Below are 54,670 nucleotides of genomic sequence, written 5' to 3'. Positions count from 1 at the left end.
CACCCACATCTCGCCACCATTCGCGTAGTGGGAAAACAGCATTTCCGAGCCCTGGAGCAATCCGAAAGGCCCGTTGAGCCGCATCACGGCCGTGGCGCGACGCGCCTGATGCGGGCGCGTCGCAAGCTCACAGGTTGGACTGCTTGGACGACAGCCCGATATGGGTGCCCATCGCCATCATGTCCGACAGCAGCTTGGCTGCGTCGTCCACCGGACCCGGCTGGTTCTGGAACTCGTCCTGCGCCTTGGCACGCTTGGCGGCGGCCTCTTCGATCATGCGGTCGAGCACTTCCTGCGTCATCTCCGAGCTCGGCAAGCTTTCTTCGGCCAGGACCGAAACGCCGTCGCTGTCGATCTGGGCAAAGCCGCCCGTCACGATGAACTCTTCGGTGCCGTTATCCGCTTCGACCCTGAGCACGCCCGGACGCAGCGTGGTGATGAGCGGGGCGTGGCCCGGCATCGCGGTCAGATCGCCCTCGGCGCCCGGAATACGGACGGCGCGCGCCGGGTAGGACGCGACGCTGCGCTCGGGGCTGACCAGATCGAACTGCATCGTATCGGCCATGGGAATCCTCCGGTTCGGGGGCCGCGCGAGGCGACCCCCATCAGGTCAAAATCAGGCGCTGGCCGACATCTTTTCGGCCTTGGCCTTAACGTCCTCGATGCCGCCCACCATGTAGAAGGCACCTTCGGGCAGGTGGTCGTATTCACCCGCGACGACGGCCTTGAAGGACGAGATCGTGTCCTCGATCGGAACCTGCACGCCGTCCGACCCGGTAAAGACCTTGGCCACGTCGAAGGGCTGCGACAGGAACCGCTGGATCTTGCGGGCGCGGGCCACGGTCAGCTTGTCCTCTTCGGAGAGCTCGTCCATCCCCAGAATGGCGATGATGTCCTGCAGCGACTTGTAGCGCTGGAGGATACCCTGCACGTCGCGCGCGACCTGGTAATGCTCCTCGCCGATGACGGCGGGATCGAGCAGGCGCGAGGTAGAGTCGAGCGGGTCCACCGCCGGATAGATCCCCAGCTCGGAGATCGCGCGGTTGAGAACCGTGGTCGCGTCGAGGTGCGCAAAGGTCGTGGCCGGCGCGGGGTCGGTCAGGTCGTCCGCGGGCACGTAGACGGCCTGGATCGAGGTGATCGAGCCCGACTTGGTCGAGGTGATCCGCTCCTGCATGGCGCCCATGTCGGTGGCCAGCGTCGGCTGGTAGCCGACCGCCGAAGGAATACGGCCCAGAAGCGCCGACACCTCGGAGCCCGCCTGCGTGAAGCGGAAGATGTTGTCGACGAAGAACAGTACGTCGGTACCGGACTGGTCGCGGAACTGCTCGGCCAGCGTCAGGCCCGACAGCGCGACGCGCATCCGCGCGCCCGGCGGCTCGTTCATCTGGCCATAAACCAGCGCCACCTGACTTTCGCTGAGGTTGTCGGGCTTGATGACGTTCGACTCGATCATCTCGTGATAGAGGTCGTTGCCCTCGCGCGTCCGCTCGCCCACGCCGGCGAACACCGAATAGCCCGAGTGCACCTTGGCGATGTTGTTGATGAGCTCCATGATCAGCACGGTCTTGCCCACGCCGGCACCGCCGAACAGGCCGATCTTGCCGCCCTTGGAATAGGGGGCCAGCAGGTCAATGACCTTGATCCCCGTCACCAGGATTTCCGAGCTCGTCGACTGCTCGGCGAATTCGGGGGCGGGCTGGTGGATCGCGCGGTACTGCTCGGTCTTGACCGGCTCGCCCTCGTCCACCGGTTCGCCGATGACGTTGAGGATCCGGCCGAGGGTCGCGTCGCCCACCGGCATCATGATCGGCCCGCCGGTATCCGTCACGGGCGCGCCGCGCACGAGGCCCTCGGTCCCGTCCATGGCGATGGTCCGCACGGTCGACTCGCCGAGGTGCTGCGCCACCTCGAGCACCAGGCGGCGGCCGTTGTTTTCCGTCTCGAGCGCGTTCAGGATCTGGGGCAGGTGGCCGTCGAACTGCACGTCGACCACGGCACCGATGACCTGCGTCACTTTGCCTTTGGCATTTGCCATATCGTCTCTCCGGTTACGTCAGAGCGCCTCGGCGCCCGAGATGATTTCGATCAGCTCGTTGGTGATGACCGCCTGGCGGGTGCGGTTGTATTCGCGGTTGAGGTCCTCGACCATGTCGTCGGCATTGCGCGTGGCGTTGTCCATCGCGGTCATGCGCGCGCCCTGTTCCGACGCCGCGTTCTCGAGCAGCGCAGCAAAGACCTGCGTCGACACGCCGCGCGGCAGAAGCTCGGTCAGGATTTCGGCCTCGCCCGGCTCGTAATCGTAGACCTCGCCCTTGTCGGGCGCATCGCCCTTGTCGAACGACGCCGGAACGATCTGCTGTTCCCGCGGGGTCTGGGTCATCGTGTTCTCGAATTCGCCGTAATACATCAGCGCCACGTCGAACTCGCCCTCGTCGAACCGCTTGAGCACGTCCTGCGCGATCCCCTGCGCGTCGCCATAGCCGATGCGCTTGACCTGGGTCAGGTCGACATGACCCACCATCAGGTCCGAATAGCTGCGCCGCAGGACGTCGCGGCCCTTCTTGCCGACGGTGAGGATCTTGACGGTCTTGCCCTCGGATTGCAGCGACCGGATGCGGGTCGCCGCAAGCTTGGCGATATTGGTGTTGAACCCGCCGCAGAGCCCCTTTTCGGCGGTCATCACCACCAGCAGATAGGTCTGGTCCTGACCGGTTCCGGTCAGAAGGCGGGGGCCGCCCTCGTTCTGGCCGACGCTCGCGGCAAGCTGTCCCATCACCGCGTTGAACTGCCGCGCATAGGGGCGCGCGTTCTCGGCAGCTTCCTGGGCGCGCCGCAGTTTTGCGGCGGCCACCATCTGCATGGCCTTCGTGATCTTGCGGGTCGACTTGACCGACGAGATCCGTGTCTTGAGGTCCTTCAGGCTAGGCATGCCAGCTTATCCTTTCGGCCACGTCCACTCAGGCGAAATCCGTCGCGAATTCGGAGATCGCGGATTTCAGCTTGTCGGCCGCGTCGCCCTTGATCTTGGGGTCTTCGTTGGTCAGCCAGTCCAGGATGTCGCGACGCTTGGTGCGCATATGGGTCAGCAGCCCCTCCTCGAAACGGCCCACGGCATCGACCGGGATGTTGTCGAGGAACCCTTCGGTGCCGGCATAGATCACGCAGACGATCTCGGCATTCGTAAGCGGCGAGTATTGCGGCTGCTTCATCAGCTCGGTGAGGCGGGCGCCCCGGTTGAGCTGACGCTGGGTCGCCGCGTCGAGATCCGAGCCGAACTGCGCAAAAGCCGCCATCTCGCGATACTGCGCCAGCTCGAGCTTGACGGGGCCGGCCACCGATTTCATCGCGTTGGTCTGCGCCGACGATCCCACCCGCGACACCGACAGGCCGGTGTTCACCGCGGGGCGGATGCCCTGGTAGAACAGGTCCGTCTCGAGGAAGATCTGGCCGTCGGTGATCGAGATCACGTTGGTCGGAATAAAGGCCGACACGTCGCCGCCCTGCGTCTCGATGATCGGCAGCGCCGTCAGCGAGCCGTTGCCGTAGTCGTCGCCCAGCTTGGCCGAACGCTCGAGCAGGCGTGAGTGCAGGTAGAACACGTCGCCGGGATAGGCTTCGCGGCCGGGCGGGCGGCGCAGCAGCAGCGACATCTGGCGATAGGCGACCGCCTGCTTGGAGAGGTCGTCGTAGACGATCAGCGCATGACGGCCGTTGTCGCGGAAATACTCGGCCATCGCGGTCGCGCAATAGGGCGCGAGATACTGCATCGGCGCGGGGTCCGAGGCGGTAGCCGACACGATGGTGGTATATTCGATGGCGCCGGTCTGCTCGAGACGCTGCACGAGCTGGGCCACGGTCGACCGCTTCTGGCCGATGGCGACGTAGATGCAGTAGAGCTTCTTGCTTTCGTCGTCGCCGGCGGCGTCGTTATAGCTTTTCTGGTTCAGGATCGTGTCGAGCGCCACGGCGGTCTTGCCGGTCTGGCGGTCGCCGATGATGAGTTCGCGCTGCCCGCGGCCGATCGGGATCATCGCGTCGATGGCCTTCAGGCCGGTGGCCATCGGCTCGTGCACCGACTTGCGCGGCATGATGCCGGGCGCCTTGACGTCGGCCACGCGACGCTCGGTCGCGCCGAGGTCGCCCTTGCCGTCGAGCGGGTTGCCCAGGCCGTCCACGACGCGGCCCAGCAGCCCGTCGCCCACCGGCACGTCCACGATCGAGTTCGTGCGCTTGACGGTGTCGCCTTCCTTGATCTCGCGGTCGGAGCCGAAGATCACGACGCCGACATTGTCGGTTTCGAGGTTCAGGGCCATGCCCTGGATGCCGCCCGGAAACTCGACCATCTCGCCGGCCTGGACGTTGTCCAGCCCGTGAACGCGCGCGATGCCGTCACCCACGGACAGGACGCGGCCAACCTCGGCCACCTCGGCCTCCTGGCCGAAATTCTTGATCTGCTCCTTGAGGATCGCAGAAATCTCGGAAGCTTGGATGCCCATTATCCGACCTCTTTCATGGAATTCTGGAGTGCGTCGAGCCTGGAGCGGATCGACGTGTCGATCATCTTCGAGCCGACCTTGACGACGAGACCGCCGATAAGGCTCTCGTCGACGGACAGGTTGATATTGACCTCGCGGCCAATGGATTTCTTCAGCGTCTCGGCCAGGCGGCTGCGCTGGTCGTCGCTGAGTTCGGTCGCCGCGGTGACGTCGGCGGTGATCTCGCCGTTCTCGCGGGCGATCATCTCGCGAAGCTGGACGATCATGGCGGGCAGCACGAACAGGCGCCGTTTCGCCGCCATCACGCGCAGCGTGTTGCCGGTGATCGCGGCCAGCCCCATCTTGTCCGCGATGGCGCCGACGGCGGCCTGCTGCTGGTCGCGGCCGTAGATCGGGGAATGGATGAGGTCGCGGAAATCCTCGGACACGTTCAGCGCCGAAGCGAGGGCGTCGATATCCCCCCGGACCTTAGGCAGCTCGTTGTCTTCCTTGGCGAGTTCGAAGATGGCGGTGGCATAGCGTTCGGCTATGCCAGATGAGATCGAAGCCGGTTCGGACACGTCCACCCTTTCGATGTTCGGCACACCCCGACACGGCGCCCGGAGGCACGCGCGAGAGCATGATTGTTTGGGGCCCCCGAAACGGGGCATTCGTCGATTTCGCGGCTGATCTAGCAGGTCAATCCGGGGGCGGCAACCGTCTAGGGACGGCTCTGCGACGGTCCGGGGGCACTGTCGCGGGCGCGTCCGGGCGCCGGTGCCCCGATGCCTTCGAGCATCCGCAAGGGCCGCCGCGCCGAAACCCGCGACCCGTTGAAGCGCGCGGGGACCTGCTTGGTCGCCTCGACCATCAGCACGCCGCCGGCGAAACGGCCGGTGATGTTGCGGCCCGCCCGTTCGAGCAGCCCGCCCGCGCGCATCCAGAACGGCCGCTCGCTGGGGGGCTGGAACAGCGCGGCCGCGTGGTTGCAGGGCTTGAAGTCGTGTGAGGCGATCTGCGCCTCGAGCTGGCCGAGGCTGAACGGCCGGCCGAACCCGAAGGGCGTGAGGTCGTTGCGCGACCACAGCCCCGCGCGGTTGGGCACGATGAACAGCGCGCGGCCCTCGGGCTTGAGGACGCGATACGCCTCGCCCAGAACGCCGGCCGCGTTCTCCGACACCTCGAGCCCGTGCATCACCACCAGCTTGTCGGCCTGTTCGTCGCGCAGGGGCCAGAGCGTCTCTTCGCAAAGCGTGACCACGTTCGGCCGACCGGGCGGCCAGCGCATGACGCCCTGCGGGCCGGGCATGAGCACCACGACGCGCCGCGCGTGATCGAGATAGGGGCGCATGAGCGGCACGGCAAAGCCGAACCCCGCGACGGTCTCGCCCTCGGCGCGGGGCCAGAACCGCAGCATCTGGTCGCGCACCGCCTTTTGCGCCGCGCGGCCAAGCCGCGTGCGGTAATAGAAGTTGCGCAGGTCGTGCACATCCAGATGCATGAGGCGCCAATCGCGTTGCCCGGCCGCCGCGGCGGCTTATCGTCCGAGCCTGAGACCATAACGGAACGAGGAGAATTGCAAATGCCCATCGAGATCGTCACCGTGCCGTGCCGCAGCGACAATTACGCCTTCGTCATCCATGACGGGTCGCGCGCGGTCCTGGTCGACGCCCCCGAGGCGCGGCCGATTCTCGATGTGCTGACCGCGCGGGGGCTCGATCTCGGGCATGTCGTGCTGACCCATCATCATGCCGACCATGTCGAGGGGCTGGACGGGCTGCGCGACGCCTTTCCGACGCTGCGCGTGATCGGCGCCAGCGCCGACGCCCACCGCCTGCCGCCGCTCGATCTCGGGGTCGAGGAGGGCGACACGTTCGACATTCTGGGCCTCGAGGCGCGGGTCATCGACGTCTCGGGGCACACGGTCGGCCATATCGCGATCCACCTGCCCGATGCCCGCGCGGTCTTTACCGCCGACAGTCTGATGGCGCTCGGCTGCGGGCGGGTGTTCGAGGGCACGCCCGAGATGATGTGGACGTCGCTCGGCAAGCTGGCCGCCCTGCCCGACGACACCACAGTATATTCGGGTCACGAATACACGCTGACCAATGCGCGTTTCGCCCTGACGATCGAGCCCGACAACGCCGCGCTGAAACGTCGCGCCGCCGAGGTCGAGCGCGCGCGCGACCAAGATCGCGCCACGGTGCCCTCGTCGCTGGCCGAGGAAAAGGCGACGAACCCGTTCCTGCGCGCCCACTTGCACGAGGTAAAGCGGGCCATATCTATGACGGGCGCTGCCGATGCCGAGGTCTTTGCCGAGATCCGGTCGCGCAAGGATCGTTTCTGAAACGCCCGCCAGAACGGCCATCGGATCGGCACAGGAGGTTCAGTCACGCGAAATGTGACTGCCCGCGCCAAGAAATTGCTTGAAGCAGGTCATGTCTCGACCAACCTTCATTCATAGGAGGCCACGGTCGGACGCCCCTCGGGGCGGCGCCGGCCAAACGAAAGGAGCACGCCCGTGCCGTCATTCTCCACTTCGCTCGAGCAGGCCATCCATGCCGCGTTGGCGCTTGCCAACTCACGCCGGCACGAACTCGCGACGCTCGAGCATCTGCTGCTCGCGCTGACGGACGAACCCGACGCGGCACGCGTGATGGATGCGTGCTCGGTCGATCTCCAGGAACTCAAGCAGACGCTGGTCGACTTCATCGACGACGACCTGTCGACCCTCATCACCGAGGTCGAGGGCTCCGAGGCGGTGCCCACGGCCGCGTTCCAGCGCGTGATCCAGCGCGCCGCCATCCATGTCCAGAGCTCGGGCCGCAACGAGGTGACGGGCGCCAATGTGCTGGTTGCCATCTTTGCCGAGCGCGAATCCAATGCGGCCTATTTCCTGCAGGAGCAGGACATGACCCGTTATGACGCCGTCAACTTCATCGCGCATGGCGTGGCCAAGAACCCCGCCCGCAGCGAAGGACGGCCCGTCGCCGGCACCTCCGACCCCGAATCCGAGGATTTCACCGCCCAGGTCGAGGAAGGCGACGGCAAGGAATCGGCCCTGTCGAAATATTGCGTCGATCTGAACGCCAAGTCGATCAAGGGCGATGTCGACCCGCTGATCGGCCGCGAGCACGAGGTGGAGCGCTGCATCCAGGTGCTGTGCCGCCGCCGCAAGAACAACCCGCTGCTGGTGGGCGATCCGGGCGTGGGCAAGACCGCCATCGCCGAAGGGCTCGCCAAGAAGATCGTCGAGGGCCAGACCCCCGACGTGCTGGCCGGCACGACCATCTATTCGCTCGACATGGGCGCGCTTCTGGCCGGAACGCGGTATCGCGGCGATTTCGAGGAACGGCTCAAGGCCGTCATGCAGGAAATGGAAGAGCACGAGAACGCCGTTCTCTTCATCGACGAGATCCACACGGTGATCGGCGCGGGCGCCACCTCGGGCGGCGCGATGGACGCGTCGAACCTGCTCAAGCCGGCCCTTCAGGGCGGCAAGCTGCGCTGCATGGGCTCGACCACCTACAAGGAGTTCCGCCAGCATTTCGAAAAGGACCGCGCTCTGTCGCGGCGCTTCCAGAAGATCGACGTGAACGAGCCGACGGTCGAGGACAGCGTCAAGATCCTGCTGGGCCTCAAGCCCTATTTCGAGGATCACCACGACATCCGCTATACGCAGGACGCGATCAAGACGGCGGTCGAGCTTTCGGCGCGCTACATCAACGACCGCAAGCTGCCCGACAAGGCCATCGACGTCATCGACGAGGCCGGCGCGGCGCAGCACCTGGTCGCGGAAAGCAAGCGGCGCAAGACCATCGGCACCAAGGAGATCGAGGCCGTGGTCGCCAAGATCGCCCGCATCCCGCCGAAATCGGTGTCCAAGGACGATGCCGCGGTGCTCAAGGATCTCGAGGCGACGCTCAAGCGCGTGGTCTTTGGCCAGGATGCCGCCATCAGCGCGCTCGCCTCGTCGATCAAGCTGGCCCGCGCCGGCCTGCGCGAGCCCGAGAAACCCATCGGCAACTACCTCTTCGCGGGGCCCACGGGCGTCGGCAAGACCGAGGTGGCCAACCAGCTCGCCGATACGCTCGGGGTGGAACTGCTGCGGTTCGACATGTCGGAATACATGGAGAAACACGCCGTCAGCCGTCTCATCGGCGCGCCTCCGGGCTATGTCGGGTTCGATCAGGGCGGGATGCTGACCGATGGGGTCGACCAGCATCCGCATTGCGTGCTGCTGCTCGACGAGATCGAAAAGGCGCACCCGGACGTGTTCAACATCCTGCTGCAGGTCATGGATCACGGAAAGCTCACCGACCATAACGGACGGTCGGTCGATTTCCGCAACGTGATCCTCATCATGACCTCGAACGCGGGGGCGGCCGACATGGCGCGCGAGGCCATCGGCTTTGGCCGCGACAAGCGCGAGGGCGAGGATACCGCCGCGATCGAGCGGACCTTCACGCCCGAGTTCCGCAACCGTCTGGACGCGGTCATCAGCTTCGGCTCACTCCCCAAGGAGGTCATCCTGCGGGTCGTCGAAAAGTTCGTCCTCCAGCTCGAGGCGCAGCTCATGGATCGCAACGTGACCATCGAGCTGACCGACGAGGCGGCCGCGTGGCTCGCCGACAAGGGCTATGACGACAAGATGGGCGCCCGGCCCCTCGGCCGCGTGATCCAGGAGCACATCAAGAAGCCCCTCGCCGAGGAGCTCCTGTTCGGCAAGCTCGCCAAGGGCGGTGTCGTGCGCGTGACGGTCAAGGACGGCAAGCTCGATCTCCAGATCGACCCGCCCGAGACGCGGCGGCTCGGCTCGCGCCGCCCGCCCCTGCTGACCGCGGACTGATCGTCCATGCGGGGCGCTGCCGCTATTGCGGCCGCCCTCGCGGCGGCGCCGGTTTCGGCCGCGCCGCCCGAACTGACACCGCCCCTCGACTGCGATTTGGGGGCGGTGTGCTATATACAGCAATATGTCGACCGCGACCCCGGCGCGGGCGCGCGGGACTTCACCTGCGGGCCGCTGGCCAATGACGGGCACAAGGGCACCGATTTCGCCCTGCCCTCGCTGGCAGCGATGACGGCCGGTGTCGATGTCGTCGCGGCCGCGCCTGGCGTGGTGACGGGTGTGCGCGACGGCATGGCGGATATCGCGCTCGACGATCCCGAGGCGCGGCCTCTGGACGGGCGCGACTGCGGCAACGGGCTGGTGATCGACCACGGTGCGGGCTGGGAAACCCAGTATTGCCACCTGATGCGCGACAGCCTCGCCGTGGCGGCGGGCGATACCGTCGAACGGGGCGACCGGCTGGGCCGCGTCGGCCTGTCGGGCGCGACCACCTACCCCCATGTCCATCTTTCGGTGCGCCATGACGGCGAAACCGTCGACCCTTTTGCCCCCGGCACCGACGAATGCGGCACCGGGGCCGGCACGCTCTGGCGGGTGGCGCCGGACTATGCGCCCGGCGGGCTGATCGCCGCGGGGTTCCACGACGGCCTGCCCGAGTTCGACGAGGTCGAGGCCGGCACCGCCGCCATCGCGCCCATAGCCGCCGATGCCCCGGCGCTGGTCGTCTGGGGATATGCGTTCGGCGGGCGGGAGGGCGACGAGATGGCGCTGCGCATCGAGGGGCCAGAGGGGTTCGCCCTGTCCGAGACGCAGACGATCGAGAAATCCCAGCCCCAACTTTTCCGCGCCGTCGGGCGCCGCGCCCCGGCGAGCGGCCTGCCGCGCGGCCGGTACGAAGGGCAGGTCTCGCTCAGCCGTGACGGCGCCGAGATAGACGCGCGGCGCGTCAGCGTGACCGTCGAATGACGCCCTAGCGCTCGGTCAGTTTCAGCTCGATCCGGCGATTGCGCGCGCGGGCCTCGGGCGTGTTGGCGGTGTCGACGGGCTGGAACTCTCCGAACCCGGTGGGGGCCAGCCGCTCGGCCGGGAACCCGAGGCTGTTGTTCATGAACTGCACGACCGACAGGGCGCGGGCCTGGCTCAGCTCCCAGTTGTCGGCAAACTCGGCGTTCAGCCCGACGGGCACGTTGTCGGTATGGCCATCGACGCGCACGACCCAGTCGATCCCTTCGGGGATCTCGCTCGAGATATCCTGGAGCAACCGCGCGACCCGCGCGATCTGCTCGCGCCCCGGCGCCGACAGGTCGGCCGATCCCGAGGGGAACAACACCTCGCTGTCGAAGACGAAGCGGTCGCCCACGATCCGCACCCCCTCCCGGTCGCCCAGCAGATCGCGCAGGCGGCCGAAGAACTCGGATTGGTAACGCTCGAGCCGCTGGCGTTCGGCGGCCTCGAGCTCGGCCCGCGCGCGTTCCTCCATCGCCACGCGGGCCAGCGCCGCGTTGAGGTCCTGCCCCAGCGACTCGATCTGGGTGTCCTGCTCGGCGATGTCGTCATTGGCGAGGTTGAGCAGGCTTTGCAGCTTGCCGACCTCCTGCCGCAGGGTGGCGACCTGTTCGTTCAGCGCCGCAACCTGCCGCTGCGCCTCGGCGCTCTGGGCTTCCTGCTCGCCCAGTTCCTTGCGCGCCGTCGCAAGAAGCGTCGCCTGCCGCTCGGACCGGGTCATCTGCTCCTGCGCCTGCGACCGGGCGGCCAGTTGCAGCGCCAGCGCCTCTTCGAGCTGGGCGCGCAAGTCGGTCGCGGTCTCTTCGGCCACGGCCTGCTGCGCGGCGGCCTCGGCGCGTGCGGCCTCGAGCGCGGCGGACAGGCGGTCGCGTTCGTCGGCCTCGCGTCCGGCCGCCGCGCGCAGCTCGGCAACCCGCGCCTCGGTGGCGGCAAGCTCGGCCCGCAGGGTCTCGAGATCGCCCTCGAACCCCGCACGCGCGGCTTCGGCGGCACGCAGGGCGGCGGCCGTGGCCGCAAGCTCGGCATCGGCGTCCTCGGCCCGGCTCAACGCCGCCGTCAAGAGTGCCTGAGTCCGGTCCCGCGCCGCGGCGGCCTCGCTCCGCGCGGCCTCGGCGGCCGCCAGCGCATCCGCCTGCCCCGCCGCCTCTGCCTCGGCATCGACCCGCGCCGCGCGTTCGGCGTCGAGATCGCGGGCCAGCGCCTCGCGCGCATCGGCCAGCCGCGCGAGATCCTCGGATGTGGCCTCCTGCGCGAGGAACGCGGCGACAAGACGCGCGGTCAGATCCTCCTCGGCCGCCTGCGCCGCCGCCAAAAGCGTCAGCGTATCCTCGGCGTCGCGCCGCTGTTCCTCGAGCGCGAGCGACATCGCCGTCAATTCGGCATCCGAGGCCTCGAGCCGCGCGCGCAGCGCCTCGGCGGCGGCGGCCTCGGCCAAACGCGCGGCTTCGGCATCGCTCAGCTCGGCATCGAGCGTTTCGACCCGCGCGGTCAAGGTGGCGGCGGTGGCCTCGCCTTCGGCCACGCGGGCGCGCAGCTCTTCGGCCAGCGCCTCGAGCGCGTCGGCACGCGCGGCAGCCAGACGGGCGGTTTCGGCACCGGCGTCGATCTCGTCACGGGCCTGCGCCAGCGCGAGGTTCAAGGCCTCCTGCCGGTCGATGAGTTCGGTCGTCTCGCCCTCGAGTTCCGCGATACGGCCCAGATTGGCCTCGCGATCCGACAAAAGCGACGCGACCTGTTCCTCGAAACTGGCAATGCGGCCCTGCTGCGCCTCGGTCTCGCTGCGCAGCCGGTCGATCAGCGCCTCGCGCGCGCCCGCCGCGTCGCGCAGCGCGTCGCGCTCCGTCTCGAGCGTGGCGGCGCGCGTATTGGCAAGACCCAGCATCTGGGTCAGCCCGGCGACCTCGCCCGTCAACCGGTCGAGCTCGCTCTCCTGCCCCGAGATCTCTTCGCGCAGGACGAATTGCACGACCATGAAGATCGTCAGCACGAAGATCATCACCATCAGCAGCGACGTCACCGCATCGACGAATCCCGGCCAGATATTGGCCGCCAGCCGTCCCCCCCGTCGCGTCAGCGCCATCGGGTCAGCCCCTTCTCTCCACCAGGTCCACCGGCGGGCCGCCGCGGCTCAGGGCGCGCAGGATCTGGCGGAGATCGGCGCGCAGCTCGGCCGTGGCCTCGTGACGGCCCGACGCGATATCCTCGGAGATCCGCAAGAGCTGCACGTCGATCGAACGAAGCCGCATCCGGCTTTCGGCGTCGAGCCCGCCGCCCGCCGCGCCCGCCGCCTCGCGGAGGCTGTCGATCAGCTCGGCCTGCCCGTCGGCCACGCGCGCCATCGTCTCGGCCAGCGAGGTTTCCCCCTCGAGCCGGTCGACCAGCCGGTGCAGCCCCGCGGTAAGCTCGGCCAGCCGCCCGTCGACACCGGCCCGCGCGGCATCGCTTTCGGCGAACATGTCCTGCAACCGGTCCATCTGGCCGGCGATATGCTCCATCACCGCGACCGCCGCGCCCTGTTCGCCCGCCGCTTCGGTCTCGCCCCCGGCGAACCCGATCCGCGTGATCGAGCTCAGCCATTCCTCGAGCTCGCGGTAGAACCGGTTCTGCCCGTGGCTCGCAAAGAGTTCGAGCAGCCCCACGACCAGCGACCCGGCGAGACCCAGCAAGGACGAGCCGAACGCCACGCCCATGCCGCCGAGCTGGCGTTCGAGCCCGTCCATCAGCCGCCCGAAGATCGCCATCCCGTCCTCGCCCTCGACGGGGGCGAGGCTGCGGATGGTATCGACAATGGCCGGAACGGTCGTCGCCAGCCCGTAGAACGTGCCCAGAAGCCCGAGGAAGATCAGCAGATTGACAAGGTATCGCGTGATGTCGCGCGCTTCCTCGATGCGGGTCGCGACCGAATCGAGGATGGAGCGCGACGAGGTCGAGTTGAGCTGCATCGCCCGGCCCCGCGACCGCAACAGCGCGGCAAGCGGCGCGAGCAACCGGGGCGCGCGCGAGAACTCGTGCGTTTCCGCGTCGTTCACGAACCCCTCGATCCAGTGGACCGACTGGATCAACTGAAAGCCTTGCAGGAAACAGGCCAGCACGCCGCAAAGGAATACCAGCCCGATGAAACCGTTCAGCCAGGGGTTCGCCTCGACCACGGGCATGACGCTGGGCAGGGCGACATAAGTGCCCAGCGCGACCAGAACCAGAACGCAGACCATGGCCGCGATCTGTCGGAAAGGTTGCGAGAATATCGGCTGCGCCGCTCGCTCGGGCCTCGCGCGCATGGATTTTCCTGTCGAAGCGTTCGCGGCACTCTATTTCCCCGGCGCCGCCCGCGAAAGGCCGTCAGCCCCGATTTCGCCGCATTGTGTCCACCAAGGCAGCCAGACGGTCGAGTTCGGGGTCCGAGATGCCGATCTCGGCCAGATGCGAGGCGGTGTTGAGGAGGTATTCGTCGTTGGGCCCCCGCCCCCCGACCGCCGCCGCGATGATGCGGGCCTGTTCCTCGACCGGCAGCCCCCCGCAATATTGGGTATGCGCCTTGTCGACGACATAGCCGATCGCCTCGACCCGCCGCCCGTCGGCGAGCCCGACGGCGAGATGGCGTTCGAGATAGGCCGACGAGACCAGTTCGCGCTCGCGCAGCGCCCCGAGCGTCGCGACCTCGTGGCCTTCCTCCACGCGCAGGGCCTGCCCGAAACACTCCGCACCCGGCGTCTCGTCCAGAGCGAGCACGAGGCCGGGCGCCTCGGCCGTGCCGCGGTGATGGATCGAGCGCATGGAAAAGGTGCGGGCATATCCCTGGAGCCGGGCAACGACCCGTTCGGCCACTGGAAACTCGGGGTTCCAGATCAGCGAGGCATATCCAAAGACCCACATCGGGCGGGGGGCGTCGTCTGGTCTAATCACATCGGGGGCTATATTCCCGATCCTGACCGGGCGAAAGGCCCGCCCCTCATGTGAAAGACCCCTCATGCGCTGGTTGATCGCCCTGATCGTGGCCCTGGCCGTCGCCTGGTCGGCCTATTGGCTCATCGGCTCGCGCGCCCTGCTCGGCGCGGTCGAGGACGGGGTGGCCGATCTGCGCGAAAACGGTCTGCGGATCGAAACGACGGACCTGCGGGTGCGGGGCTTTCCAAACCGCTTCGACACCATAGCCGAGAACCCGGTGGTGACGGACAGCCGCACGGGGCTGACATGGTCGGCGCCCTTTCTTCAGGTCATGGCGCTGAGCTACCGGCCCAACCAGGTGATCGTCGCCCTGCCGCCCGAGCAGCGGGTCGAGGGGCCGTTCGGCGCGGCCCTGATCGAAACCGAGCGGGCGCGCGCCTCGGCGACCTTCCGGCCGGTGCCGGCGCTGCCGCTCGACCATTCCAGCGCCGTGATCGAGGGGCTTTCCGTCACCTCGGGCGGTGTCGCGCTGACCGCCGACGAGTTGCGCGTGGCCACCCGCATCGTTTCCGGACCCGAGGGCGGCGCGCCCGACGGGCGGCACGTCAATCTCGGGGTTCTGGTCGACGATCTCGACCTGCCGCCCGCCCTTGCCGATGCGCTTGGCGGGGCCGAGGCGGCGCGCATCGACGGGCTGCGGCTCGACGCCGAGATCGCGCTTTCCGCACCGCTCGACCGGCGCAGCCTCGCCGCGGGCACGGTCGGGATCGAGGGGCTGCGGATCGACGCGCTCGATCTCGATTGGGGCGAGGTCGGCGCCGATGCCACCGGCGCGCTCGACGTGGGCGCCGACGGGCGGCTGTCGGGCGCCATCGACCTCAGCGTGCGGAACTGGCGCGCATTGCTCGACCGCGCGGTCGAGGCGGGCGTCCTGCCGGTTGACCAGGCCGAAACCGCAGGGCGCGCGCTGGGGCTGCTTGGTGGGCTGTCGGGCGGGGGCGATCGCATCGACATCCCGCTGACGTTCGATAACGGGCTGATCTATCTCGGCCCCGTCCTGCTGGGCGAGGCGCCGCGGCTCTGACCCGCTCGCGGTCAGGCGAATTGCTCGTTCAGCAGGCGCTCCTCTAGCCCGTGACCGGGGTCGAACAGGATCGTGTGCGTGACCGACGGCTCGCTTCGGACGATGACCGAGGCCACGTCGCGCACCTGCCGCCCGTCGGCATCGGCCATGACCGGCCTCTTGTCGGCCTCGTTCACGTCAAATCGCACCGACACGTTCTGCGGCAGGATCGCGCCGCGCCAGCGGCGGGGCCGAAATGCCGACATGGCGGTGAGCGCCAGGACGCCGCATCCGATGGGCAGGATCGGCCCATGCGCCGAGTAGTTGTAGGCCGTCGATCCGGCGGGGGTCGCGACCAGCGCGCCATCGCAAACCAGTTCCTCGAGCCTCACGCGACCGTCGACCGAGATCTTGAGCTTGGCCGCCTGCGGTCCCTGCCGCAGGAGCGACACCTCGTTGATGGCGAGCAGGCGCGCCTCGGTGCCGTCCATCTTGCAGGCCAGCATGGCCAGGGGGTTGATCCGCTCGGGCTCGGCCGCGGCGAGCCGCTCGTGCAGGTCTTCGGTGCGGTATTCGTTCATCAGGAAACCGATGGTGCCGCAATTCATGCCATAGACGGGGGCGCGCAGATCCTCGGTCTCGTGCAGGGTGCGCAGCATGTGGCCGTCGCCGCCCAGCGCCACGATCACGTCGGCCTCGTCCAGCTCGACCCGGCCGTAGAGCGCGGCAAGCTCGTCCCGCGCAGCATGGGCGACTTCGGTATCGGCGGCAAAAAAGGCGATCTTGCGGGCCATGGGGCGCTCCTTCGGGCGGCACGGTCGCGCGCGGCGGCGGGAAAGACAAGCACCGCGTCACGCGGCCCACTTTTCCCCGGCCGATCCGTGGGCTAGGGACGTGGCAACCGATATCCCAGTTTGAACGGAGCCCCGACATGACCGCAGATCACAGCGCCAAAGGGTTCTTTTCCCAGACCCTGGGCGATGCCGACCCCGATATCGCCCAGGCGATCACGCAGGAGCTCGGGCGCCAGCGCGACGAGATCGAGCTGATCGCCTCGGAAAACATCGTCAGCCGCGCGGTGCTCGAGGCGCAGGGGTCGGTCCTGACCAACAAATATGCCGAAGGCTATCCGGGCCGACGCTATTACGGCGGCTGCCAGTTCGTCGACATCGCCGAAAACCTCGCCATCGACCGCGCGAAAGAGCTGTTCGGCGTGGGCTTTGCCAACGTCCAGCCCAATTCGGGCAGCCAGGCCAACCAGGCAGTGTTCACCGCCCTCCTCAAGCCGGGCGACACGATCCTGGGTATGAGCCTCGATGCAGGCGGTCATTTGACCCACGGCGCCGCGCCCAACCAGTCGGGCAAATGGTTCAACGCCGTGCAATACGGCGTGACCCGCGACAGGCTGCTGCCCGATTACGACCAGGTCGAGGCACTGGCGAGGGAACACAATCCCAGGCTCATCATCGCGGGCGGCTCGGCCATCCCGCGAGTGCTCGATTTCGCCCGGATGCGCGAGATCGCGGACGCGGTCGGCGCCTGGCTGCTGGTCGACATGGCCCATTTCGCCGGGCTCGTGGCGGCGGGCGAATACCCCTCGCCCTTTCCCCATGCCCATGTCGCCACGACCACGACGCACAAGACGCTGCGCGGCCCGCGCGGCGGCATGATCCTGACCGATGACGAGGCGTTGGCGCGCAAGTTCAACTCGGCTATCTTCCCCGGCATCCAGGGCGGTCCGCTCATGCATGTGATCGCGGCCAAGGCCGTGGCCTTCGGCGAGGCGTTGCGCCCCGAGTTCAAGGAATACCAGCGACAGGTCATCCGAAACGCGCAGGCATTGTCGGACGAGCTGATGGCCGGCGGGCTCGATATCGTCACCGACGGCACCGACAGCCACCTGCTGCTGGTGGACCTGCGTCCCAAGGGGGTGAAGGGCAATGATACCGAAAAGGCGCTGGGTCGCGCGCATATCACCTGCAACAAGAACGGCATCCCCTTCGACGACGAGAAACCGACCGTGACGAGCGGCATCCGGCTCGGCTCTCCGGCGGGCACCACGCGCGGCTTCGGCGAGGCCGAGTTCCGCAGCATCGGCGGTTGGATCACCCGCGTCGTCGACGGGCTGGCTGCGAACGGGGCCGATGGCAACGGCGAGGTCGAGGCGGCCGTGCGCGCCGAGGTGGCCGAGCTTTGCGCGCGCTTCCCGCTTTATCCGGGGCTCTGAATGGTCGCGCTGGCACGGACCGACTATCCGGGCGGCGGCACGGCGCCGCCGCTCCTGGTGGCGCATGGGCTGTTCGGCTCGGGGCGCAACTGGGGCGTGATCTGCAAGCGGTTGTCGGATCGCGGGCCGGTGGTAGCGGTCGACATGCGCAACCACGGCGACTCGCCCCATACCGACAGCCACACCTATGCCGAGCTTGCCGACGACCTCGCCGGCGTGATGGACGGGCGCCACGACGTGCTAGGCCATTCCATGGGCGGCAAGGCGGCGATGGCGCTGGCCCTAGGGCGGCCCGACAAGGTGCGGCGCGCGGTGATCGTCGATATCGCGCCGGTGGCCTACGATCACAGCAAGGCGCATCTGATCGCGGCCATGCGCGCGCTGGACCCGGCGGATTTCCAGACACGGCGCGATGCCGATGCGGCGATGGCCGAGCATGTCAGGGCGCCCGAGGTCCGCGCCTTTCTGCTTCAAAGCCTCGATATTCAGAACCACCGCTGGAAGCTCAACCTCGACACGCTCGATGCCGAGATGGGGCGGATCACCGGCTGGCCCGACGACATGACCGGCCGGTTCGACGGCCCCGCCCTGTTCCTGTTCGGCGAGACCAGCGACTATGTCACGCCGGCCTATCACGACCGCATCCGAACCATCTTTCCGCAGGCCCGGTTCGAGACGGTGGCGGGCGTGGGTCACTGGCTTCATGCCGAGCGGCCCCGCGAGGTCGAGGACCGGGTGCGCGCCTTCCTCGACGGCTGAAGGACGGGGGGAACTCTTGTCGCGCCCGCTCGTTCGCCCGTTGACGAAACCGAGAGGGAGCCGACCCATGACCACCATCACACGCCTCGCCGCGCTGTTCTGTCTCGGCGTGCTGGCCGCCTGCGAAACCGTCGGCGGCGCCGGACAGGATATCGAGAATGCCGGCGAGTTTATCCAGCAAGGCTCGCAAGAGGTTCAGGACGACATCTGAACCCTGCCGCACCGGACGACATGACGGGCCCCGCGGGGCCCGTTTTGCGTGGCGGTTCAGCGGCGGCGGGGTGCCTGCGCGTCCCCCTCGAGCCGGTTCGCGCGACGCGGCACCATGCGCCGGATCACGCCATCGCCCTTGAAGGCATGCCAAAGCGCCCCGGCGATATGGGCGACGATAAGGACGAGCAGCACGCGCGCCGTGATGGCATGGGCCTCGGCCACGGTCTCGGACCCGGTCGCCAGCGCCGTCATCCCCGCAAGCGGCATGGCGATCAGCACGACATAGAACAGGATGTGGTTCCCGCGCGACACGACCTGTATCGCCGAGGGCTCGGTCCGGGGCGGGGGCGGGGCGCCATGGCTGCGGCGGGTGACGAGCCGCACGATCATGGCCAACAGGATCGCGGTCCCGATCACGCCATGCACGACCGCCGATCCGGCGCCGTCCGCATCGGGGCTGAGACCCCTTTCAAAGGCGGCGGCCATGCCGCCCCCGGTAAAGAACTGGAACGCGACAAGCACGACCACCAGCCAGTGCAGACCGATCTGGCGGGTGGCATAGGTTTCGGCGCGGGGCATGGGCTATCCTTCGTCTGGTCCTCGGACCGTCAACGAAACCACCCCGCCCCGGATGCGCCGTGCGGCAAGGTGCCGCAATCCTCGCCTCAGCGCCGCAGGATCGCCCGCGCGATCAGCACCGAGGCCGGAAGCGCCAGAACAAAGCCGGCGGCCGCCGCGATCAGGATCGGCACGAGCGTATCGTAGCCCGCGGTCAGGGACGCGATGACGAAGGTTCCCGCCAGCGACGTGCCGACGATGGAGTAGAGAACAGTTGCCAGCCGAATCATGGCGCGCCCCTTTCGTGACAGAACGCGCGATCCGTCGCACGACCCCGCGGCGGCCGCGTTGATCTGGCGCAAAACCGCGGGGAAATGCCGGCCGGCCTATTCCATCTTGAGCGCGTTGATGAAAGCTTCCTGCGGGATCTCGACCCGGCCGAACTGGCGCATCTTCTTCTTGCCGGCCTTCTGCTTTTCCAGCAGCTTCTTTTTCCGGGTCGCGTCGCCGCCATAGCATTTGGCCGTCACGTCCTTGCGCATCGCCGACAGGGTCTCGCGCGCGATGACGCGGCCGCCGATGGCCGCCTGGATCGGGATCTTGAACATGTGGCGCGGGATCAGCTCCTTCAGCTTTTCGCACATGGCCCGTCCCCGGCCCTCGGCCCGGTCGCGATGCACCATCATCGACAGCGCGTCCACGGGCTCGTCGTTCACCAGCACCTGCATCTTGACCAGCGCATCCTCGCGATAGCCGATCATCTGGTAATCGAAGCTCGCATAGCCCTTGGTCACGGATTTCAGGCGGTCGTAGAAATCGAACACCACCTCGTTCAGGGGCAAGTCATAGACGACCATCGCGCGCGTGCCGGCATAGGTCAGGTCGAGCTGGATGCCCCGTCGCTCCTGGCAGAGATTGAGCACGTCGCCGAGATATTCGTCGGGCACGAGGATCGTGGCCTTGATCCGCGGCTCTTCGATGCGGTCGACATGGGTCATGTCGGGCATGTCGGCGGGGTTGTGCAGCTCTCGCATCGTGCCGTCGCGCAGGTAGACGTTGTAGACGACCGAGGGCGCGGTGGTGATGAGGTCGATATCGTATTCGCGTTCCAGCCGGTCGCGGATCACCTCGAGATGCAGCAGACCCAGGAACCCGCAGCGAAACCCGAAACCCAGCGCGGCCGAGGTCTCCATCTCGTAGGTAAAGGAGGCATCGTTCAGCGCCAGTTTTTCGATGGCGTCCCGCATGTCGTCGAAATCGTTGGTATCGACCGGGAACAGCCCGCAGAACACCACTGGAACCGAGGGCTTGAACCCCGGCAGGGGGGCCGCGCATTGCCGTTTCTCGTGGGTGATCGTGTCGCCCACGCGCGTGTCTCGCACCTGCTTGATCGAGGCGTTGAGATAACCGATCTCGCCCGGCCCGAGCTCGTCCACCGCGACCATGGCGGGGCGATAGACGCCCACGTCATCCACGTCATAGGTGCCGCCCGTCTTCATCATGCGGATGCGGTCGCCCTTGCGCAGCACCCCGTCGATGATGCGCACGATGACGATGACGCCGAGATACTGGTCGTATTTGCTGTCGACCAGCATCGCCTTGAGCGGCGCCTCCCGGTCGCCCGACCGGGGCGGGGGCAGCCGGGTGACGATCGCCTCGAGCACATCGGGAATCCCCACGCCGGTCTTGGCGCTGATCTGCACCGCGTCATGGGCCTCGATGCCGATCACGTCCTCGATCTGCTCCTTCACGCGGTCGGGTTCCGCCGCGGGCAGGTCGACCTTGTTCAGGACGGGGACGATCTCGTGATCGGCCTCCATCGCGGTATAGACATTGGCCAGCGTCTGCGCCTCGACCCCCTGGCTTGCATCGACCACCAGCAGCGATCCCTCGACCGCCTGCATCGAGCGGCTGACCTCGTAGGCGAAATCGACATGACCGGGCGTGTCGATCAGGTTCAGCACATAGGTATGGCCGTCGCGCGCCGGATACTCGATCCGCACGGTATTGGCCTTGATGGTGATGCCGCGCTCGCGCTCGATATCCATCGCGTCGAGCAACTGGTCCTTCATGTCCCGCTCGGCCACGGTGCCGGTAAGCTGGATCAGACGGTCGGCGAGCGTGGATTTCCCGTGGTCGATATGCGCGACGATCGAGAAATTGCGGATATGGGCAAGGTCGGTCATGCCGCTTCATATGCGGCCGGCGATGGCACTTGTCCATGGGGCGCAGCGGCGCAATCGCGGGCGCGTGCGGGGCGATTCCGGTGCCCGCCCCGCCTGTGGATTTCGGGATACGCCGCGCGCGTTGCCGAACCGTTCTCTCTTTCGCGAAACCCGCGCGACGCGCTAGGCTGATCCGCGGCAGAGGCCGGACGGAACCCGCGGGAAAACGCGGGACGGGCGGTCGCGACAGGCAACGAACGGGCAGAACCGATGCAGAAACTCGTCTATGTGACAGTGGCCGCACTGGCGGTCGCAGGATGCGCGAATGCGGGCGTGATCGAACGCGCCTGCCTCGAGTCGAACCGGAGCGGCACGTCGCCGCAACTTTGCGGCTGCATCCAGAACGTGGCCGACGTGACCCTGACCACCCGCGATCAGCGCCTCGCGGCCAAGTTCTTTGCCGAGCCGGGCAAATCGCAGGAGATCCGCACTTCGGACCGCCGCGACCACGAGGCGTTCTGGAAGAAATACCACGCCTTCGGAAGCAACGCCGAAAGCTACTGCAGCTGAGCGTTCCGCGGGGGCCGAACCCGGCCCCCGCGCGGGCGCGCGCTCAGTTCCCGCCCGACAGGACCCCGGTGCGCACGCCGTAATCGACGGCCAGCGCGTAATCGGGATCGTCATCGGCATCCACGACAAGCTGCCCGGCCTTTTGCAGCAGGCGGTGGCAGTCGCGGCTGAGATGGCGCAGCTCCAGCGTCTTGCCGGCCGCCTCGTATTTCGCGGCCAGCGCCTCGATCGCGGTCAGGGCGGACTGGTCCGCGACGCGGCTGCCCTCGAAATCCACGATGACGCGGTCGGGATCGGTCTCGACCGCGAAGAGCTCGGTGAACCCTTCGGCCGAACCGAAGAACAGCGGCCCCTGGATCATGTATACCTTGTCGCCCTCGGGCGTGGTGCGGGTGCGGGCATAGATGCGCTTCGCGTTCTGCCAGGCATAGGCCAGCGCGCTGACGATGACCCCGACGACCACCGCCGTCGCAAGGTCATAGGCCACCGTCACCCCGGTCACGAGAACGATCACCGCCGCATCGACCAGCGGCACGCGGAACAGGATCTTGAGCGAGTTCCACGCGAAGGTGCCGATCACCACCATGAACATCACCCCGACCAGCGCGGCCAGCGGCACCAGCTCGATCAGGGGCGCGGCCACGAGGATGAAGGCCAGCAGGAAAAGCGCGGCCGAGATACCCGACAGCCGCGTGCGCCCGCCCGATTTCACGTTGATCATCGACTGCCCGATCATGGCGCAGCCGCCCATGCCCCCGAACACGCCGGTCACCGTGTTGGCCACACCCTGCGCCACGCATTCGCGCGAGGCGCCGCCGCGCTGGCCGGTGATCTCGCCCACCAGGTTCAGCGTCAGCAGGCTCTCGATAAGCCCGATGGCGGCGAGGATGATCGCGTAGGGCGCGATGATCTCGAGCGTCTCCCACGTCATGGGCACGAGGGGGATGTGGAACTGCGGCAGCCCCCCCTCGATCGAGGCGAGGTCCCCCACGACCGGCGTGTCGATGCCCAGCGCCGTGACGATCAGCGCGGTCAGCGCGATCCCCGCCAGCGGCGCGGGAATGGCCGTGGTCAGCCGCGGCAGGGCCCAGATCACCGCCATGGTCAGCGCAACAAAGCCCAGCATGATCGCGAGCGGCATCCCGCTCAGCCATTCGCCCCCACCGATGCCATGGCCCGAGACCTCGCCCGAGCCGGGCACCTGGAACTGGCTGAGCTGCGCGAGGAAGATGACGATGGCCAGCCCGTTGACAAAGCCCAGCATGACCGGATGCGGCACGAGGCGGATGAACTTGCCCCAACGCAGCACGCCCACGACGATCTGGATGGCCCCCATCAGGACCACCGTGGCAAAGAGGTACTCGACCCCGTGATCGGCCACGAGGCTGACCATCACCACGGCAAGCGCGCCCGTCGCCCCCGAGATCATGCCGGGCCGACCGCCGAAGATCGCGGTGATGAGCCCCACGATGAAGGCCGCGTAGAGCCCCACCAGCGGCTCGACCCCCGCGACAAAGGCAAAGGCCACGGCCTCGGGCACCAGCGCCAGCGCGACGGTCAGCCCCGCCAGCAGCTCGATGCGGACCTGTCGCGGGTCGGTGGCGCCATTGGCGCGCCTGGCCTGGATCATGGCGCCGAAGGTCGCCAGGGATGCGCGGACCATGAACGTCCTCCTGTCGCTGTCGCGACGTGGCGGCGGCTCGGGTCCGGGGCACGGGACCGTCCGATCGGCACGACGCGGGAAATGGGATGATCGCGGCTTATGTCACGCCGCGCGGGTCTTGGAAACCTGCACGCGGCGTAGCCCGGCCATGCGCCGGGCGCAACCCTGCCGCACCCCCCTTCCCTATGGCGGCGCACCGCTCCATGCTCCGACCGGCGCAACGCGGCAGGAGGATCGCATGACGGAACGGCTGGGGATCATCGGCGGATCGGGCGTGTACCGGATCGACGACCTCGAGGACGCGAAATGGGTCGCCATCGACACGCCCTGGGGGCCGTCCTCGGACGAGATCCTGACCGGAACGCTCGCGGGCACGCCGATGGCCTTCCTGCCCCGGCACGGGCGTGGCCATGTCCATTCGCCGACGACCGTGCCCTACCGGGCGAATATCGACGCGATGAAGCGTCTGGGCGTGACCGATATCGTCTCGGTCTCGGCCTGCGGCTCGTTCCGCGAGCACATGGCGCCCGGCGATTTCGTCATCGTCGACCAGTTCATCGACCGCACCACGCTGCGGGACACCTCCTTTTTCGGAACGGGCTGCGTCGCGCATGTCTCGCTGGCCCATCCCGTCTGCGACAGGCTGCGCGGCCTCGCCCGCAAGGCCGCCGAGGGCCTCGGCGTCACGCTGCATGACGGCGGCACCTATCTCGCGATGGAGGGGCCGCAATTCTCGTCCATGGCCGAATCGCGCATGTTCCGCGAAGTCTGGGGCGCGGATGTCATCGGCATGACCAACATGCCCGAGGCGCGGCTCGCCCGCGAGGCCGAGATCTGCTATGCCACGGTCGCCATGATCACCGATTACGACAGCTGGCACCCCGACCATGGCAGCGTCGACATAACCGAGATCATCCGCGTGCTCGGCGCCAATGCCGATGCGGCGGCCGGGCTGGTTCGAAGCCTCGCCGGCGCGGGCGCGGTCCCGCATGCACCCTGCCCCCATGGCTGCGACCGGGCGCTCGACCACGCGATCATGACCCTGCCCGAACGGCGCGATCCCGAACTCGTCGCCCGGCTCGACGCGGTCGCGGGGCGCGTGCTGGGCTGAGCCTTCTCTGTTTCTGCAAATACTCGTGGCGACCGGCCGCTCGCGGGCGGTTCGTCAGACATTGATGAGCAGGTGTTCCCGTTCCCAGGGCGAAATCGCCTGGAGGTATTCGTCGTATTCGGTCGTCTTGACGATCGAATAGACCTGCGAGAATTCCGGCCCGAGCAGCGCGCGCAGGTCCTCCGCGCGCGCGAACAGGTCCAGCGCATCGTACAGCCCGCGCGGCACCGCGCCCTCCGAGGCATAGGCATTGCCCGTCATCTCGGGGGCGGGGTCGCGTTCTTCGCGTAGACCCAGCAACCCGCAGGCCAGCGATGCGGCGATCCCGAGATAGGGGTTGCAGTCCATGCCGGCGATCCGGTTCTCGACGCGGCGGGCCTCGGGCTCCGAGATCGGGATGCGCAACCCGGCGGTGCGGTTGTCGCGCCCCCATTCGAGGTTCACGGGGGCGGCGAACTCTTTCACGTAGCGCCGATACGAATTGACGTAGGGCGCGAGGAGCGCGATGGCCGAGGGCAGGTGCCGTTGCAGCCCGCCGATGAAATGGCGGAACGCGGCCGTCTCGGCGCCGTCCGCGTCCGAGAACACGTTCCGCCTTTGCGCGTCCAGCAGGCTGTGGTGGATATGCATGGAGGATCCGGGCTCCCCCTCGATCGGCTTGGCCATGAAGGTCGCGAAACACCCATGGCGCAGGGCCGCCTCGCGGATCAGCCGCTTGAAGAAAAATATCTCGTCGGCCAGCTTGACCGGGTCGCCATGGCGCAGGTTGATCTCGAGCTGTCCGGCGCCGCCTTCCTGCGTGATCCCGTCGATCTCGAAGCCCTGCGCCTCGGCAAAATCGTAGATGTCGTCGATGACGGGGCCGTATTCGTCGATGGCGCTCAGCGAATAGGCCTGGCGCGCCGCCGCGGCGCGGCCGGTGCGCCCGATCATCGGCGCGATGGGCACGCCGGGATCGGTGTGGCGCGCGACGAGGTAGAACTCCATCTCGGGGGCGACGACGGGGGTGAGCCCCATCTCGGCATAGGCCGCGACCACCCGCCTCAGCACGTTGCGCGGGGCCGTGGGCACGGGCGTGCCGTCCTGCAACGTCATGTCGTGGATGACCTGAAGCGTCACATCCGCCGTCCAGGGCGCCGCGGTCGCGGTCGCGTAATCGGGCGTCAGGATCATGTCGGGCTCGGTCGCGCTTTCGGGCAGGGGCACCTCGGCCCAGCCGCCGGTGATGGTCTGCTGGAATATCGTGCGCGGCAGGTAGAACCGCGATTGACGCCCGAACTTGGTCGCGGGCATGGCCTTGCCCCGCGCGATGCCCGGCAGGTCCGACACGATGCACTCGACCTCGTCGGGGCGGCGTCCGTCGAGCCAGAGCCGCGCCGCCTCGGGGATATGGTCGAGCCAGCTCATGCCCCTGCCCTTTCCATGTCGTCCGTCGCGCGGAAGAACGCGGCCAGCCGCGCGCCGGCCGCCGCGCCGTCAACCGGCAAAGCCGCATCCGCGACGGCCTGCGCGCGCATCTCGGGCGGCACGGTCGCGCCGCGCAGCTCGGTCATGCGGGCGATGATGTCGGGCGAGAACTCGGGATGGGGTTGCAGCGTCTCGACCCGGTCGCCGACGCGGAACCCGGCGTAGCGGGTGAACCCGTTCGACGCCGTGACGCGCGCGCCTTCGGGCAGGCGCGTCACCTGGTCCTGATGCCACGCGTTCAGATGCACCTGCGCGCCATCCCACTCGTAACGCCGACGCCCCACCGCCCAGCCCCCGGCGAATTTCTCGACGCGGCCGCCCAGCGCCTGCGCGATGATCTGATGGCCGAAACAGATGCCCACCAGCGGCACCCGCGCGGCCACGATATCGCGGATCAGTGCCTCGAGCGGGGGAATCCAGTCATGCGCCTCGTAGGCCCCGGCCCGCGAGCCCGAGATCAGCCATCCCTGCGCGGCCCGCGGCCCCTCGGGAAAGACGCCGTCGCAAACCGGGTAGACGGACCAGTCGAAGCCCGGCCCCAAAAGCCGGGCATACATCTCGGGATAGCCGCCGTGATCGGCGGCCAGTTCGGGGGCGGTGTGGCCGCATTGCAAAAGCCCCAGCCGCATCGGCGTCATTCGCCGTCGAACGCGCAGAGCGTTTCGACCCGCAGGCCCATCCGTTCCAACCGCGCGCGACCGCCCAGCGCGGGCAGGTCGATCACGAAGCTGCATCCGATGACTTCGGCGCCCAGCCTCTCGCAAAGCCGAACGCCCGCCTCGGCGGTGCCGCCCGTAGCCAGCAGATCGTCGACCACCAGCACCTTTTCACCCTCGGCCAGCGCATCGTCATGGATCTCGACCGTCGCCTCGCCGTATTCGAGCTGGTATTCCTCGGACAAGGTGGCGCCGGGCAGCTTGCCGGCCTTGCGCACGGGCACGAAGCCCACATTGAGCTGATGCGCGATCGCCCCGCCCAGAATGAACCCGCGCGCCTCGAGCGCCACCACCTTGTCGAAGCGCTGCCCCGCAAAGGGGTCTAGCAACTGGTCGACGCAGATCCGGAACCCCCGCGGATCGGCGAAAAGCGAGGTCACGTCGCGGAACATGATCCCCGGCTTGGGAAAGTCGGGGATCGTGCGGATATAGTCGCGCACCGTCTTGCGGGGCGGAACGGTGGCATTCATCGTCTGGCCTTTCGGGAAATCGCCGGGCGCGGGGCCGCGATCAGTCGTTCATCCGGTCGAGCTGTGCCTGGAGCGCGGCGAGGTGGCGCTTGATCGCCTCGAGATCGTCGGCGGTATCGGCGGGGGGCGGGCTTTCGGGCTTGGGCTGCGGCTTGCCGCCGGGCGTCGGCCACGACCCCGTCAGCGCCTTGAGGAACGCCTCCTGCTGCTGGCGCATCGCCTCGAAGCCGGGAACCGCCGCCATGGGCGACATGCCGATCACGCGGTTCTGGCTTTCGCGCAAAAGCTCGAAGCTCTGTGCGAGGAATTGCGGCACGACCGATGTGGCCTGCGTGGAATAGCTGCGCACGAGATCGGTCAGCACCTCGAGCGGCAGGACGTTCTCGCCCTTGGACTCGTGCTCGGCGATGATCTGCAACAGGTATTGGCGGGTCAGGTCGTCGCCCGATTTCAGGTCGACGATCTGGACGTCCCGCCCCTCGCGGATGAAGCGGGCGATATCCTCGAGCGTGACGTAATCGCTCGTCTCCGTATTGTAGAGGCGGCGGCTCGCGTACCGCTTGATGAGCAGCGGCTTGGTCTCGTCCGACACGGGGGCCGACTCCTTCTGCTGGGCCGATCCAGACTAGGAGCGTGCCGCAGAAAAAGAAAGGGCGAGCTGTGACAGCTCGCCCTTGCAGGACAGCGCCGCGGGGAGGACGCGGCGGGAGGTCCCGGTTCGCTTATTTCGCGGTCTGCGCCTGCTTGACGGCGGCGTCGTTCGCGCTGGCGGCAGCACGCTTGGTTGCGTCGCTGGCGTGGGTCGCGGCATCGCTGGCCTTGTAGCCGGCGTTCTGCGCGGCCTTGGTCGCGTCCTGCGTCATGTCCTTGCCGGCGGCCAGCATCAGCTCGACGGTTTCCATCTGCGCGGTCTTGGCGACCTCGCCGAAGGCGGCCATCGTCTCGGCGGTGATCTCGGCCTGGGCCGAGGCGAAATCGGTCATCGCCTTGGCGTAGTCCTGGGGCTCTTCACGGGTGGCGACCAGGGCGTTCATCTTGCCCAGCGTGTCCTTGGTGTATTTCGCCGACAGGTCGGTCGATTTCTCGACGGCCTCGAAGGCGACCTTCGACATCTTTTCGCCGAAAGCGGCATAGGACCGGAAGCTGTCCTGCATCGCCGACATGTCGGTGGGGAAAGCCGCCATCATGTCCTGCATCATCTTGGTGTAGTCGGTGTTCGCGGTGGCCATGATATCGCTCCGTGTTCAGGTTCGCGGGAACGGTTGCCGCCCCGCATGTCTCTAACTGTGTCAGAGATATGCCTGCTGCAGTGCAGCATTTCAAGGGAAACGGTCATTCCGGCGCAAATTTCTTTGCAGTTGCAGCATCGGCCCGCAAACTGTTGACGATAGGGTAGTTTCCCTGCGGGCGGCGCGTAAGGCCCTGCCCCTGTTGGCGCAAACTGCGAAAAACATCCCTGCCGGATCGGCCGCGTCCTGGCCGAATCGGCCCGCCCGGCGGCGATGCCGCATATGCGAGAGCTTCAGTCCGGCCGGCCGCCGATGACATAGGTTCCCGGCGCGTCGGCCAGCACCTCGCGCCCAGCGCCCGGTATCCGCGCCGGCACCTGCCGCCCCGAGCGTTTGGCCAGCCACGCGCCCCAGCGGCCCCACCACGACCCCTCGTGGAACTCGGCCGCCGCCTGCCACTCCTCGGGGGTGCCCGACCAGTCGCCGTTGGTGTAATGGCCGTATTTCCGTTTCGAGGGCGGGTTCACGATCCCCGCGATATGGCCCGATTCCGACAGGATGAAGGTTCTGGACCGGCTGCCGGTCTTTTGCATCCCGCGGAACGAGGATTTCCATGCCGCGATGTGATCGGTCTCGCAGGCGATGGCGATGAGCGGCACGGTCACGTCGCGCAGGTGCACCGTCTCGCCGCAGATCTGGAACCCCTCGGTCGCGAAAAGGTCGGACTGGCACAGGCCGCGCAGGTAATCGACCGCCATGCGTGCGGGCAGGTTGGTACCGTCGCCGTTCCAGAACAGCAGATCGAAGGCGGGCGGGGCCTCGCCCATCATGTAGCTGCGCACCGCCGGCTTGAAGATCAGGTCGTTGGAGCGAAGGAAACTGAAGGTCCGCCCCATGTAGAACGAGTCGAGATAGCCCTTGTCGCTGACCTCGCGCTCGATCCCGTCGACGAAATCGTCCTCGAGGAACACGCCGACCTCGCCCTGGTTCGAGAAATCGGTGAGCGTGGTAAAGAACGTGGCGGAGTTCACGCTCCTGTCGCCGCGCCGGTGCATGAGGGCCAGCGTCAGCGCCAGCGTGGTGCCGCCGATGCAATAGCCCACCGTGTTGACGCGGTCCTCGCCGGTGATGTCCTTGACCTCGGCGATGGCGCGCAGGAAGCCGTCCTCGACGTAATCGTCCAGCCCGACCTCGGCATAGCTCGCGTCGGGATTGACCCACGACACCACGAACAGCGTGATGCCGCGATCGACCACCCATTTGATGAGGCTGTTCTTTTCCTTGAGATCGAGGATGTAGAACTTGTTGATCCAGGGCGGAAAGATCACCAGCGGGGTGCGGTGGACGGTCTCGGTGGCGGGCGCGTACTGGATCAGCTCGAACAGGCGGTTGCGGAACACGACCTTGCCGGGGGTGGTGGCGATGTTCTCGCCCACGCGGAACGCTTCGGGATCGGCCAGCGTCACGAGCAATTCGCCATCGTTGCGTTCGAGATCGCGCACGAGGTTCTCGAGCCCGTCGACAAGGCTTTGCCCCTCGGTCTCGACGGCGCGTTGCAGCGCGTCGGGATTGGTGCCCAGGAAATTCGTCGGGCTCATCATGTTGACGATCTGCTCGGAGAAATAGCGCAGGCGGCGGCGATCGCGTTCGGGCAGGCCCTCGAGCTCGTCGATGGCCTGCATCACCGCCTCGCCATTCACGAGGTATTGCTGCTTGAGATAGGCAAAGAACGGGTTGTCGCGCCACGCATCCGACGCAAAGCGGCTGTCGCCCGGCGCCGCGTCCGGCGGGGCCGACAGATCGCCCCGCGCCAGACGCTGCTGCGCCTCGAGATAGGTGGTGAGCGTCCGCCCCCAATAGCCCACCTGCATCTCCATCAGGCGCGCGGGATTGGTGAACATCTCGGTCATGTAGGCCCCGGCGGCCCGCGCGTAGAGATCGGTGCCCGGCCGCGTAAGCTCGACCGGGACCTCGCGCTTGTGGCTCAGCGTGGCGACCAGCCGGGCCGAAAGCTCTTCGAGCCGGGCGAGGTTCGCGGTCATCTTTTGCGACAATTCCGCAGCATGCGACGTCGGAGCTGCGTCATCGGTTGCCATGCGGATCCCCCCGGACTAAATTTCTGCGTTCCCGCCCGACTGCGGGGCGGTGCCGCGACAGCGCGACCAAAGCGTAGGACAGCCCGCTGCCGCCAGTCTAGTGAACCCAGCGGCAAGATTACAGCCGTCCCGCGACGGCGGAAGGATACCGATGCGCATTCCGATGAGCTACGACATGATGGAAACGGCGCGGGTTACGAACCAGTGGCTCGGCGCGACCGCGCAGGCCATCGGGGCCTACCCGGCGATGGGCATGGTGCCCAACCCGATGTTCCAGCTACTCTCGGCCTGGGGCGACATCACCGAGCGTAGTTTCGACAGGATGGTGTCCCGTCCCGACTGGGGCATCCACACCGTCACCGGCCCCGACGGGCGCGACCACGTCGTGACGATCGAGACCGAGGTGGACCGCCCCTTCGGCAACCTGATCCGGTTCCAGGTCAGCGGGCGGCCCGACAAGCCGCGCAAGGTGCTGGTCGTGGCGCCCATGTCCGGCCATTACGCGACGCTTTTGCGCACGACGGTGAAAAGCCTCCTGATCGACGCCGAAGTGTGGGTGACGGACTGGCACAACGCGCGCGACATCCCCGTGTCCGAGGGCAAGTTCGATATCGAGGATTACACCCGCTATCTCGTGGATTTCATCCGCGCCGTGGGCCCCGAGGCCAATGTCGTCGCGGTCTGCCAGCCCGTGCCGCTGGCGCTGGCCGCGACCGCGTGGCTGGCCGAACATGCCCCCGAGGCGCAGCCGCGGTCGCTGACCCTGATCGGCGGGCCGGTCGATCCCGACGCGAACCCGACCGAGGTGACGGATTTCGGCCGCCGCGTGACCATGGGGCAGCTCGACCGCATGGTGATCCAGAACGTCGGCATCAAATATGCCGGCACGGGGCGCATGGTCTATCCGGGTCTTTTGCAGCTCGCATCCTTCATCGGCATGAACAGCGAACGGCATGCCAACGCCTTCTGGAACCAGATCGTCGCCAAGGCCAAGGGCGACGCCAGCAATAACGACCGGCACAACCGGTTCTACGACGAATATCTCGCCGTGATGGACATGACGGCCGAGTTCTACCTCTCGACCGTTGAACGAATCTTCAAGAAACGCGAGATCGCGACCAACAGCTTCACGCTGGACGGGCAGCCGGTCGATATCGGGCGGATCACGCAGGTTCCGGTGATGATCGTCGAGGGCGAGGATGACGACATCTCCGCGCCTGGACAGTGCCTCGCCGCACTGGATCTGCTCACCGGGCTGCCGCCCGAGCGCACCAAGGTCCATCTCGAGCCCGGCGCGGGGCATTACGGCATCTTTGCCGGGCGGTCGTGGCGGCAGAACATCCGCCCGCTGGTGCTGGACTTCTTCGACGCGGCGGCGGGCGACACCAAGGCAGCGCGGGCGGCGAACGTGCACTCGGCCAGGCATGACCGCGCGCATCCCCATCACGGCACCGACCGCACCCCGATCTGAGCTCAGAGCCCGGCGACCCAGTCGAGAATGCGCTGCGTTACCGGCTCGGTCAGCGCGGGGCTGAGGATGTCGCCCGCGAGGACGTGGTTCGACGGGTCCATCCCCTCCTGCGCCGGAATCTCGACGGTGGTGACGGGCGCGCCCCACTCGGCCATCTGGGTGCGGATCGCCTCGGGGCTGACCACCTTGTCGTCGGGCGAATAAAACAGCAGCGCGGGCGCCTCGGCCTCGTTCAGCGGCGCGTCCTGCGCGAGCCCGATCACGCGCTGGACGGGCACCAGCGCCTCGGTCGGATAGCTTTCGGTCCAGTAGAGCGCGTGGTCGGGGTTCTCGGGCGCGAAACCGCCCGTCGGCCCCAGCACCCAGGGCAGCCAGATGCGCGCGCCCGGCCATTCCAGCAGGAACGCCCCGCGCCGCGGCACGCCGAAAACCGGCGAGATCAGAACCGCCGCATCGACCCGGTCGGGATAGCGGGCGGTCGCGATGGCCGTCAGCGCCCCGCCGTTCGAGGTGCCGATCAGCATGACCCGCTCTCCGATCCGTTCGCCGACGGCGAGCGCCTCGGCCATGTCGGCCAGCCAATCCTCGACCCGCGGCTCGGCCATCGCCTCGGAATCGCGTCCATGACCGGCGAGCCGCGTGTAGCACACGTTGGCGCCCAGCGCGTCGGACAGCCGTTCGGGGATCGGGCGGAGCTCTTCGGACGAGGCCGAGAAGCCGTGGATATAGACGATGGCCCAGTCGGTCCGTTCGCCGGTCTCGCCCGCCCAGAGCACGCGCTTTTCGGTGCCGGGCACGATATTGTCGAACGTCGCCTCGCGCGCATCGAGCCACGCGTCGACCTCGCCGTCGATCCGGGGCGGCGCGGGCATGTCGGCCCCGCAACCCGCAAGCGCCACCGCGCAGGCAAGAGCCATCGCAGCCCTCATGCGAGCGCCCCGAGCACATCCTCGACCGCCCCCTCGATCAGGCGCAGGCACGCCGGGTCCGAGAACCGGTGATCGGCCCCCTTGACCAGCGTGAGCCGCACGTCCCCATCGAGATGATCGAGCAGCCGCAGCGCCACCGAGGGCGGCACATCCACATCCGCCGTCCCCTGCAACAGCCGCACCGGCCCGAATTGCGGCACCGGGCCGCGCAGCACGAGATTGTCGCGGCCGTCCTCGATCAGGCGGCGGGTGACGACCATGGGTTCCCCGTATTCCGAGGGCAGCTCGACCCGGCCATGTTCCGCCAGATCGCGCCGCTGCGCGTCGTCAAACCCCGCCCACATGCTGTCCTCGGTGAAATCGGGCGCGGCGGCGATGCCGACCATCCCGGCCACCCGATCGATCCGGCGCTGAACGAGGAACGAGATCCACCCGCCCATGGACGACCCGACCAGGATCACCGGCCCGTCGGTCAGCGCGTCGATGGCCGCGACCGCGTCCTCGGCCCAGTCGCCGATGCAGCCCTCGTCGAAGCGGCCGGACGAATCGCCATGCCCCGAATAGTCGAACCGCAGGAACGCCTGCCCCCGCGCCGCGGCCCAAGCGTCGAGATGCTGCGCCTTGGTGCCGTTGCGATCCGACCGCAGCCCGCCGAGAAACACCACCGAGGGGGCGCGCCCCTCGCGGCGGTCATGGGCCAAGCGTCTCCCCATCGCGGTCTCTAGCATATCGGTCATCCTTCGGTCGTCTCCGTTCTGTCCCGCGGCGCCCCCGGCACGGGGCGCGCGCACGCCATGCACATAGCCGGAAAATCGCGCGCGTCCCGCGGGCCATGGCGTCGCGGCCGCGGTTGACAGGGCGCGCGGGCTTCGCCACATGGCGGTGACATACTTGCAACCGGGCGTTCCGTGGGCGCCGAACCGACGAGGAGGCCCCGATGGCCCAGATTTCCCTCACCTTTCCCGATGGCAATGCGCGCAGCTTCGACGCCGGCGTGACGGCGGCCGAGGTCGCGGCCTCGATCTCGAAATCCCTGTCGAAAAAGGCGATTTCGGCGCAGGTGGACGGCGCGCATTGGGATCTGCAATGGCCCATCGCCCATGACGCGCGGATCGCCATCAACACGATGGACGATGCCGAACCGGCGCTCGAACTGGTGCGCCACGACCTCGCGCATATCATGGCCCGCGCCGTGCAGGAGATCTGGCCCGATGTGAAGGTCACGATCGGCCCCGTCATCAAGGACGGCTGGTATTACGATTTCGACCGCGAAGAGCCTTTCACCCCCGAGGATCTGGGCCGGATCGAAAAGCGGATGAAGGAAATCGTCGCCGCGCGCGACCCGGTCCGCACCGAGGTCTGGACGCGCGACTGCGCCGTCGCCCATTACAAGGAGCGTGGAGAGCCCTACAAGGTCGAGCTGATCGACTCCATCCCCGGCGACGAGCCGCTGAGGATGTATTGGCACGGCGACTGGCAGGATCTCTGCCGCGGCCCCCATTTCCAGCATACGGGCCAGGTCGGCGCCGATACGTTCAAGCTGATGAGCGTCGCAGGCGCCTTCTGGCGCGGCGACAGCAGCCGCCCGATGCTGCAACGCATCTACGGCACGGCGTTCCGCACGAAAAAGGATCTCGACGCGCATCTGACCATGCTCGAAGAGGCCGCGCGCCGCGATCACCGAAAGCTCGGCCGCGAGATGGACCTGTTCCACATGCAGGAAGAGGCGCCGGGCCAGGTCTTCTGGCATCCCGGCGGCTGGACGATCTACACGACGCTCCAGGACTACATGCGCCGCCGACAGCGCGCCCAGGGCTATCGCGAGATCAACACGCCGCAGGTCGTCGACCGCAAGCTGTGGGAGGCGTCGGGCCACTGGGACAAGTACCAGGAGCATATGTTCATCGTCGAGGTCGACGAGGAACACGCCCGCGAAAAGGCGGTCAACGCGCTCAAGCCCATGAACTGCCCCTGCCACGTTCAGGTCTACAAGCAGGGTTTGAAATCCTATCGCGACCTGCCGCTCAGGCTGGCCGAGTTCGGATCGTGTTCGCGTTACGAGCCGTCGGGGGCGCTGCACGGCATCATGCGTGTGCGGGGCTTCACGCAGGACGATGCGCATATCTTCTGCACCGAGGACCAGATCGAGGATGAATGCGCGCGCTTCATCCGGTTCCTCAGCCAGGTCTATGCCGATCTCGGTTTCGACGAGTTCGAGATCGCCTTTGCCACGCGGCCGGAAAAGCGCGTGGGCAGCGACGAAAGCTGGGACCATGTCGAGGGCGCGCTGCGCGGCGCCATCGAACAGGTCGGCGCCGAGTACCGCGTCGAGGAAGGCGACGGCGCCTTCTACGGCCCCAAGCTCGACTTCTACCTGACCGACGCCATCGGACGCGTCTGGCAATGCGGCACGTTCCAGGTCGACCCGAACCTGCCCGAGCGGCTCGATGCGAGCTATATCGCCTCGGACGGTTCGAAAAAGCGCCCCTTCATGCTGCACCGGGCGATCCTCGGCTCGTTCGAGCGGTTCATCGGCATCCTGATCGAGAACTACGAGGGCAAGCTGCCGCTCTGGCTCGCCCCGCGGCAGGTCGTCGTGGCCTCCATCGTGTCCGAGGCCGATGCCTTTGTCGAAGAAGTCACCGACTTGCTGATCGCCGCGGGCCTGCGCGCCGAGGCCGATACCCGCAACGAAAAGATCAACTACAAGGTGCGCGAACACTCGGTCGGCAAGGTGCCCGCGATCCTCGCCATCGGCGCGCGCGAGGTCGAGGACCGGACGGTATCGGTGCGGCGGCTGGGCGACAAGCGGACCCGGACCGTCGATCTGGATACGCTGATAGCCGAGCTCAGCGCCGAGGCGACCCCGCCCGACCTGCGCTAACCCGAGAGCGCGGCGCGGATCTCGGCGGTCCAGCCCAGATGCGCGCCGCTTTCGGTACGGATCACCGGCCGTTTCATCAGCGCGGGGTGCGCCACCAGCAGATCGGCCGGCGGCCTCGCACGTTCGTCCTCGGACAGCCCGCGCCATGTGGTCGAGCGGCGATTGACCAGCGCATCGCCGAAACGTGCCAGCAGATCGTCGATCTCGTCACTGGTCAGCGGCTCGGCCCGCTGGTCGCGCAAGGTCACGTCGTGGCCATCCGCGGCCAACGCGCTCCGCGCCTTGCGGCAGGTGTCGCAGGCGGCAAGCCCGATCACGGTGAGAGGGGATGCGGTCAATTCTCGTCCTCCGGTTGATGTTTTGCTTGCATTTCCACGCGACTGTTTTTCAATTCGAAACGCCGGTCGGATCTACGGCGGGGCTTGAGCCCGTTGCGTGGTAAGGATCGGCGGACAACTCGCCGCGTTCGCGCGGTAACAGACCTGGAGACGACGTTATGCCGACTGGCACCGTGAAATGGTTCAACACGACCAAAGGTTACGGCTTTATCGCCCCCGATGGCGGCGGGCAGGACGTGTTCGTCCATATCTCCGCCGTCGAACGCGCCGGAATGACCGGGCTCGCCGACAATCAGAAGGTCAGCTACGAGCTGATCTCGGGTCGCGACGGCCGTCAATCGGCGGGCGAGTTGCAGGCCCTCTGACACCGTGCCCCGCCGGCACACGGCCCGCCACGGCGGGCCGTTCCCTTGCCGCACGGCGGTCAGTCGGCGAAATAGCTGTCATTGCCCTTGAGCGGAACGGCGCGGGGGGCCACCGTGCCCTTGTAGGTCGGGACATGCCGGCGCTGCGTCACCGGGTGCTGCATCATCTGGCGATAGCCCAAAGCCTGGTTCGGCTGCCCGCAAAGGATCGTGCCGTCGATCGTGCTGGGCCGAAGCCCGGCCGGGCAATAGTTCTCGTGCGTCGGGTTGAACGCATATAGCGGCACGCCCGAACTCGCCCCGGCGGGCACGGCGGCGGTCAAGGCGATGGCGGCAAGGGCCGCCGTGGCTGCGAAACTCTTCATCATGTCCCCCCGGATTGCAGGAAATCGACCGGCTGGCGCGGCCCTGCCGACGAGGTTAGGCAGCGCGGCGCGGCCCGTCAATTCGGCTCAGGCCAGCGCGCGGACGATGACCACCCCCGCCCAGGCCGACACGCCGGTCAGCACCGTGCGCCAGATCGTGTCGGTCGCGACCATCGTCCACGACCAGTTGCGCATGATCGACATCGACGTGAACTCGAACGTGCCGTAGGCCATGAAGCCCACCACCGCGCCCTGCACCAGGGCCTGCATCGGCGCATCAGCCCTGAGCGCCGGCATCGAGACCAGCCAGACCAGCGCCAGGGCATAGGCGGTGTAGAACACCGCCGCCGGGGCCATCATCGGGCTGTCGCGCATCGCGTCGCCCAGATGGCGCGTGAAGAGCGGCTTCATCACCGTCGTCAACGCGATGGCGTCGATCACGAGGAACACGATGGCTGTCGCGAGAAACAGGAACAGGAAGGTCATGGGCGCGAGGCTCCGGGGTTGGGACGGGTCGCATGCGACCTGGCCCGCTTGTGCCCGCCGTCTCACCACCAATGTTCGACCTGTAGCCCGTAGGTCGTGCCGCGCGTGTGGTCATAGGCCGAAGCGAACCCGCCGCGATCCGCCTCGGCGTTCCAGTCGGCATGGGTCACGTAGGCGCGAAAAGACGGCCGGTCGAAGAAATCCGGGCCGCCGGGCTTCCACTCCAGCGCAAGCGTGGCCTTTCCCAGAACGTCCGTGTCGCCATCGTCGCTGGTCACATCGATGCCGGCCTCGAGCGCGAAATGCAGATCGCCCGCGATGCGCCAGATCGGCCGCGCGCCCAGCGAATACCACTCGCGCCCGTGCGATTGCAGCTCGGCCACGGCGGTAGACTGCATCGAGAAATCACGGTCGAGGTTCACGAGATGCGTGGCGATGAGCCTCGCGCCCACCTCTTCGTCGCGGGCATCGGCATCCGAGAAATAGAACATCGTATGCCCCGCGCCCCAGCCGAGCTGACCGGTCAGCGACAGCGATCCGCCCAGCACCCCGCCGCGCTCGGCCTCGACCGACAAGAGCCCGCCGCCATCGGCGCGCGTCGTGTATTCATCCTTGGCGAAACGCAGATCGAGCGCGCCGCGCAGGGTCAGATCCTCGTTGACCTCCCAGCTTTCGATGCGTGCCTCGATCCGGCGATAGGGGCTGCCCTCGTCCAGCGCCGTCTCGACGTCATAGGTCGAATGCTCGAACAGCGCGAGCGACAGCTCGCCCTTGCCGAACGGGATCTGGTCGATCCCGACGCCGAGTCCGGTCGCGTTCCAGTAATAGAAATCGTGGATATGCGTGTCCTGCCGGTAATAGAACCGCTGCCCGGCCCAGACCCGCGCCCCGGCCAGCGCACCCGTCTCGGTGAAATTGTCGAGCGCGAGCCAGCTTTCGACAAGGAAACTGTCCCAGTCGTCGTAATCGTTGAGCGGCCCGCCGTTGAACGCGGCCCGGAAATGCGCCTCGACGGTCGGCCCCCCCGAGCGGTCGCCGAAGGTCAGCGTCAACCCCGGCTCGATATAGGTTTCGCATTCATTGCCGAGCCGGTATTTCGCCGGCGCATCGGGAAGCTGGAAACAGCGCTGACCGCCCCCGCCGAACCGCGCGCCGACGCCGGACCTGAGATAGCCGAAGCTCTCGATCTTGAAGGTTTCGCCCTCGTAGATCACCGGCCAGCCGGGATCGCCCGATCCCCCGTCCTGTGCCAGACCCACCTGCGCGACCAGCGACAGGGCCGCTGCAACCCCGAGGACACGGCTCATCGCGAACCCCTCCGCCATTACCCTACTCTTCACAGCATGGGCCGATTTGCCACGGGGGCAAGAACGGGGCCGCGGAAAATATCGGCCGGGTCCGTAGTGCAGAGCCCGAAAGAAATCGGGGGGGAACGAAGTCTTACGGGCACGTGTTGAGCCCGTCGAAAAGGAATACCGCGCAGGAGCTGTCCCATGGGCGATGCAAAGTTCAGTCTGGCGACAATCGATTACATCATCGTCGCCGCCTATTTCGCACTTATCATCGCCCACGGCGTCTATATCTCGAAAAAGCAGAAAAGCGGGTCGGACAACTACTTTCTCGCCGGCCGATCCCTGCCCTGGTACCTGATCGGCTTTTCGCTCTTCGCCTCGAACATGTCGGGGTCGAGTTTCGTGGGCCTGATGGGCGGGGCCTATTCGAACGGCGTCGTGATCTTCAACTACGAATGGACGGCGGCGCTCGTCCTGATCCTCTTCGCGATCTTCATCCTGCCCTCCTATCTCAGGGCCAAGATCTCGACCGTGCCCGAGTTTCTCGAACACCGATACGACGTCCGGTCCCGCCGGGCGTTTTCACTGTTCACGGTGCTGGCCATCATGTTCATCGACACGGCCGGCGCGCTTTACGCGGGCGGTCTGGTGATCGCGAACGTCACCGGCCTGCTCAACATCTGGGGCGCGGTGGCGGTGCTGGCGCTGGTCGCGGGGATCTACACGATCCTCGGCGGTCTGTCGGCGGTGGTCGTGACCGACACGGTGCAGGCCGTCCTGCTCATCGCGGGGGCGGCCGCGCTGTTCTGGATCGGGCTCGACGAGATCGGCGGCTGGTCCGAGCTGTTCACCGATGTCGACCCCGCGATGACAAGCCTGATCCTGCCCGCCTCGGACGATTTCCTGCCCTGGACCGGGCTTTGGGGCGTCGTCCTGCTGGGCTTTTACTACTGGACGATCAACCAGTTCGTCGTGCAGCGCACGCTTGGCGCCAAGTCCCTCAAGGAGGGGCAGGTCGGCGCGCTTTTCGCGGGCTTTCTCAAGCTGCCGAACCTGTTCTTGATGATCCTGCCGGGCCTGATCGCGCTCAAGCTCTATCCCGATCTCGAGACGCCCGACCTCGCCTTTCCGACGCTGGCATTCGAGCTGATGCCCATCGGCATCCGCGGCCTCATCATGGCGGCGCTGATCGCGGCGATCATGTCCTCGCTCGACTCGGCGCTGAACTCGGCCTCGACGCTGGTGGTCAAGGATTTCGTCCAGCCCTTCCGCCCCGACACCAGCGAGGACCGGCTCGTGTGGCTCGGCCGCATCGTGACGGGCGCGGTCATGGTGTTCGGCGCGATCTACTCGCCCTTCATCGGGTCGTTCGAAAGCCTGTTCAGCTACTTCCAGTCGTCGCTGAGCTACATCATCCCGACCATCGTCGTCGTCTACATCCTCGGGCTGTTCGTCCCGTGGCTGAACGGCACGGGCGCCTTCTGGACCATCGTCGCCGGCCTCGTCCTGGGTATCCCGCTGTTCATCCTGAAAGAGGTGACGGGCATCTGGGCCAATCTCGGCCTGCCCGAGATCCACTATACCGTGATGTCCACGATCATGATGTTCATCGGCATCGTGCTGCATTTCGGGCTGTCGGCCATGACGCGCACGACCGCCGAAGAGAAGGAGGGGATCGACGATCTGGTCTGGTCGCGTGACGAGGCCAAGGAGATCTTTACCACGCTCGAGCGTCCGTTCTGGACCGACCGCACCCTCTGGGCGCTGGGTCTCATCATCGCCACCGCCGGGTTCGTCATCTGGTTCTGGTAAATGGATCGACTGCCCGGCATCCTTCTCGCCAACGTCCCGCCCCTGACCATCCCGCTGGCCATCATCCTCGGCGGGGTGGCCATCGCCCTTATCATCCACCGGCAGGTTTTCGCCTTTGCGATCCGGCGGATGGAGGGGCGGATCGGGCTCGGGGCCGCCGCGTTCCGCCGCGCCCGGCGCCCCATGCGTCTCGTCGCGGTGCTGGCGGCACTGGTCGTCACGGTGCCCTTCGTGTCCCTGCCCTACGGGCTGCGCGACACGATCGGGCATGTCGCGCTGATCCTGATGATCGTGCTGGTGGGCTGGACGATGATCCTCGTCTCGAACCTGCTGGCGGAACGGTCGGTGCGCAATTACCGGCTCGACGATGCGAACAACCTCGTGGCGCGCAAACACGTCACGCAGGTCCGTGTGTTGCGGCGCACCATCAATATCCTGATTGGCCTCATCACCGCGGCGGCGGTCCTTCTGACCTTCGATTCGGTGCAGCGATACGGCGTCAGCCTTTTCGCCTCGGCCGGGGCCGCGGGGCTTGTCCTCGGCTTTGCCGCGCGGCCTGTCCTGTCGAACCTGATCGCGGGCATCCAGATCGCCATCACCCAGCCGATCCGGCTGGAGGACGTGGTGATCGTCGAGGGCGAATGGGGCTGGATCGAGGAGATCTTTGCCACCTATGTCGTTGTCCGGCTCTGGGATTGGCGGCGCATGGTCGTTCCGTTGAGCTATTTCATCGAACAGCCGTTCCAGAACTGGACCCGCGAAAGCGCGGGCGTGATCGGGTCGGTCTATTGGTATGTCGACTACACCCTGCCCGTCGACGAGATGCGCGCCGAGCTCGAACGCGCGATCGAGAACTCGCCCTTCTGGGACGGCGAGGTCAAGGTGTTGCAGGTCGTCGATACCGACAAGGACACGATCCATATCCGCGGCTTGATGAGCGCGCGCACCTCGCCGCAGAACTTCGACCTGCGCTGCGAGATCCGCGAAAAGATGATCGGCTGGATCCAGCGCGAACACCCCGAAGCCCTGCCGCGGCTGCGCACCGAACTGCACGGACCGCCCGACGCGCCGGCGCGCAAATCGGCCGATCCGCCGATGCCGCCGCCCGGAACGACCGGGCCGGATGGGACTTGAGCCTCGAACACCTAGCGAAAGGATGCGTGTCATGGATCTGGGTCTGAGCGGCAAGACCGCACTCGTCACCGGCGGTGCCTCGGGCATCGGCAAGGCCACCGCCAAACGCCTCGCGGCCGAAGGCGCCGAGGTCATTCTCGTCGATGTGCAGGGCGACGCGGTGTCGAAAGCCGCCTCCCAGATCGGCGAGGGCGCGCATGGGCTGCATTGCGATCTGCGCGATGCGAACCAGATCGACGGGCTCAAGCGTACCGTGTCCGAGCGGTTCCAGATGCCGCATATCCTGGTCTGCGCGGCCGGCGTCACCGGGGCCAAGGGCCACCCGCTGAACGACATCACCGATCACGACTGGCACGAGGCCTGGCAGACCGATTTCATGTCGGTCGTGCGCTGCATGCGGGCCTTCGTGCCCGGCATGGCGGGGCGCGGTTGGGGCCGGGCCATCGCGATCACCTCCGAGAACGCCGAACAGCCCTATTGGGAGGAAGCCGTCTACAACACCGCCAAGGCCGCGGTGGCCAACTTCGTCAAAGGGTTGTCGCGCTGCTATGCGCAGCAGGGCGTGCTGATCAACTCGGTCTCGCCCGCCTTTATCGAGACGCCGATGACCGACCGGATGATGGACCGCAAGGCCGAGCAAAAGGGCACGTCGCGCGAGGAAGAGGTCGAGACATTCCTCGAGACCGAACGCCCCAACCTCGTCGTCGGGCGGCGCGGCAAGCCCGAAGAGGTGGCCGCCGCCATCGCCTTTCTCTGTTCGGACCATGCCAGTTTCATCAACGGGACGAACCTGCGCGTCGATGGCGGGTCGGTCGCGTCGATGGACGCCTGAGCGCGCCGGGGCTCAGCCCTTGAGCTTGGCCTCGAGCCCCGGCACCTTGTCCATGAGCTCGCGCAGCTCGCGCCCCTTGAGGCCGAAATCGGCGGGGTCGATGGCGCCGTCGGGCACATGGGCGGCCAGCGCCCGCATCAGGTCGGCCTGCTGGCGGCTGAGCGACACCGCATCGCGCAGGTAATCCGCGAAAGCCCGCATGGTGATCGGCAGCCACGGCGTCGCGATCTCGTCGATGATCGCCGTGGCATAGGCGCGGATCTCGTATTGTGCATGGGCGTCGGCCCGCAGGTGGAGGAAGTTCAGCAGCGCGCGCGCCGAGACCGACCAGACGAACTGGGTATAGATGTTCGTGCCGAGGCACATCCGCGCGAGTTCACGGGTCAGCCCGTCGCGATCCTCGTCCTCCTCGGCCAGCAGGTCGGTATAGCTCGCGTATTGGCGCGCGCTCTCCGCCTTGAGCAGGTCGAGCACGCGCGCGGCCTCTTCGCCCTCGAGCACCTCGGCCCGGCCCTGCCGGTTGGTGCGCGACTGCGCGGCGAGGTGTTCGGGCGCGGGGATGTAGAACTCGCGATCGAGGACGGAATAGCGCGCCGACAGCTCGTTGTACGAGTTGCGATGCCGCATCCATTGCCGCGCGACAAAGATCGGCAGTTTGACGTGGAACTTGGCCTGCACCATTTCCAGCGGCGTTTCGTGCTTGTTGCGGATGAGGTAACGCAGCAGCGCCTCGTTATCCGAAACGGACCGCGTGCCGCGCCCGTAGGACATGCGCGCGGCGTTCGGTATCGATTCGTCGTCGCCCATGTAGTCGATCAGCGTCACCGATCCGTGATCGAGAACCTCGACCGGACGGTAGAGCACGGCCTCGGCCGCCTCGGAGACCGGGCGCCTCGTCCGGCCCGTGGGGTGGGTGTCGTTCATCGCGCGACTCTCCGACTGGAACCCCGCCAGCTTCTTGCAAATCGGCGGGGATAACGAAACCCCTTTGGGGGCGCTCGCCGCGGCTGCGGGCCGCGCTAGATGCGCGTCGAACGAACCGGAGGACAGTATGTCGATAGAATACCTGCACACGATGGTCCGCGTGAAGGACCTCGAGAAAAGCCTCGCCTTCTACGAGATGCTCGGCCTGAAGGAACGGCGCCGTTCCGAAAACGAGAAGGGGCGGTTCACCCTCGTCTATCTCTGCCCGCCGGGGCAGGAGGACGGCCGCGCCGATCTCGAGCTGACCTATAACTGGGACGGCGATGACGGCCTGCCCGACGACAGCCGCCATTTCGGGCATCTCGCCTACAGGGTCGATGATATCTACGAAATGTGCCAGAAACTCATGGATAACGGCGTGACCATCAACCGGCCGCCCCGCGACGGGCACATGGCCTTTGTGCGCTCGCCCGATAACGTCTCGGTGGAACTTCTCCAGCGGGGCGATGCGAAGGAGCCGGCCGAGCCGTGGGCAAGCATGGAAAACACCGGGCATTGGTAGGCGCGCTGGCTGCGGGGCTGGTTCTTGCCGGTCCCGCGGCGGCCGATTGCCGGCTGGCGCTTGTGCTGGCGGTCGATATCTCGTCCTCTGTCGATGCCGAGGAGGACCGGTTGCAGCGCCAGGGGCTGGCGCGCGCGCTCACGTCCGAGCGGGTGCGGCGTGCGGCGCTGGCCCTGCCCGGCCAGCATGTCGCGCTGGCGGTGTTCGAATGGTCTGGGCGCTGGCAGCAGGAGACGCTGCTCGAGTGGACGCCGCTGCGCAGCGCGGCCGATATCGACGCGGCGGCTGCGGCCATCGCGGGATCGACCCGGTCCTATGCCGATTTCCCGACCGCGGCCGGCTATGCGCTGGGTTACGCGTCCGAGATGCTGGGCCGCGCGCCCGATTGCCTGTTCCGCACCATCGACATCTCGGGAGACGGGGTCAGCAACGAGGGGTTTCCGCCCAGCTTTGCCTATAGCAACTTTCCCCTGGGGGATGTGACGGTGAACGGGCTGGCGATCACCGGCCATGACGAGACCGTCGTGCGGTTCTACCGCACGCAGATCGTGCGGGGGCCGGGGGCATTTCTCGAGATCGCCGACGATTTCCCCGATTTCGAACGTGCCATGACCCGCAAGCTCGAACGCGAGATGGGTGCGCGCGTGGTCGGATCGTCGGGCGACGGGCCGCGCGTTCAGTAGATATAGCGGATCTGGTCGATCCAGAACCGTTCCGTCTTGCGCAGGGCACCGTTCAGCAGGGTGATCGTGTCATAGTCGATCACGCGCTTGTCGACGAGGATCTCGGCATGGCGGGCAAAGATCGCCGCGACGGCGCGCCGCACCTCGCGCCCCCGTTCTGTGAGTCTGACCCGGACCGAGCGGCGGTCGATCGCGCAGCGCTGGTGGTGCATGTATCCCAGTTCGACCAGCTTTTTCAGATTGTAGGACACGTTCGAGCCCTGGTAGTAGCCGCGGCTTTTCAGCTCGCCGGCCGTCACCTCGTTCTCGCCCACGTTGAACAGCAACAGCGCCTGCACCGGGTTGATGTCGATGATCCCGCGCCGCTCGAACTCGTCCTTGACCACGTCGAGCAGCAGCCGGTGCAGCCGTTCGACCAGCGCCAGCGTGTCGACGTATTCGGTGGCGAATGCGATCTTTTCGGGCGGCCGGAATTCGGGCTGGGCGTTCATGGTCGGTCCTCGCGATGCTCTGGCAGTACGCCGAGGATGCATCGCGAAAGCCTAACAATTCCTCTACGCGCGGCCGATTCAGGGGCGGGCCACGCCTTGGGCCGCCACGATCTCGGCCCGGATGCGGTCGATCAGCGGGGCGAACCGGGCGGGCGGGTCCTCCTGTCCGCTGACCCAGCGATAGAGATCCTGGTCGTTCTCGCTCAGCATCAGCTCGTAGGCGGCCAGTTCTTCATCCTCGAGCGTGGTCAGCGGCCCGGCGGCAAAGGCCCCGAGGATCAGGTCCATCTCCTTGATGCCGCGCCGCGAGGATCGCATCCGCAGCCTGCGCAGCCGGATATCGGGGTCTTCGGTCGTCATGAGGCCTCCAGCACGGCGCGCAGTTTCTTCTCGAGCTGGCCCAGCCGGCTCGCGCTTCGGGTGATCTCGGCGCGCAGGGTCCGCATCTCGGCGAGGATCGCGGCGGCATCGGGCGCGATCTCGACCTGCGGCGTCTGCAACCCGCGCCCCTCGCCGGTCAGCAGCCAGCGGAACGACACGTTCAACAGCCCCGAGAGCATGGACAGGCGGTTCGCCCGCGGCTCGCTCCGGTCGTTTTCCCATGCCGCGAGGGTCGAGACCTTGACCCCCAGCCGCCGCGCCAGGTCGGCCTGCGTCATGCCGACGGCCTTGCGCGCGTCGGCCAGGCGGTCGCCAAAGGTCGCGTGTTCCTCGTAATACCAGTCGCCGGTTTCGTCATCGCCCATCGCGTGCCCTTCCGTCTTGAAGCGGTGTCGGGCGGAGCCTAAACACCTGTGAACCCCATGACCATCGGAGCGCGACCATGAATCTCCTTTCCGCGACACTGGCACGGGTCAAGCCCTCACCGACCATCGCCGTGACGATGAAGGCCGCCGAACTCAAGGCCGAGGGCCGCGATGTCATCGGTCTCGGCGCGGGCGAGCCCGATTTCGACACGCCCGACCATATCAAGGACGCGGCCAAGGCGGCCATGGATGCGGGTCTCACCAAATACACCGCGGTCGACGGTCTGCCCGAGCTTAAGCACGCGATCTGTGCCAAGTTCAAGCGCGACAACGGGCTCGACTACACCCCCGCGCAGGTCAGCGTCGGCACCGGCGGCAAGCAGGTGCTCTATAACGCGCTCATGGCCACGCTGAACCCCGGCGACGAGGTCATCATCCCCGCGCCCTACTGGGTCAGCTATCCCGACATGGTGCTCTTGGCGGGCGGCACGCCCGTCATCGTCGAATGCGGCATCGAGAACGATTTCAAGCTGCAGCCCAGAAAGCTCAACGATGCGATCACCGACAAGACCAAGTGGATCATCTTCAACTCGCCCTCGAACCCGACGGGCGCGGGCTATTCCCGCGACGAGCTGCGGCTTCTGACCGATGTTCTGGTGAACTATCCGCATGTCCACGTCATGTCCGACGACATGTACGAGCATCTGCGCTATGACGATTTCACCTTCTGCACCCCCGCCGAGGTCGAGCCCGAGCTCTACGACCGCACCCTGACCGTGAACGGCGTGTCCAAGGCCTACGCCATGACGGGCTGGCGGATCGGCTATGCCGCGGGGCCGGAAAAGATCATCGGCGCGATGCGCAAGATCCAGTCGCAATCGACCTCGAACCCCTGTTCGATCAGCCAATGGGCCGCGGTCGAGGCGCTGAACGGCCCGCAGGAGTTCCTGAACGAATGGCGCGCCACGTTCCAGCGGCGCCGCGACCTTGTCGTGCGGATGCTGAACGAGGCCAAGGGCGTGACCTGCCCCACCCCGCAGGGCGCGTTCTACGTCTATCCCTCGATCGCGGATTGCATCGGCATGGTCAGCGCGCAGGGCCGGGCCATCGACAGCGACGAGGCCTTTGCCACCGCGCTGCTCGAAGAGGAAGGCGTGGCCGTCGTGTTCGGTGCGGCCTTCGGGCTCAGCCCCTGTTTCCGGGTGAGCTATGCCACCTCGGACGCGGCGCTCGAAGAGGCCTGCACCCGCATCCAGCGGTTCTGCGCGGGCCTCGCCTGATGGTCGCGGCGCTTCCCGAGTATTATTTCCGCACGCGCGAGAACGGCGCCTTCGTCTTTCGCATCGAGCAGGAAACCCGGCAGCGCCAGATCGAGATGGAGCAGATCGCGGTCGTCAATATCCGCAACGGCGAAGTCAAGCCGCATGGCGACCGCGACCTGACCGACGAGGATCTCGCGCGCATCGACGCCTGGATGGCCGAGCGTCGCGCGATCCTGGCAGAGCGCACGCTCGACGATATCCGGCGCACGGTCGATCACCTCAACCAGACCGCGCATTGGGTGCAGACCCGCGCCGGCGACGACGAGATCGAGGCCGTGACCAACGACCTGCTGCTGGCGATGCACGACCTGCGGCAGGTTCTCGTGCGCAAGCGCGCGGACCGCGTGATGAAAGAGCGCGCCGCCGGCTGAACGGCGCGCCCGGTGTCGGCGGGCCGGATCGGCCCGGCGCGCTCAGGCGGCCACGGTCAGGCCACCGCGCCCGGTCGCGGGCGCGCGAAAGGCCGAGAGCACCTCGGCATAGGCGGGATCCTGCGCCGCCACATGCAATGTCGCCTCGAGCATCCCCTGTTTCGAGCCGCAATCGAAGCGGCGCCCCGAGAACGCGAAACCGGCGAGGCCGATGCGTTTCGACCCGGCGGCGATGGCGTCGGTCAACTGGTATTCGCCCCCTGCACCGGGCGTGAGCGCGTCGAGATCGGCAAAGATCGACCCGTCGAGCACGTAACGCCCGACCACCGCTTGGCGCGACGGCGCCTCGTCCACCGACGGCTTTTCGACCATGCCCGAGGCATGGATCAACCGCCCCTCGGTCCGGGTCGGCGCGAGGATGCCATAGGCGCTGACCGCCTCGGGCGCGACCTCCATCGTGGCGACCATGTGCCCTGCCCCGGCGGTCTCGTAAGCGGCGACCATCTCGGCAATGCAGCCCGTCTTGCCGAGGATCAGGTCGTCGGGAAGGATCACGGCGACGGCACTTGGCAGCGCATGGGCCGCCGCGCAGTTCACCGCGTGGCCCAGCCCGAGCGGCTGGTCCTGCATGACAAAGATCACCTCGTGCTCGTCCTCGCGCAGGCAGGCATCCTCGAGCTTGCGGGCGACGGCGTTCTTGCCCTTGGCGCGCAACTGCCGCGAAAGCGTGGCATCGTGGCGGACGTGACGCTCAATCGCGGATTTGGACGGGTGCGAGACGAAGACCATGCGCTCGATCCCGGCGGCGCGCGCCTCGTCGATGGCATACTGGATCAGCGGCGTGTCGATGACCGGCAATAGCTCTTTCGGGGTCGCCTTGGTCGCGGGCAGGAACCGCGTGCCCAGCCCGGCAACGGGGAAAATGGCGGTGCGAACGGTCGACTGGGTCATTCGGACACTCCTGCGGGTAAGCGTTTTCAACATGGCCGTACTTCCTGACTTTCTGATCCCGACCCGTGGGGGCACGCCCCGCAGGCCATTCCGTGCCGCATCCTGCGGCAGCTCACCTTGGGGAATGACGGGCGAAGGGGGCCAATTCTTGGCAGGGTTAAGACAAAATTAGCATTTGCAGCGGGGCCGAAACCGGCGCCCCTGCCGCGATAATCGCAGATCGCGGCTGTATCGGGGGGATGTTCGCGCTACATCGCTCGGGCAGCCAAGATTCCCGCCGCCCGGACTGCATGGCGGCCCCTGACACGGAACTCCGACCGGAATGCCATCGTCACAGATCGACCCGACCGTCGTCATCTCCTATGCCGAACCCTATCGTCGTATCGCCGTCATCGGCAGCGGGTCCTGGGGCACCGCCTTGGCCTCGGTCGCGCGCCGCGCCGGCCGCGAGGTGATCGTCTGGGGCCGCGACGCCGAGACGGTGCACGCCATCGCCGAGCGCCAGGAAAACCCGCGCTATCTGCCGGGCATCGCCCTTCCCGACGGGATCGAGGCGACGACCGACATGGAAACGGCCCTGCGCGGCGCAGAGGCCGTGCTGATCGTGACGCCCTCCAAGACGTTGCGCGAGGTCTGCGGGCAGATGCGCCCGCATCTGCCGCCCGGCGTGCCCGTCGCGCTTTGCGCCAAGGGGATCGAGGCGCAATCGGGGATGCTGCTGGGCGAGGTCGCAGCCTCGGAACTGCCCGGCCATCCCATCGGCGCGCTGTCGGGGCCGACATTCGCGCGCGAGACGGTGCTGGGCCACCCGACCGCGGCCACCGTGGCGTTCAACTTTTCCTACGAGGACCGGCTGAACCCGCAGGACAGCCCGGCGGCGCGGCTCGCGCTGTCGATGAGTTCCGAGTTCTTTCGGCCCTATATCTCGGACGACCTCGTGGGTGTCGAGATCGGCGGCGCGGTCAAGAACGTCATCGCCATCGCCTGCGGCATGATGAGCGGGGCGGGTTTCGCCGAGAACACGCGCGCCGCGCTCATCACGCGCGGCATGGACGAGATGAAGACCCTGGCCGAGGTGCTGGGTGGCCGCCGCGAGACGGTCACGGGGCTTTCGGGGGCGGGCGACCTGACGCTCACCTGTTCCTCGACGACCTCGAGAAACATGTCGCTCGGCACGCAACTGGGCCAGGGGCTGAAACGGTCCGAATGTTTCGACGGCGCCCCAGTCGTCGTCGAGGGCGAGGTCAATTCGGTCTCCGTCATCGACCTGGCCAGCCGGATCGGGGTCAGCCTGCCCATCTGCGAGGCGGTCCACGCCATCCTGCACCGCGATGCCGACATCACCCGCACGTTCCGGGACCTGTGGTCGCGCCCCATCGAGGGCGAGCCGAAGGCGCTCGGCTTCGCGTTCGAACACCCTTTCGGAGAGCCTGCCCGATGAATGCCCACACCCCCATCGACCGCGACATCAGCTCCTGCCGCTTCGTGCTGGCAACCGATCTCGACGGCACCTTTCTCGGCGGGACCGAGGACCAGCGCCGGACGCTCTACGACTGGATCGAGGAAAACCGCCAGACCGTCGGCCTGATCTTCGTGACCGGGCGCGATCCGAAGTTCATCGTCGAGCTTTGCGAGGACGGTCTGCCCTGGCCGGAATATGTCGTCGGCGATGTGGGCACCACCATCGCGCGGGTGCTCCACGGCGCCATCGACCCCATCGACGCGCTCGAAGAGGAAATCGCCGAGGCCTGGAACGATTCGGGCGACCGGGTCCGCGATGCGTTGCAGGGCGCGCCCGGCCTGACCCTGCAACCGACCGCGTTCCGCTATCGCGTGAGCTACGACATGGACCCCGAAGCCTTCGACCGCGCCACGGCCGAGCGCGTCGAGGAGATGGGGCTCGACTGGATCGCGTCCGACGCCAAGTTCTTCGACGTGCTGCCGCCCGGCATCAGCAAGGGGCCGTCGATCAAGCGGCTGGTGTCGCATCTGGGGATCTCGCCCAACCAGGTGCTGTGCGCGGGCGATACGCTGAACGATCTGTCGATGCTGGAATGCGGCCTGCCGGCAGTGGCGGTCGGCGGGTCCGAGGCGGCGCTGGTCGACCGGGTCGCGCCGCTGCATCACACCTATATCGCAAAGGCCCGCGGCGCCGCCGGTATCCTCGAGGCGGTGCGCCATTTCGACCTTCACGAAACGCCCTGACCGCAAGGAGCGCCCATGCCCTCGGAACTCGTCATCGTCTATCACCGGCAGCCCTACGAAGAGGTCGTCGAGAACGGCAAGACCGTCTTCAAGGAGAACAAGAGCCCCAACGGCATCGTGCCGACGCTCAAGGGGTTCTTCGGCCGGGTCGAGAAAGGCGCTTGGGTGGCGTGGAAATATGCCGACGACACGTCGGACCCCGGATTCGAGCGCGTGATCGAGATCGAGGACAGCTTTGGCAGCTACTCGGTCTCGCGCCTGCCCCTCACCGAGGCGCAGGTGAAATCATTCTACCACGTCACCTCGAAAGAAGCGTTCTGGCCGATCCTTCATTCGTTCAAGGAAAAGTACAATTACGACCCCGTCGACTGGCCGACCTTCCGCGAGGTGAACTGGGCCTTTGCCGAGGCCGCGGCCGCCGAGGCCGGCGAGAACGCCGTCGTCTGGGTGCATGACTACAACCTGTGGCTCGTGCCGGGCTACCTGAGGCGGCTGCGCCCCGACCTCAGGATCAGCTTTTTCCACCACACGCCCTTTCCCTCGGCCGACATGTTCAACGTGCTGCCATGGCGGCGCGAGATCATCGGATCTCTCCTGGCCTGCGATGTCGTGGGGTTCCACATCCCCCGATATGCCGCGAATTTCATCGGCGCGGCCGAAAGCCTGTTCGACGTCGAAACGGGGCCGCGCAAACCGGTGAACCCCGATTTCATCATGGAGCATGTCGCCCTGACCGAACGGCGCGTCGCGCGCGAACTGACCTATGACGGGCGCCGGGTGCAGATCACCGCCTCGCCCGTCGGGGTCGATGTCGACTATATCACCGACAAGGCCGAAAGCCCCGACACCATCGCCCGCGCCCGCGCCATCCGCCACGAGCTGGGCGAGACGACCATGGTCCTGTCGGTCGGCCGGACCGACTACACCAAGGGCGGCACCGACCAGCTTCTCAGCTTTGAACGGGTGCTCGATGACAACCCCGAGCTGCGCGGCAAGCTGCGGCTGATGCATGTCTCGGTCAGCGCCAATCGCAACATGACCGTCTACGAGGGCATCCAGAACGAGATCGAGCAGACGGTGGGCCGCATCAACGGGCTTTACGGCACCTTCGACTGGACGCCGGTGACACTCATCAGCCGGGCCATCCCGTTCGACGATCTGGTGGCCTATTACCGCGCCGCCGATATCGCCTGGATCACGCCGCTGGCCGACGGGATGAACCTTGTCGCCAAGGAGTTCGTGGCCACCCGCAGCGACGAATCGGGCGTGCTGATCCTGTCGGAATTCGCCGGCGCGGCGGTCGAGATGGGCTCGGCCATCCTCGCCAACCCGTTCTCGCACAAATCCATGGACCGTGCCCTGTTGCAGGCGCTCGACATGGAGCCCGAAGAGGCGCGCGCCCGGATGCAACGGATGCGGGCGACGATTCGGAAATACGATATCCGGGCCTGGGCCGAGGACCAGATGGCGAGCTTTGACGGTCTGCAACCCGAGGATTGAGAGGCGGCCCGGCCCCGTGGGGCCGGGCGTGTCCGGTCAGTTGACCTGGTTGGCGAGGCCCACCGTCGCTCCGAGCAGCGCCAGCGCCACCTGCAACGACCCCACGGCCGATTCGGTGGCAAGCACCACATCCTCGGGCATGATCTGCATGTTCTGCGCGCTGAACAGACCTTCGGCGCTGGTCAGGTCGATCGAGAACACGACACGCTGCTTTTCGGGCCGTCCCGCGCCCATGCCTACCATATCGGCGGGATATTCGCGCAGGATCAGCACGCCCTCGGGATCGGCGCGGCTGTCCATCAGGCCGCCCATCAGCGTCACGGCCTCGAGCGCCGAAATCGTGTCCTTCTGGAAATAGACCAGCTCTTCCTGGCCGGCGGCGCCGAGGGCGAGGAAATACCGATCGTCCTCTTCGACGATCAGCGTGTCGCCGGGATGCACCAGGGCATTCAGCGACGGCGTGTCGTAGAGCGTATTCAGCGACTTGGCATAAAGGGCCGAGCCGCGCTGGATCATCACGCGCGGGTTGCGGGTGCCCGAGGCGACGCCCCCGGCCACGCCGATGGCGCCCAGAACCGTGACATTGCGCGATTTCAACGGGTAGACGCCCGGCGCCGACACGCCGCTGACGATATTGACCGAGTTCTGCAACCCTTCGGTCAGGGCAAGCTGCACCTGCGCCGAGGGCGCCACCAGCCCAAGCTGGTACTGGATCGCCTCGCGCGCCTTTTGCGGCGACATGCCCGAAATCTTTACGTTGCCGACATAGGGGATGAACACCGACCCGCTCGGCGAGACCATCATCTCGCCCAGATTGCTGTCGCGCGCACCCGCCGGCGTCAGAAGCGAGTTCTCGGAGCTGTCGAAGATCCGTACCGCGACCGTGTCGCCCGGCTGGATCACCTGCCCGATCGACCCGGCACTCGCCTTCGGCCAGCCATCGGAACGCTCGGGATTGACGCTGGGCCAGGACGCGATCCGCGGCAGCGTGGCGCGCGTGACCTCGTAATAGGCATAATCGCCCGCCTCGGACTGGTTGAGGTTGATCTCGCTCCGCATGGCGGCCCCGCGCGGCAGGCCGGCGCAGGCAGGCAGGATCGAGATGGCCAGGGCACAGACGGCAAGCCCAAAACGTGGATGGATCATTTTTCCCCCGAGGTCGGCCTTTCTCGCAGCAAACCGCTTCCGCAATGGCGCCCAGATTACTACCAAAGGGCTTAACCGCAATTCACAGGCGTGGAAAACCCCGTTTTGACGGATCTCGGCAACACTCCGGTCCTGATCGGCGCCCAGGGGGCGACCGGATCGCTGATCGCGCGCGCCTGGGAACGGGTCGGGCAGCCATTCCTGACCGTCTCGAGCCGGCCGGGCGGCGTCCTGACATGGTCGGGCGAAACACCGCCCCCCGCATTTCCCGCAGCACGGGGTCAGGGCGTGATCGTTCTGGCAGGCGCCGTGCCGGGGCGGGGGCGGCCGCTGTCGGACAATGCGCGGCTGGCCCGCGCCGGGTGCGACGCCGCGCGGATCTGGGGTGCGGCGTGGGTGTTCGTCGCATCGTCCAGTGCGGTCTATGGCCCGACCGGCCCCGATCCCGTGACCGAGGATACCGCCCCGCAAGGCGCGTCGGACTACGCCCGCGCCAAGCTCGAGGCCGAGCGGGCCAGCGCCGGGCCGGCCATCACCGCGCTGCGCCTGGCCAACGTGGCGGGTGCGTCGCAGCCGTTCCTTGCGCTGGACGCGGGCGGAACGCTCACGCTCGACCGGTTCGCGGATGGCACGGGGCCGAGCCGCAGCTATATCGGACCGGCCAGCCTCGCGCGCGTGTTGGCCGCGCTTTGCGCCCGCGCGCGGGCGGGCGCCGCCCTGCCCCCGGTGCAGAACGTCGCGAACCCCGCCCCCGTGACGATGGAGGCCATCGCCCAAGCGGCAGGGCGCGCCGTGACATGGCGCACGGCCCCCGCGGATGCCATCCACCACGTCCATCTCGATTGCACGCGGCTCGGGGCGATTTGCCCCCTTCCCCCCCATGACGCGGCCGGTTTCTGGACCGAGATCCGCGAGTTGACGAAAGCCCCCAGATGACCCCCGCCAAACGCCTTGCCGACCTCGTCCTCGCGGCGGTCCTGACCGTCGTGCTCTCGCCGCTCATCCTCGGCTTGACGTTCGCGCTGCTCTTCAGCTCGGGGCGGCCCCTGCTCTACCGCTCCGAGCGGATGCGCGCGCCGGGCGAGCCATTCGAGCTGTGGAAGTTCCGCACCATGCGCCACGATCCGACCGATACCGGCGTCACGGGCGGCGACAAGTCCGATCGGATAACGCCGATGGGCCGTTTCCTGCGGCGCAGCCGGCTCGACGAGCTGCCCCAGCTCTGGAACGTGCTGCGCGGCGATATCAGCTTTGTCGGGCCGCGCCCGCCCCTGCGACAGTATGTCGAGGCCTTCCCGGCGCTCTATGCGCAGGTGCTTCGCTCGCGGCCGGGGATC

Annotated in this window: 57 protein-coding genes (2 of these 57 running past the window's edge); 24 read left to right on the top strand and 33 right to left on the bottom strand. The window is 67.2% G+C overall.

What is annotated here, in order from left to right; translation table 11 throughout:
• From E2L08_RS04200 to E2L08_RS04170, 7 genes are all read right to left on the bottom strand, one after another.
• A protein-coding gene (locus tag E2L08_RS04200; RefSeq protein ID WP_240758110.1) for an H-type lectin domain-containing protein crosses the window boundary here: on the bottom strand, positions 1-42 show its beginning. Its footprint begins 261 nt before the window's first position; only the first 42 of its 303 coding nucleotides appear in the window; it begins with the start codon at positions 40-42; the stop codon falls past the left edge of the window.
• Positions 43-127: 85 nt separating this feature from the next.
• Positions 128-565: a F0F1 ATP synthase subunit epsilon gene (locus E2L08_RS04195; protein WP_133395810.1), complete on the bottom strand. Its 438-nt coding sequence runs from the start codon at positions 563-565 to the stop codon at positions 128-130.
• A 51-nt stretch (positions 566-616) separates the two neighbouring features.
• Positions 617-2,038 (bottom strand): F0F1 ATP synthase subunit beta, encoded by a 1,422-nt coding sequence (gene atpD / locus E2L08_RS04190; protein ID WP_133395809.1) that lies wholly within the window; start codon positions 2,036-2,038, stop codon positions 617-619.
• An 18-nt stretch (positions 2,039-2,056) separates the two neighbouring features.
• Positions 2,057-2,932, bottom strand: a complete 876-nt coding sequence (locus E2L08_RS04185; RefSeq protein ID WP_133395808.1) for a F0F1 ATP synthase subunit gamma — start codon at positions 2,930-2,932, stop codon at positions 2,057-2,059.
• 28 nt (positions 2,933-2,960) lie between these two features.
• A complete protein-coding gene (atpA, locus tag E2L08_RS04180) occupies positions 2,961-4,499 on the bottom strand; it encodes a F0F1 ATP synthase subunit alpha (RefSeq protein WP_133395807.1) in 1,539 nt (512 codons plus the stop codon).
• Positions 4,499-5,065 (bottom strand): F0F1 ATP synthase subunit delta, encoded by a 567-nt coding sequence (locus E2L08_RS04175; protein WP_133395945.1) that lies wholly within the window; start codon positions 5,063-5,065, stop codon positions 4,499-4,501. Before E2L08_RS04175 ends, atpA begins: the two co-directional genes overlap by 1 nt.
• Positions 5,066-5,199: 134 nt before the next feature.
• Positions 5,200-5,979, bottom strand: coding sequence for a class I SAM-dependent methyltransferase (locus E2L08_RS04170; RefSeq protein ID WP_133395806.1), 780 nt, complete (start codon positions 5,977-5,979; stop codon positions 5,200-5,202).
• A gap of 81 nt (positions 5,980-6,060) precedes the next feature.
• Here E2L08_RS04170 and gloB point away from each other — a divergent pair, with 81 nt between their 5' ends.
• From gloB to E2L08_RS04155, 3 genes are all read left to right on the top strand, one after another.
• On the top strand, positions 6,061-6,825 hold the full coding sequence (gene gloB, locus E2L08_RS04165; RefSeq protein WP_133395805.1) for a hydroxyacylglutathione hydrolase: 765 nt from the start codon (positions 6,061-6,063) through the stop codon (positions 6,823-6,825).
• Positions 6,826-6,999: 174 nt separating this feature from the next.
• Positions 7,000-9,327: an ATP-dependent Clp protease ATP-binding subunit ClpA gene (clpA, locus tag E2L08_RS04160; RefSeq protein WP_133395804.1), complete on the top strand. Its 2,328-nt coding sequence runs from the start codon at positions 7,000-7,002 to the stop codon at positions 9,325-9,327.
• Between the two features lie 6 nt (positions 9,328-9,333).
• Positions 9,334-10,293 (top strand): M23 family metallopeptidase, encoded by a 960-nt coding sequence (locus E2L08_RS04155; protein ID WP_133395803.1) that lies wholly within the window; start codon positions 9,334-9,336, stop codon positions 10,291-10,293.
• A 4-nt stretch (positions 10,294-10,297) separates the two neighbouring features.
• On the opposite strand, the gene E2L08_RS04150 is transcribed toward E2L08_RS04155, so the two are convergent.
• From E2L08_RS04150 to E2L08_RS04140, 3 genes are all read right to left on the bottom strand, one after another.
• The gene (locus tag E2L08_RS04150) at positions 10,298-12,412 is read right to left on the bottom strand and encodes a peptidoglycan -binding protein (RefSeq protein WP_133395802.1); all 2,115 of its coding nucleotides are present in this window, start codon (positions 12,410-12,412) and stop codon (positions 10,298-10,300) included.
• A 4-nt stretch (positions 12,413-12,416) separates the two neighbouring features.
• Positions 12,417-13,610 carry a biopolymer transporter ExbB gene (locus E2L08_RS04145; RefSeq protein ID WP_133395801.1) on the bottom strand — a complete coding sequence of 398 codons (1,194 nt, stop codon included), beginning with the start codon at positions 13,608-13,610 and terminating at the stop codon, positions 12,417-12,419.
• 61 nt (positions 13,611-13,671) lie between these two features.
• Positions 13,672-14,205, bottom strand: coding sequence for a gamma-glutamylcyclotransferase (locus E2L08_RS04140; RefSeq protein WP_133395800.1), 534 nt, complete (start codon positions 14,203-14,205; stop codon positions 13,672-13,674).
• Between the two features lie 94 nt (positions 14,206-14,299).
• Here E2L08_RS04140 and E2L08_RS04135 point away from each other — a divergent pair, with 94 nt between their 5' ends.
• Positions 14,300-15,301: a DUF2125 domain-containing protein gene (locus tag E2L08_RS04135; RefSeq protein ID WP_168771044.1), complete on the top strand. Its 1,002-nt coding sequence runs from the start codon at positions 14,300-14,302 to the stop codon at positions 15,299-15,301.
• A gap of 11 nt (positions 15,302-15,312) precedes the next feature.
• Here E2L08_RS04135 and E2L08_RS04130 read toward each other — a convergent pair whose 3' ends face one another.
• Positions 15,313-16,074, bottom strand: a complete 762-nt coding sequence (locus E2L08_RS04130; RefSeq protein ID WP_133395798.1) for an NAD kinase — start codon at positions 16,072-16,074, stop codon at positions 15,313-15,315.
• A 137-nt stretch (positions 16,075-16,211) separates the two neighbouring features.
• Here E2L08_RS04130 and glyA point away from each other — a divergent pair, with 137 nt between their 5' ends.
• From glyA to E2L08_RS04115, 3 genes are all read left to right on the top strand, one after another.
• On the top strand, positions 16,212-17,507 hold the full coding sequence (glyA, locus tag E2L08_RS04125; RefSeq protein WP_133395797.1) for a serine hydroxymethyltransferase: 1,296 nt from the start codon (positions 16,212-16,214) through the stop codon (positions 17,505-17,507).
• Positions 17,508-18,266, top strand: a complete 759-nt coding sequence (locus E2L08_RS04120; RefSeq protein WP_133395796.1) for an alpha/beta fold hydrolase — start codon at positions 17,508-17,510, stop codon at positions 18,264-18,266. It begins immediately after the preceding gene.
• 67 nt (positions 18,267-18,333) lie between these two features.
• Positions 18,334-18,477: an entericidin A/B family lipoprotein gene (locus E2L08_RS04115; protein ID WP_133395795.1), complete on the top strand. Its 144-nt coding sequence runs from the start codon at positions 18,334-18,336 to the stop codon at positions 18,475-18,477.
• Between the two features lie 56 nt (positions 18,478-18,533).
• Here the strand turns inward: E2L08_RS04115 and E2L08_RS04110 are convergent, their stop codons facing one another.
• The 3 genes from E2L08_RS04110 to lepA form a co-directional block, all read right to left on the bottom strand.
• Positions 18,534-19,058: a cytochrome b gene (locus E2L08_RS04110; protein WP_133395794.1), complete on the bottom strand. Its 525-nt coding sequence runs from the start codon at positions 19,056-19,058 to the stop codon at positions 18,534-18,536.
• An 86-nt stretch (positions 19,059-19,144) separates the two neighbouring features.
• Positions 19,145-19,327, bottom strand: coding sequence for a CTP synthetase (locus tag E2L08_RS04105; protein WP_133395793.1), 183 nt, complete (start codon positions 19,325-19,327; stop codon positions 19,145-19,147).
• Between the two features lie 96 nt (positions 19,328-19,423).
• Entirely contained in the window at positions 19,424-21,223 is a 1,800-nt protein-coding gene (gene lepA, locus E2L08_RS04100; protein WP_133395792.1) for a translation elongation factor 4, read from the bottom strand.
• Between the two features lie 249 nt (positions 21,224-21,472).
• Between lepA and E2L08_RS04095 the strand changes: the two genes are divergently transcribed.
• Positions 21,473-21,772, top strand: a complete 300-nt coding sequence (locus E2L08_RS04095; protein WP_133395791.1) for a hypothetical protein — start codon at positions 21,473-21,475, stop codon at positions 21,770-21,772.
• A 43-nt stretch (positions 21,773-21,815) separates the two neighbouring features.
• Here E2L08_RS04095 and E2L08_RS04090 read toward each other — a convergent pair whose 3' ends face one another.
• Positions 21,816-23,435 carry a SulP family inorganic anion transporter gene (locus E2L08_RS04090; RefSeq protein WP_133395790.1) on the bottom strand — a complete coding sequence of 540 codons (1,620 nt, stop codon included), beginning with the start codon at positions 23,433-23,435 and terminating at the stop codon, positions 21,816-21,818.
• Positions 23,436-23,673: 238 nt separating this feature from the next.
• Here E2L08_RS04090 and E2L08_RS04085 point away from each other — a divergent pair, with 238 nt between their 5' ends.
• Complete coding sequence (locus E2L08_RS04085) at positions 23,674-24,546, top strand: S-methyl-5'-thioadenosine phosphorylase (RefSeq protein WP_133395789.1); 873 nt, start codon at positions 23,674-23,676, stop codon at positions 24,544-24,546.
• Positions 24,547-24,600: 54 nt separating this feature from the next.
• Here the strand turns inward: E2L08_RS04085 and E2L08_RS04080 are convergent, their stop codons facing one another.
• The 6 genes from E2L08_RS04080 to phaC all read right to left on the bottom strand — a co-directional run bounded on the left by E2L08_RS04080 (position 24,601) and on the right by phaC (position 30,524).
• The gene (locus E2L08_RS04080; protein WP_133395788.1) at positions 24,601-25,953 is read right to left on the bottom strand and encodes a glutamine synthetase family protein; all 1,353 of its coding nucleotides are present in this window, start codon (positions 25,951-25,953) and stop codon (positions 24,601-24,603) included.
• Positions 25,950-26,651 carry a type 1 glutamine amidotransferase gene (locus E2L08_RS04075; RefSeq protein ID WP_240758109.1) on the bottom strand — a complete coding sequence of 234 codons (702 nt, stop codon included), beginning with the start codon at positions 26,649-26,651 and terminating at the stop codon, positions 25,950-25,952. The genes E2L08_RS04080 and E2L08_RS04075 overlap by 4 nt, the downstream gene beginning before the upstream one ends.
• Positions 26,648-27,199, bottom strand: a complete 552-nt coding sequence (locus E2L08_RS04070; protein WP_133395787.1) for an adenine phosphoribosyltransferase — start codon at positions 27,197-27,199, stop codon at positions 26,648-26,650. Before E2L08_RS04070 ends, E2L08_RS04075 begins: the two co-directional genes overlap by 4 nt.
• A 40-nt stretch (positions 27,200-27,239) precedes the next feature.
• Complete coding sequence (gene phaR / locus E2L08_RS04065; protein WP_133395786.1) at positions 27,240-27,791, bottom strand: polyhydroxyalkanoate synthesis repressor PhaR; 552 nt, start codon at positions 27,789-27,791, stop codon at positions 27,240-27,242.
• Between the two features lie 130 nt (positions 27,792-27,921).
• The gene (locus tag E2L08_RS04060; RefSeq protein WP_133395785.1) at positions 27,922-28,428 is read right to left on the bottom strand and encodes a Phasin; all 507 of its coding nucleotides are present in this window, start codon (positions 28,426-28,428) and stop codon (positions 27,922-27,924) included.
• A 293-nt stretch (positions 28,429-28,721) separates the two neighbouring features.
• Positions 28,722-30,524: a class I poly(R)-hydroxyalkanoic acid synthase gene (gene phaC, locus E2L08_RS04055; RefSeq protein ID WP_133395784.1), complete on the bottom strand. Its 1,803-nt coding sequence runs from the start codon at positions 30,522-30,524 to the stop codon at positions 28,722-28,724.
• Positions 30,525-30,675: 151 nt separating this feature from the next.
• Here phaC and phaZ point away from each other — a divergent pair, with 151 nt between their 5' ends.
• Complete coding sequence (gene phaZ, locus E2L08_RS04050) at positions 30,676-31,995, top strand: polyhydroxyalkanoate depolymerase (RefSeq protein WP_133395783.1); 1,320 nt, start codon at positions 30,676-30,678, stop codon at positions 31,993-31,995.
• 2 nt (positions 31,996-31,997) lie between these two features.
• Here the strand turns inward: phaZ and E2L08_RS04045 are convergent, their stop codons facing one another.
• Both E2L08_RS04045 and E2L08_RS04040 read right to left on the bottom strand, forming a co-directional pair.
• Positions 31,998-32,912 (bottom strand): alpha/beta hydrolase, encoded by a 915-nt coding sequence (locus E2L08_RS04045; RefSeq protein ID WP_168771043.1) that lies wholly within the window; start codon positions 32,910-32,912, stop codon positions 31,998-32,000.
• Positions 32,913-32,920: 8 nt separating this feature from the next.
• Positions 32,921-33,661 carry an alpha/beta hydrolase gene (locus E2L08_RS04040; protein WP_133395781.1) on the bottom strand — a complete coding sequence of 247 codons (741 nt, stop codon included), beginning with the start codon at positions 33,659-33,661 and terminating at the stop codon, positions 32,921-32,923.
• Positions 33,662-33,861: 200 nt separating this feature from the next.
• Between E2L08_RS04040 and thrS the strand changes: the two genes are divergently transcribed.
• Positions 33,862-35,808: a threonine--tRNA ligase gene (gene thrS / locus E2L08_RS04035; RefSeq protein WP_133395780.1), complete on the top strand. Its 1,947-nt coding sequence runs from the start codon at positions 33,862-33,864 to the stop codon at positions 35,806-35,808.
• Here the strand turns inward: thrS and E2L08_RS04030 are convergent.
• Entirely contained in the window at positions 35,805-36,146 is a 342-nt protein-coding gene (locus E2L08_RS04030; RefSeq protein WP_133395779.1) for an arsenate reductase family protein, read from the bottom strand. The genes thrS and E2L08_RS04030 overlap by 4 nt on opposite strands.
• A gap of 158 nt (positions 36,147-36,304) precedes the next feature.
• Here E2L08_RS04030 and E2L08_RS04025 point away from each other — a divergent pair, with 158 nt between their 5' ends.
• Complete coding sequence (locus E2L08_RS04025; protein ID WP_133395778.1) at positions 36,305-36,511, top strand: cold-shock protein; 207 nt, start codon at positions 36,305-36,307, stop codon at positions 36,509-36,511.
• 59 nt (positions 36,512-36,570) lie between these two features.
• On the opposite strand, the gene E2L08_RS04020 is transcribed toward E2L08_RS04025, so the two are convergent.
• The 3 genes from E2L08_RS04020 to E2L08_RS04010 all read right to left on the bottom strand — a co-directional run bounded on the left by E2L08_RS04020 (position 36,571) and on the right by E2L08_RS04010 (position 38,687).
• A complete protein-coding gene (locus E2L08_RS04020) occupies positions 36,571-36,876 on the bottom strand; it encodes a hypothetical protein (protein ID WP_206076962.1) in 306 nt (101 codons plus the stop codon).
• Positions 36,877-36,963: 87 nt separating this feature from the next.
• Positions 36,964-37,362, bottom strand: a complete 399-nt coding sequence (locus tag E2L08_RS04015) for a DUF2177 family protein (protein WP_133395777.1) — start codon at positions 37,360-37,362, stop codon at positions 36,964-36,966.
• A 62-nt stretch (positions 37,363-37,424) separates the two neighbouring features.
• Positions 37,425-38,687 (bottom strand): carbohydrate porin, encoded by a 1,263-nt coding sequence (locus tag E2L08_RS04010; RefSeq protein WP_133395776.1) that lies wholly within the window; start codon positions 38,685-38,687, stop codon positions 37,425-37,427.
• A 168-nt stretch (positions 38,688-38,855) separates the two neighbouring features.
• Here E2L08_RS04010 and E2L08_RS04005 point away from each other — a divergent pair, with 168 nt between their 5' ends.
• The 3 genes from E2L08_RS04005 to E2L08_RS03995 are packed head-to-tail and all read left to right on the top strand — an operon-like array spanning position 38,856 to position 42,432.
• Positions 38,856-40,466: a sodium:solute symporter gene (locus E2L08_RS04005; RefSeq protein ID WP_133395775.1), complete on the top strand. Its 1,611-nt coding sequence runs from the start codon at positions 38,856-38,858 to the stop codon at positions 40,464-40,466.
• A complete protein-coding gene (locus E2L08_RS04000; RefSeq protein ID WP_133395774.1) occupies positions 40,467-41,600 on the top strand; it encodes a mechanosensitive ion channel family protein in 1,134 nt (377 codons plus the stop codon).
• A gap of 31 nt (positions 41,601-41,631) precedes the next feature.
• Complete coding sequence (locus E2L08_RS03995) at positions 41,632-42,432, top strand: SDR family NAD(P)-dependent oxidoreductase (protein ID WP_133395773.1); 801 nt, start codon at positions 41,632-41,634, stop codon at positions 42,430-42,432.
• A 12-nt stretch (positions 42,433-42,444) separates the two neighbouring features.
• Here E2L08_RS03995 and thyX read toward each other — a convergent pair whose 3' ends face one another.
• The gene (gene thyX / locus E2L08_RS03990; RefSeq protein WP_133395772.1) at positions 42,445-43,356 is read right to left on the bottom strand and encodes an FAD-dependent thymidylate synthase; all 912 of its coding nucleotides are present in this window, start codon (positions 43,354-43,356) and stop codon (positions 42,445-42,447) included.
• Between the two features lie 127 nt (positions 43,357-43,483).
• On the opposite strand from thyX, the gene E2L08_RS03985 reads away from it, so the two are divergent.
• Together E2L08_RS03985 and E2L08_RS03980 are read left to right on the top strand one after the other, a co-directional pair.
• Positions 43,484-43,918, top strand: a complete 435-nt coding sequence (locus tag E2L08_RS03985) for a VOC family protein (RefSeq protein WP_133395771.1) — start codon at positions 43,484-43,486, stop codon at positions 43,916-43,918.
• The gene (locus tag E2L08_RS03980; protein ID WP_168771042.1) at positions 43,885-44,601 is read left to right on the top strand and encodes a DUF1194 domain-containing protein; all 717 of its coding nucleotides are present in this window, start codon (positions 43,885-43,887) and stop codon (positions 44,599-44,601) included. The genes E2L08_RS03985 and E2L08_RS03980 overlap by 34 nt, the downstream gene beginning before the upstream one ends.
• Here E2L08_RS03980 and E2L08_RS03975 read toward each other — a convergent pair.
• From E2L08_RS03975 to E2L08_RS03965, 3 genes are all read right to left on the bottom strand, one after another.
• On the bottom strand, positions 44,595-45,092 hold the full coding sequence (locus tag E2L08_RS03975) for a MarR family winged helix-turn-helix transcriptional regulator (RefSeq protein WP_133395770.1): 498 nt from the start codon (positions 45,090-45,092) through the stop codon (positions 44,595-44,597). The two genes, E2L08_RS03980 and E2L08_RS03975, sit on opposite strands and share 7 nt — an antisense overlap.
• A 78-nt stretch (positions 45,093-45,170) precedes the next feature.
• Positions 45,171-45,452, bottom strand: coding sequence for an FAD assembly factor SdhE (locus E2L08_RS03970; RefSeq protein WP_133395769.1), 282 nt, complete (start codon positions 45,450-45,452; stop codon positions 45,171-45,173).
• The gene (locus tag E2L08_RS03965) at positions 45,449-45,838 is read right to left on the bottom strand and encodes a helix-turn-helix domain-containing protein (protein ID WP_133395768.1); all 390 of its coding nucleotides are present in this window, start codon (positions 45,836-45,838) and stop codon (positions 45,449-45,451) included. Before E2L08_RS03965 ends, E2L08_RS03970 begins: the two co-directional genes overlap by 4 nt.
• A gap of 77 nt (positions 45,839-45,915) precedes the next feature.
• Here E2L08_RS03965 and E2L08_RS03960 point away from each other — a divergent pair, with 77 nt between their 5' ends.
• Both E2L08_RS03960 and E2L08_RS03955 read left to right on the top strand, forming a co-directional pair.
• Positions 45,916-47,118, top strand: a complete 1,203-nt coding sequence (locus E2L08_RS03960; RefSeq protein WP_133395767.1) for a pyridoxal phosphate-dependent aminotransferase — start codon at positions 45,916-45,918, stop codon at positions 47,116-47,118.
• A complete protein-coding gene (locus tag E2L08_RS03955; protein WP_133395766.1) occupies positions 47,118-47,531 on the top strand; it encodes a hypothetical protein in 414 nt (137 codons plus the stop codon). The genes E2L08_RS03960 and E2L08_RS03955 overlap by 1 nt, the downstream gene beginning before the upstream one ends.
• Positions 47,532-47,573: 42 nt before the next feature.
• Here the strand turns inward: E2L08_RS03955 and E2L08_RS03950 are convergent, their stop codons facing one another.
• Positions 47,574-48,482, bottom strand: a complete 909-nt coding sequence (locus E2L08_RS03950) for a UTP--glucose-1-phosphate uridylyltransferase (protein WP_240758107.1) — start codon at positions 48,480-48,482, stop codon at positions 47,574-47,576.
• A gap of 322 nt (positions 48,483-48,804) precedes the next feature.
• Here E2L08_RS03950 and E2L08_RS03945 point away from each other — a divergent pair, with 322 nt between their 5' ends.
• Genes E2L08_RS03945 through ggpS form a run of 3 tightly spaced genes read left to right on the top strand, consistent with a single transcriptional unit; the run spans position 48,805 to position 52,187 of the window.
• Entirely contained in the window at positions 48,805-49,923 is a 1,119-nt protein-coding gene (locus E2L08_RS03945) for an NAD(P)H-dependent glycerol-3-phosphate dehydrogenase (RefSeq protein WP_133395764.1), read from the top strand.
• Positions 49,920-50,687: an HAD-IIB family hydrolase gene (locus E2L08_RS03940; RefSeq protein WP_133395763.1), complete on the top strand. Its 768-nt coding sequence runs from the start codon at positions 49,920-49,922 to the stop codon at positions 50,685-50,687. Before E2L08_RS03945 ends, E2L08_RS03940 begins: the two co-directional genes overlap by 4 nt.
• Before the next feature lie 15 nt (positions 50,688-50,702).
• The gene (gene ggpS / locus E2L08_RS03935) at positions 50,703-52,187 is read left to right on the top strand and encodes a glucosylglycerol-phosphate synthase (protein WP_133395762.1); all 1,485 of its coding nucleotides are present in this window, start codon (positions 50,703-50,705) and stop codon (positions 52,185-52,187) included.
• 36 nt (positions 52,188-52,223) lie between these two features.
• Here the strand turns inward: ggpS and E2L08_RS03930 are convergent, their stop codons facing one another.
• Positions 52,224-53,333, bottom strand: coding sequence for a polysaccharide biosynthesis/export family protein (locus E2L08_RS03930; protein ID WP_133395761.1), 1,110 nt, complete (start codon positions 53,331-53,333; stop codon positions 52,224-52,226).
• 105 nt (positions 53,334-53,438) lie between these two features.
• Here E2L08_RS03930 and E2L08_RS03925 point away from each other — a divergent pair, with 105 nt between their 5' ends.
• Positions 53,439-54,269 carry an NAD-dependent epimerase/dehydratase family protein gene (locus tag E2L08_RS03925; RefSeq protein ID WP_168771041.1) on the top strand — a complete coding sequence of 277 codons (831 nt, stop codon included), beginning with the start codon at positions 53,439-53,441 and terminating at the stop codon, positions 54,267-54,269.
• Positions 54,266-54,670 carry the 5' portion of a sugar transferase gene (locus E2L08_RS03920; protein ID WP_133395759.1) on the top strand. 204 nt of this gene lie beyond the right edge of the window, so only the first 405 of its 609 coding nucleotides appear in the window; the start codon lies at positions 54,266-54,268; the stop codon falls past the right edge of the window. The genes E2L08_RS03925 and E2L08_RS03920 overlap by 4 nt, the downstream gene beginning before the upstream one ends.

The organism is Palleronia sediminis (genome assembly GCF_004358695.1).
Taxonomy (GTDB): domain Bacteria; phylum Pseudomonadota; class Alphaproteobacteria; order Rhodobacterales; family Rhodobacteraceae; genus Palleronia; species Palleronia sediminis.
This window is presented reverse-complemented; position numbering and strand designations above follow the sequence as displayed.

Coding starts and splice junctions, on each gene's coding strand:
- E2L08_RS04195 (WP_133395810.1), bottom strand. CDS start 565: ATGGCCGATACGATGCAGTTCGATCTGGTCAGCCCCGAGCGCAGCGTC.
- atpD (WP_133395809.1), bottom strand. CDS start 2,038: ATGGCAAATGCCAAAGGCAAAGTGACGCAGGTCATCGGTGCCGTGGTC.
- E2L08_RS04185 (WP_133395808.1), bottom strand. CDS start 2,932: ATGCCTAGCCTGAAGGACCTCAAGACACGGATCTCGTCGGTCAAGTCG.
- atpA (WP_133395807.1), bottom strand. CDS start 4,499: ATGGGCATCCAAGCTTCCGAGATTTCTGCGATCCTCAAGGAGCAGATC.
- E2L08_RS04170 (WP_133395806.1), bottom strand. CDS start 5,979: ATGCATCTGGATGTGCACGACCTGCGCAACTTCTATTACCGCACGCGG.
- gloB (WP_133395805.1), top strand. CDS start 6,061: ATGCCCATCGAGATCGTCACCGTGCCGTGCCGCAGCGACAATTACGCC.
- E2L08_RS04155 (WP_133395803.1), top strand. CDS start 9,334: ATGCGGGGCGCTGCCGCTATTGCGGCCGCCCTCGCGGCGGCGCCGGTT.
- E2L08_RS04150 (WP_133395802.1), bottom strand. CDS start 12,412: ATGGCGCTGACGCGACGGGGGGGACGGCTGGCGGCCAATATCTGGCCG.
- E2L08_RS04145 (WP_133395801.1), bottom strand. CDS start 13,610: ATGCGCGCGAGGCCCGAGCGAGCGGCGCAGCCGATATTCTCGCAACCT.
- E2L08_RS04140 (WP_133395800.1), bottom strand. CDS start 14,205: ATGTGGGTCTTTGGATATGCCTCGCTGATCTGGAACCCCGAGTTTCCA.
- E2L08_RS04135 (WP_168771044.1), top strand. CDS start 14,300: ATGCGCTGGTTGATCGCCCTGATCGTGGCCCTGGCCGTCGCCTGGTCG.
- E2L08_RS04130 (WP_133395798.1), bottom strand. CDS start 16,074: ATGGCCCGCAAGATCGCCTTTTTTGCCGCCGATACCGAAGTCGCCCAT.
- glyA (WP_133395797.1), top strand. CDS start 16,212: ATGACCGCAGATCACAGCGCCAAAGGGTTCTTTTCCCAGACCCTGGGC.
- E2L08_RS04120 (WP_133395796.1), top strand. CDS start 17,508: ATGGTCGCGCTGGCACGGACCGACTATCCGGGCGGCGGCACGGCGCCG.
- E2L08_RS04115 (WP_133395795.1), top strand. CDS start 18,334: ATGACCACCATCACACGCCTCGCCGCGCTGTTCTGTCTCGGCGTGCTG.
- E2L08_RS04110 (WP_133395794.1), bottom strand. CDS start 19,058: ATGCCCCGCGCCGAAACCTATGCCACCCGCCAGATCGGTCTGCACTGG.
- E2L08_RS04105 (WP_133395793.1), bottom strand. CDS start 19,327: ATGATTCGGCTGGCAACTGTTCTCTACTCCATCGTCGGCACGTCGCTG.
- lepA (WP_133395792.1), bottom strand. CDS start 21,223: ATGACCGACCTTGCCCATATCCGCAATTTCTCGATCGTCGCGCATATC.
- E2L08_RS04095 (WP_133395791.1), top strand. CDS start 21,473: ATGCAGAAACTCGTCTATGTGACAGTGGCCGCACTGGCGGTCGCAGGA.
- E2L08_RS04090 (WP_133395790.1), bottom strand. CDS start 23,435: ATGGTCCGCGCATCCCTGGCGACCTTCGGCGCCATGATCCAGGCCAGG.
- E2L08_RS04085 (WP_133395789.1), top strand. CDS start 23,674: ATGACGGAACGGCTGGGGATCATCGGCGGATCGGGCGTGTACCGGATC.
- E2L08_RS04080 (WP_133395788.1), bottom strand. CDS start 25,953: ATGAGCTGGCTCGACCATATCCCCGAGGCGGCGCGGCTCTGGCTCGAC.
- E2L08_RS04075 (WP_240758109.1), bottom strand. CDS start 26,651: ATGACGCCGATGCGGCTGGGGCTTTTGCAATGCGGCCACACCGCCCCC.
- E2L08_RS04070 (WP_133395787.1), bottom strand. CDS start 27,199: ATGAATGCCACCGTTCCGCCCCGCAAGACGGTGCGCGACTATATCCGC.
- E2L08_RS04060 (WP_133395785.1), bottom strand. CDS start 28,428: ATGGCCACCGCGAACACCGACTACACCAAGATGATGCAGGACATGATG.
- phaC (WP_133395784.1), bottom strand. CDS start 30,524: ATGGCAACCGATGACGCAGCTCCGACGTCGCATGCTGCGGAATTGTCG.
- phaZ (WP_133395783.1), top strand. CDS start 30,676: ATGCGCATTCCGATGAGCTACGACATGATGGAAACGGCGCGGGTTACG.
- E2L08_RS04045 (WP_168771043.1), bottom strand. CDS start 32,912: ATGGCTCTTGCCTGCGCGGTGGCGCTTGCGGGTTGCGGGGCCGACATG.
- E2L08_RS04040 (WP_133395781.1), bottom strand. CDS start 33,661: ATGACCGATATGCTAGAGACCGCGATGGGGAGACGCTTGGCCCATGAC.
- thrS (WP_133395780.1), top strand. CDS start 33,862: ATGGCCCAGATTTCCCTCACCTTTCCCGATGGCAATGCGCGCAGCTTC.
- E2L08_RS04025 (WP_133395778.1), top strand. CDS start 36,305: ATGCCGACTGGCACCGTGAAATGGTTCAACACGACCAAAGGTTACGGC.
- E2L08_RS04020 (WP_206076962.1), bottom strand. CDS start 36,876: ATGAAGAGTTTCGCAGCCACGGCGGCCCTTGCCGCCATCGCCTTGACC.
- E2L08_RS04015 (WP_133395777.1), bottom strand. CDS start 37,362: ATGACCTTCCTGTTCCTGTTTCTCGCGACAGCCATCGTGTTCCTCGTG.
- E2L08_RS04010 (WP_133395776.1), bottom strand. CDS start 38,687: ATGGCGGAGGGGTTCGCGATGAGCCGTGTCCTCGGGGTTGCAGCGGCC.
- E2L08_RS04005 (WP_133395775.1), top strand. CDS start 38,856: ATGGGCGATGCAAAGTTCAGTCTGGCGACAATCGATTACATCATCGTC.
- E2L08_RS04000 (WP_133395774.1), top strand. CDS start 40,467: ATGGATCGACTGCCCGGCATCCTTCTCGCCAACGTCCCGCCCCTGACC.
- E2L08_RS03995 (WP_133395773.1), top strand. CDS start 41,632: ATGGATCTGGGTCTGAGCGGCAAGACCGCACTCGTCACCGGCGGTGCC.
- thyX (WP_133395772.1), bottom strand. CDS start 43,356: ATGAACGACACCCACCCCACGGGCCGGACGAGGCGCCCGGTCTCCGAG.
- E2L08_RS03985 (WP_133395771.1), top strand. CDS start 43,484: ATGTCGATAGAATACCTGCACACGATGGTCCGCGTGAAGGACCTCGAG.
- E2L08_RS03975 (WP_133395770.1), bottom strand. CDS start 45,092: ATGAACGCCCAGCCCGAATTCCGGCCGCCCGAAAAGATCGCATTCGCC.
- E2L08_RS03970 (WP_133395769.1), bottom strand. CDS start 45,452: ATGACGACCGAAGACCCCGATATCCGGCTGCGCAGGCTGCGGATGCGA.
- E2L08_RS03965 (WP_133395768.1), bottom strand. CDS start 45,838: ATGGGCGATGACGAAACCGGCGACTGGTATTACGAGGAACACGCGACC.
- E2L08_RS03960 (WP_133395767.1), top strand. CDS start 45,916: ATGAATCTCCTTTCCGCGACACTGGCACGGGTCAAGCCCTCACCGACC.
- E2L08_RS03955 (WP_133395766.1), top strand. CDS start 47,118: ATGGTCGCGGCGCTTCCCGAGTATTATTTCCGCACGCGCGAGAACGGC.
- E2L08_RS03950 (WP_240758107.1), bottom strand. CDS start 48,482: ATGACCCAGTCGACCGTTCGCACCGCCATTTTCCCCGTTGCCGGGCTG.
- E2L08_RS03945 (WP_133395764.1), top strand. CDS start 48,805: ATGCCATCGTCACAGATCGACCCGACCGTCGTCATCTCCTATGCCGAA.
- E2L08_RS03940 (WP_133395763.1), top strand. CDS start 49,920: ATGAATGCCCACACCCCCATCGACCGCGACATCAGCTCCTGCCGCTTC.
- ggpS (WP_133395762.1), top strand. CDS start 50,703: ATGCCCTCGGAACTCGTCATCGTCTATCACCGGCAGCCCTACGAAGAG.
- E2L08_RS03930 (WP_133395761.1), bottom strand. CDS start 53,333: ATGATCCATCCACGTTTTGGGCTTGCCGTCTGTGCCCTGGCCATCTCG.